Annotated in this window: 52 protein-coding genes and 1 tRNA gene (1 of these 53 running past the window's edge); 10 read left to right on the top strand and 43 right to left on the bottom strand. The window is 63.7% G+C overall.

Going from position 1 to position 57,671, the window contains the following annotated elements:
- Together LL06_RS15300 and LL06_RS15295 are read right to left on the bottom strand one after the other, a co-directional pair.
- Positions 1-177: the 5' portion of a biotin transporter BioY gene (locus tag LL06_RS15300; protein WP_052161611.1), read on the bottom strand. The gene continues 405 nt to the left of window position 1, outside the view; 177 of the gene's 582 nt are visible here — the first part of the coding sequence; the start codon lies at positions 175-177; the stop codon falls past the left edge of the window.
- A 124-nt stretch (positions 178-301) separates the two neighbouring features.
- Positions 302-1,060, bottom strand: coding sequence for an SDR family NAD(P)-dependent oxidoreductase (locus tag LL06_RS15295; RefSeq protein ID WP_035528604.1), 759 nt, complete (start codon positions 1,058-1,060; stop codon positions 302-304).
- Positions 1,061-1,237: 177 nt separating this feature from the next.
- Here LL06_RS15295 and LL06_RS15290 point away from each other — a divergent pair, with 177 nt between their 5' ends.
- From LL06_RS15290 to LL06_RS15280, 3 genes are all read left to right on the top strand, one after another.
- Positions 1,238-2,140: a LysR family transcriptional regulator gene (locus LL06_RS15290; protein ID WP_035528602.1), complete on the top strand. Its 903-nt coding sequence runs from the start codon at positions 1,238-1,240 to the stop codon at positions 2,138-2,140.
- Positions 2,141-2,315: 175 nt separating this feature from the next.
- Positions 2,316-3,215, top strand: a complete 900-nt coding sequence (locus LL06_RS15285) for a LysR family transcriptional regulator (protein WP_244447150.1) — start codon at positions 2,316-2,318, stop codon at positions 3,213-3,215.
- Positions 3,212-3,955, top strand: a complete 744-nt coding sequence (locus LL06_RS15280; RefSeq protein ID WP_035528597.1) for a sulfite exporter TauE/SafE family protein — start codon at positions 3,212-3,214, stop codon at positions 3,953-3,955. The genes LL06_RS15285 and LL06_RS15280 overlap by 4 nt, the downstream gene beginning before the upstream one ends.
- Positions 3,956-3,964: 9 nt before the next feature.
- Here LL06_RS15280 and LL06_RS15275 read toward each other — a convergent pair whose 3' ends face one another.
- The 17 genes from LL06_RS15275 to LL06_RS15195 all read right to left on the bottom strand — a co-directional run bounded on the left by LL06_RS15275 (position 3,965) and on the right by LL06_RS15195 (position 20,502).
- Complete coding sequence (locus tag LL06_RS15275) at positions 3,965-4,294, bottom strand: NIPSNAP family protein (RefSeq protein WP_035528594.1); 330 nt, start codon at positions 4,292-4,294, stop codon at positions 3,965-3,967.
- Between the two features lie 21 nt (positions 4,295-4,315).
- On the bottom strand, positions 4,316-5,329 hold the full coding sequence (locus tag LL06_RS15270; protein ID WP_052161610.1) for a putative sulfate exporter family transporter: 1,014 nt from the start codon (positions 5,327-5,329) through the stop codon (positions 4,316-4,318).
- Between the two features lie 90 nt (positions 5,330-5,419).
- On the bottom strand, positions 5,420-6,526 hold the full coding sequence (locus tag LL06_RS15265; RefSeq protein WP_035528590.1) for a sulfite oxidase: 1,107 nt from the start codon (positions 6,524-6,526) through the stop codon (positions 5,420-5,422).
- 3 nt (positions 6,527-6,529) lie between these two features.
- Entirely contained in the window at positions 6,530-7,210 is a 681-nt protein-coding gene (locus tag LL06_RS15260) for a fumarate hydratase C-terminal domain-containing protein (protein WP_035528587.1), read from the bottom strand.
- Complete coding sequence (locus LL06_RS15255; RefSeq protein WP_035528583.1) at positions 7,174-8,136, bottom strand: fumarate hydratase; 963 nt, start codon at positions 8,134-8,136, stop codon at positions 7,174-7,176. Before LL06_RS15255 ends, LL06_RS15260 begins: the two co-directional genes overlap by 37 nt.
- Entirely contained in the window at positions 8,136-9,896 is a 1,761-nt protein-coding gene (locus tag LL06_RS15250) for an FAD-binding protein (RefSeq protein WP_201772340.1), read from the bottom strand. The genes LL06_RS15255 and LL06_RS15250 overlap by 1 nt, the downstream gene beginning before the upstream one ends.
- A 2-nt stretch (positions 9,897-9,898) precedes the next feature.
- Complete coding sequence (sdhC, locus tag LL06_RS15245) at positions 9,899-10,240, bottom strand: succinate dehydrogenase, cytochrome b556 subunit (protein WP_035528580.1); 342 nt, start codon at positions 10,238-10,240, stop codon at positions 9,899-9,901.
- Positions 10,237-10,566 (bottom strand): succinate dehydrogenase, encoded by a 330-nt coding sequence (locus LL06_RS15240; protein WP_035528577.1) that lies wholly within the window; start codon positions 10,564-10,566, stop codon positions 10,237-10,239. Before LL06_RS15240 ends, sdhC begins: the two co-directional genes overlap by 4 nt.
- Before the next feature lie 2 nt (positions 10,567-10,568).
- Entirely contained in the window at positions 10,569-11,297 is a 729-nt protein-coding gene (locus tag LL06_RS15235; RefSeq protein ID WP_035528574.1) for a 2Fe-2S iron-sulfur cluster-binding protein, read from the bottom strand.
- A 546-nt stretch (positions 11,298-11,843) separates the two neighbouring features.
- On the bottom strand, positions 11,844-12,461 hold the full coding sequence (locus tag LL06_RS15230) for a hypothetical protein (RefSeq protein WP_035528571.1): 618 nt from the start codon (positions 12,459-12,461) through the stop codon (positions 11,844-11,846).
- Positions 12,462-13,007: 546 nt separating this feature from the next.
- On the bottom strand, positions 13,008-13,349 hold the full coding sequence (locus LL06_RS15225) for a hypothetical protein (RefSeq protein ID WP_052161609.1): 342 nt from the start codon (positions 13,347-13,349) through the stop codon (positions 13,008-13,010).
- Positions 13,350-13,917: 568 nt separating this feature from the next.
- Complete coding sequence (locus tag LL06_RS15220; RefSeq protein WP_052161608.1) at positions 13,918-14,673, bottom strand: hypothetical protein; 756 nt, start codon at positions 14,671-14,673, stop codon at positions 13,918-13,920.
- Entirely contained in the window at positions 14,666-16,708 is a 2,043-nt protein-coding gene (locus LL06_RS26440; protein WP_052161607.1) for an ATP-binding protein, read from the bottom strand. The genes LL06_RS15220 and LL06_RS26440 overlap by 8 nt, the downstream gene beginning before the upstream one ends.
- Complete coding sequence (locus LL06_RS27325) at positions 16,705-17,139, bottom strand: hypothetical protein (protein ID WP_152599633.1); 435 nt, start codon at positions 17,137-17,139, stop codon at positions 16,705-16,707. The genes LL06_RS26440 and LL06_RS27325 overlap by 4 nt, the downstream gene beginning before the upstream one ends.
- Positions 17,140-17,228: 89 nt before the next feature.
- On the bottom strand, positions 17,229-18,152 hold the full coding sequence (locus LL06_RS26435; protein WP_052161606.1) for a hypothetical protein: 924 nt from the start codon (positions 18,150-18,152) through the stop codon (positions 17,229-17,231).
- A gap of 570 nt (positions 18,153-18,722) precedes the next feature.
- Positions 18,723-19,448, bottom strand: a complete 726-nt coding sequence (locus LL06_RS15200) for a hypothetical protein (RefSeq protein WP_035528566.1) — start codon at positions 19,446-19,448, stop codon at positions 18,723-18,725.
- Positions 19,441-20,502: a hypothetical protein gene (locus tag LL06_RS15195; RefSeq protein WP_035528564.1), complete on the bottom strand. Its 1,062-nt coding sequence runs from the start codon at positions 20,500-20,502 to the stop codon at positions 19,441-19,443. The genes LL06_RS15200 and LL06_RS15195 overlap by 8 nt, the downstream gene beginning before the upstream one ends.
- Positions 20,503-21,260: 758 nt before the next feature.
- Between LL06_RS15195 and LL06_RS15190 the strand changes: the two genes are divergently transcribed.
- Together LL06_RS15190 and LL06_RS15185 are read left to right on the top strand one after the other, a co-directional pair.
- A complete protein-coding gene (locus LL06_RS15190) occupies positions 21,261-27,194 on the top strand; it encodes a DUF3320 domain-containing protein (protein ID WP_244447149.1) in 5,934 nt (1,977 codons plus the stop codon).
- A 275-nt stretch (positions 27,195-27,469) separates the two neighbouring features.
- Positions 27,470-28,102 (top strand): tyrosine-type recombinase/integrase, encoded by a 633-nt coding sequence (locus LL06_RS15185; protein WP_035528560.1) that lies wholly within the window; start codon positions 27,470-27,472, stop codon positions 28,100-28,102.
- A gap of 170 nt (positions 28,103-28,272) precedes the next feature.
- Here LL06_RS15185 and LL06_RS15180 read toward each other — a convergent pair whose 3' ends face one another.
- The 7 genes from LL06_RS15180 to LL06_RS15150 form a co-directional block, all read right to left on the bottom strand.
- Positions 28,273-29,535, bottom strand: a complete 1,263-nt coding sequence (locus LL06_RS15180; protein WP_035528557.1) for a benzoate/H(+) symporter BenE family transporter — start codon at positions 29,533-29,535, stop codon at positions 28,273-28,275.
- A gap of 77 nt (positions 29,536-29,612) precedes the next feature.
- Positions 29,613-30,419 (bottom strand): enoyl-CoA hydratase/isomerase family protein, encoded by an 807-nt coding sequence (locus LL06_RS15175; protein ID WP_035528554.1) that lies wholly within the window; start codon positions 30,417-30,419, stop codon positions 29,613-29,615.
- A gap of 37 nt (positions 30,420-30,456) precedes the next feature.
- On the bottom strand, positions 30,457-31,974 hold the full coding sequence (locus LL06_RS15170) for an AMP-binding protein (protein ID WP_035528551.1): 1,518 nt from the start codon (positions 31,972-31,974) through the stop codon (positions 30,457-30,459).
- On the bottom strand, positions 31,967-32,479 hold the full coding sequence (locus tag LL06_RS15165) for a (2Fe-2S)-binding protein (protein ID WP_035528548.1): 513 nt from the start codon (positions 32,477-32,479) through the stop codon (positions 31,967-31,969). The genes LL06_RS15170 and LL06_RS15165 overlap by 8 nt, the downstream gene beginning before the upstream one ends.
- Entirely contained in the window at positions 32,467-33,294 is an 828-nt protein-coding gene (locus LL06_RS15160; RefSeq protein WP_035528546.1) for an FAD binding domain-containing protein, read from the bottom strand. The genes LL06_RS15165 and LL06_RS15160 overlap by 13 nt, the downstream gene beginning before the upstream one ends.
- On the bottom strand, positions 33,291-36,266 hold the full coding sequence (locus LL06_RS15155) for a molybdopterin cofactor-binding domain-containing protein (protein ID WP_035528544.1): 2,976 nt from the start codon (positions 36,264-36,266) through the stop codon (positions 33,291-33,293). The genes LL06_RS15160 and LL06_RS15155 overlap by 4 nt, the downstream gene beginning before the upstream one ends.
- 91 nt (positions 36,267-36,357) lie before the next feature.
- Positions 36,358-37,224 (bottom strand): AraC family transcriptional regulator, encoded by an 867-nt coding sequence (locus LL06_RS15150; RefSeq protein ID WP_035528542.1) that lies wholly within the window; start codon positions 37,222-37,224, stop codon positions 36,358-36,360.
- Positions 37,225-37,486: 262 nt separating this feature from the next.
- Between LL06_RS15150 and LL06_RS15145 the strand changes: the two genes are divergently transcribed.
- From LL06_RS15145 to LL06_RS15130, 4 genes are all read left to right on the top strand, one after another.
- Complete coding sequence (locus LL06_RS15145) at positions 37,487-38,473, top strand: GlxA family transcriptional regulator (protein ID WP_035528540.1); 987 nt, start codon at positions 37,487-37,489, stop codon at positions 38,471-38,473.
- Positions 38,474-38,539: 66 nt separating this feature from the next.
- Positions 38,540-38,770, top strand: a complete 231-nt coding sequence (locus LL06_RS15140) for a hypothetical protein (RefSeq protein ID WP_152599632.1) — start codon at positions 38,540-38,542, stop codon at positions 38,768-38,770.
- Complete coding sequence (locus LL06_RS15135; protein WP_152599631.1) at positions 38,757-39,155, top strand: hypothetical protein; 399 nt, start codon at positions 38,757-38,759, stop codon at positions 39,153-39,155. Before LL06_RS15140 ends, LL06_RS15135 begins: the two co-directional genes overlap by 14 nt.
- Positions 39,156-39,384: 229 nt before the next feature.
- On the top strand, positions 39,385-41,154 hold the full coding sequence (locus LL06_RS15130; RefSeq protein ID WP_035528533.1) for a bifunctional diguanylate cyclase/phosphodiesterase: 1,770 nt from the start codon (positions 39,385-39,387) through the stop codon (positions 41,152-41,154).
- A 274-nt stretch (positions 41,155-41,428) separates the two neighbouring features.
- Here the strand turns inward: LL06_RS15130 and LL06_RS15125 are convergent, their stop codons facing one another.
- The 16 genes from LL06_RS15125 to LL06_RS15050 form a co-directional block, all read right to left on the bottom strand.
- A complete protein-coding gene (locus LL06_RS15125) occupies positions 41,429-42,430 on the bottom strand; it encodes an MDR family oxidoreductase (RefSeq protein WP_201772341.1) in 1,002 nt (333 codons plus the stop codon).
- Between the two features lie 19 nt (positions 42,431-42,449).
- Positions 42,450-44,039 (bottom strand): AMP-binding protein, encoded by a 1,590-nt coding sequence (locus LL06_RS15120; RefSeq protein ID WP_081963999.1) that lies wholly within the window; start codon positions 44,037-44,039, stop codon positions 42,450-42,452.
- A 68-nt stretch (positions 44,040-44,107) separates the two neighbouring features.
- Positions 44,108-45,358, bottom strand: coding sequence for an ABC transporter substrate-binding protein (locus LL06_RS15115; RefSeq protein ID WP_081963998.1), 1,251 nt, complete (start codon positions 45,356-45,358; stop codon positions 44,108-44,110).
- A gap of 44 nt (positions 45,359-45,402) precedes the next feature.
- Positions 45,403-46,104 (bottom strand): ABC transporter ATP-binding protein, encoded by a 702-nt coding sequence (locus tag LL06_RS15110; RefSeq protein WP_052161604.1) that lies wholly within the window; start codon positions 46,102-46,104, stop codon positions 45,403-45,405.
- Positions 46,091-46,813, bottom strand: coding sequence for an ABC transporter ATP-binding protein (locus LL06_RS15105; protein WP_035528523.1), 723 nt, complete (start codon positions 46,811-46,813; stop codon positions 46,091-46,093). The genes LL06_RS15110 and LL06_RS15105 overlap by 14 nt, the downstream gene beginning before the upstream one ends.
- On the bottom strand, positions 46,806-47,852 hold the full coding sequence (locus LL06_RS15100; protein WP_081963997.1) for a branched-chain amino acid ABC transporter permease: 1,047 nt from the start codon (positions 47,850-47,852) through the stop codon (positions 46,806-46,808). Before LL06_RS15100 ends, LL06_RS15105 begins: the two co-directional genes overlap by 8 nt.
- A gap of 2 nt (positions 47,853-47,854) precedes the next feature.
- The gene (locus tag LL06_RS15095; RefSeq protein ID WP_052161603.1) at positions 47,855-48,739 is read right to left on the bottom strand and encodes a branched-chain amino acid ABC transporter permease; all 885 of its coding nucleotides are present in this window, start codon (positions 48,737-48,739) and stop codon (positions 47,855-47,857) included.
- Positions 48,740-48,743: 4 nt separating this feature from the next.
- On the bottom strand, positions 48,744-49,589 hold the full coding sequence (locus tag LL06_RS15090) for a MaoC/PaaZ C-terminal domain-containing protein (protein WP_081963996.1): 846 nt from the start codon (positions 49,587-49,589) through the stop codon (positions 48,744-48,746).
- 255 nt (positions 49,590-49,844) lie between these two features.
- Complete coding sequence (locus tag LL06_RS15085; RefSeq protein WP_161784982.1) at positions 49,845-50,498, bottom strand: TetR/AcrR family transcriptional regulator; 654 nt, start codon at positions 50,496-50,498, stop codon at positions 49,845-49,847.
- A 455-nt stretch (positions 50,499-50,953) separates the two neighbouring features.
- Positions 50,954-51,029, bottom strand: a tRNA-Lys gene (locus tag LL06_RS15080).
- A gap of 107 nt (positions 51,030-51,136) precedes the next feature.
- A complete protein-coding gene (locus LL06_RS15075) occupies positions 51,137-52,057 on the bottom strand; it encodes a PhzF family phenazine biosynthesis protein (protein ID WP_035528618.1) in 921 nt (306 codons plus the stop codon).
- A gap of 83 nt (positions 52,058-52,140) precedes the next feature.
- Complete coding sequence (locus LL06_RS26430; protein ID WP_161784981.1) at positions 52,141-52,836, bottom strand: NUDIX domain-containing protein; 696 nt, start codon at positions 52,834-52,836, stop codon at positions 52,141-52,143.
- Positions 52,837-52,869: 33 nt separating this feature from the next.
- Positions 52,870-53,976 (bottom strand): endonuclease/exonuclease/phosphatase family protein, encoded by a 1,107-nt coding sequence (locus LL06_RS15065; RefSeq protein WP_035528516.1) that lies wholly within the window; start codon positions 53,974-53,976, stop codon positions 52,870-52,872.
- A gap of 120 nt (positions 53,977-54,096) precedes the next feature.
- Positions 54,097-54,711: a DUF922 domain-containing protein gene (locus LL06_RS15060; protein ID WP_035528514.1), complete on the bottom strand. Its 615-nt coding sequence runs from the start codon at positions 54,709-54,711 to the stop codon at positions 54,097-54,099.
- Positions 54,712-54,770: 59 nt separating this feature from the next.
- Positions 54,771-55,130, bottom strand: coding sequence for a hypothetical protein (locus LL06_RS15055; RefSeq protein ID WP_152599630.1), 360 nt, complete (start codon positions 55,128-55,130; stop codon positions 54,771-54,773).
- 50 nt (positions 55,131-55,180) lie between these two features.
- A complete protein-coding gene (locus LL06_RS15050; protein ID WP_035528508.1) occupies positions 55,181-55,384 on the bottom strand; it encodes a hypothetical protein in 204 nt (67 codons plus the stop codon).
- Between the two features lie 237 nt (positions 55,385-55,621).
- On the opposite strand from LL06_RS15050, the gene LL06_RS15045 reads away from it, so the two are divergent.
- A complete protein-coding gene (locus tag LL06_RS15045) occupies positions 55,622-55,897 on the top strand; it encodes a YARHG domain-containing protein (RefSeq protein ID WP_081963995.1) in 276 nt (91 codons plus the stop codon).
- A gap of 293 nt (positions 55,898-56,190) precedes the next feature.
- On the opposite strand, the gene LL06_RS15040 is transcribed toward LL06_RS15045, so the two are convergent.
- Complete coding sequence (locus LL06_RS15040) at positions 56,191-57,357, bottom strand: hypothetical protein (RefSeq protein WP_152599629.1); 1,167 nt, start codon at positions 57,355-57,357, stop codon at positions 56,191-56,193.
- Positions 57,358-57,671: the final 314 nt, after the last annotated feature.

Below are 57,671 nucleotides of genomic sequence, written 5' to 3'. Positions count from 1 at the left end.
CGCCAGGCCTAGCCCGATCGCGACAAGGGTCTGAACCGTCAGCGGCACCGGATAGAACGGAATGGTGATCTTGGCCGCCACGGTCATCAGCAAAGACCCGGCCAGCACCACCAGAAGATCAACCGCCAGATTGCTCTTCTGGCTCCGGTTCGAAATCGTTTCGTAGAGCGTTGTCATGGTTTCCTCTTCTCATTGTCCGCATGGCCAGGACCGGCTGCGGCGCGCGGTGGTGGTGTGTCTGTTCGTCCGGCGGAAGCCCCCTGCTCCGACGCGGACGGGGCGATCCCGTCCGGCATCACGGTCAGGCGTCTCTCCAGTAGGCGCGGCCGCTGAGCCCGCCATCGATGACGAGAACCTGGCCGGTAATGAACGTGGCGCCCGGCCCGGCGAGAAAGACGGCGGCGCTGGCCACGTCATCCGGCGTGCCGAGCCGCTTCATGGGGACCGCCTTCTCGAGCTCGGCCAGCGCGTCGCCCGGCAGACTGTCCAGAAGCGGGGTCTGAACGGGTCCGGGCGCCAGGGCGTTGACCGTGATTCCTTCGGCGGCAAACTCCTGCGCCGAGCACTGCATGAGCCCGATGGCCCCCGCCTTGGACGCGCCGTAGGCGGCCATGTTGCGGGCGCCGCGGGTCGCCAGCACCGAGGACGTGAGCACCACCGAGCGGACGCCCTGCGATCGCCGCATGGCCGGCAGGAACGCCTGCATGGTGTTGAAGGCTCCGGTGAGGTTGACGTCGAGCACCCCGTCCCAGAGCGCCGCACCGGTCTGGCTCACCGTGCCGGACGGGCCGATCCCGGCATTGACCATCAGCACATGAACGCCGCCGAAATGCGCCTCCACATCCCGCGCCGCATCGCGCAAGGCCGCGCCGTCGGTCACGTCGGCCGCCATTCTGAGGACATTACCCTCTTCGGCGGCCCCGACCTCGTAGTCGGGCCTCTGCTTGTCGATCAGCGCGACGGCATAATCCTCGGCAAGCAGGCGGCGCGCGAGCACCTGGCCAATGCCGCCGCCGGCGCCGGTCAGGACTGCAATTCTCTTGGCTGAATGTGACGGCATCTTTCCCCGCGGATCCCCTGCCAGCGACCGACTGCAGTCGCTGACCGGAACTGTTTCCGGGCTGGGCTCAGGAGTGAAACCAGCGATTTCGGGAAACCTTACGGCAGAAATAGATTGAAAAGAAACGAAAAATACAGAACATTAGATTGAGAACTATTCAATTAGACGAGGTGCGAGATGTCCATCCGCGACGTGAAGACATTTCTGGCTGTGGTGAAAAGCGGTTCCTTCGCCGGGGCCGCGGACGCCGTCCGCCGGACCCAGTCGGCGGTCACCGTCCAGATCCGGTCCCTGGAAAACGAGCTCGGGGTCGAACTGTTCGACCGCTCGAAGCGGCCGCCGGTCCTGAGCGATGCGGGACGCAGTTTCGTCAGCAAGGCGACCGAAGCGGTTCAGGCCTATGACCGGCTGTTCCAGGCGCGGGAGGAACCCTCGATCGAAGGACATCTGAGCCTTGGCGTGGTGCCGAGCGTGATTACCGGCCTGATGCCGCGGGCGCTGGTGGCGCTCAGGTCGAAATATCCGCGCCTGCACATCCAGCTCTCGATGGGCCTTTCGGCGGACCTGGTCGACCGGGCGCGGCAGGGCAAGGTCGACGCGGCCATCGTCAGCGATCTCGTTCACGGCCCCTCCGGTCTCGAGTGGTCGCCGTTTCTGCGCGAACCGCTCGTCCTGATTGCGCCGGCCGACGTGCCGCAGCGGCGCGCGGAGGAACTTCTGACGACCTATCCCTTCATCCGCTACACGCGCCAGGCCTGGGTCGGCGAACTGATCGATGCCTACCTCAAGACGCGGCGCCTGCGCGTCAACGAAATGATGGAGCTCGACACCCTCGAGGCGATCACCACCATGGTGCACCACGGGCTCGGCGTTTCGATCGTTCCCCAGCGCGGGATGCACGATCCGCTGGCGCTGCCGGTGCGGCGCGTCGCCTTCTCCGGTCCGCCCGCCTATCGCACGATCGGCCTCGTCTACCTGCGCGACCACGCCAAGGCGGCGCTCGCCCAGACCCTGCTGGACGAACTGGCGAGCCTCTCAAAGGAATCGGCGCCGGGCGACGACTCCACTCAGCCCAACTGATCGCCGGCACCTGCCGACACCCCGGCGTGGCGCCGGCGGGCAACGGCGCAACGGCCTCTATGCTTCAGAGCAAGCAGGAATTTCCTGTAAACAGTTGTATTATGAAGCGGTCCATGCGACAATTTAGTGTAAATTTTACTTACATGAGTTTCAACCGACAGTGACGATCCGGATCTTGCGAACCCTCGTGGCCGTTCATGAGCACGGCACATTCAGCGCCGCCGCCGAGGCCGTCTACATGACGCATGCGGCGGTGAGCCAGCAGATGAAGGCGCTTGAAGCCGAATGGGGCATCAAGATCTTCGACCGCAGCCGGCGGACCCCCGAGCTTACCCCCATGGGGCGCGCGCTGGTGGCGCGGGCCCGGGACGTGATCGCCGCCTATGACGGCCTGGTTCCCGGGATCCTGGGCGAGGACAGCCTGCGCGGGACCGTGAGGCTCGGCGCCGTTCCGACAACCCTGACGGGCCTCGTGCCATTGACGATATCGTCCCTGAAGCACTCGTTCCACGGACTGATGGTGTCGGTGACGCCCGGACTGACCAACACGCTGCTGCATCAGGTCGAGCGCGGCGCCCTCGACGCCGCCATCACCTCGCGGCCCGAGGTGCTGCCGCGCAATCTGGCCTGGCTCGATGTCGCGGAGGAGCCGCTGGAACTCCTGGTGTCGCCCAACATCGAGAGCGACGATCCGATCGAGCTGCTCCGCACCCAATCCTTCATTCGCTTTTCGCGCCATGCCGTCGTGGGCGAGAAGATCGAACGGTGGCTCCAGGAAACAGGCATCGAGGTCAAGGAAAGCATGGAGCTGGAAAGCCTCGAGGCGATTTCCAGCATGGTGCTGGCCAATCTCGGCGTCTCCATCGTGCCGCGGCCCTGCGTGCGGCACATGCTCTCGCATCCGCTCAAGCATCTGCCGTTGGACCGCGGAAACCTCTACCGGACGATCGGCCTGGCAAGCCGCAACGACAACCTGCGGCCCCGTGCGATCCGCGAGATCCACCAGCGGCTTCTGGATGCAGTCGCGCTCGGCGTCTTCAATCCGCTGACGCTGAAGCAGGCCAGCGAAGGATGAGTACCGAGTATCTGGTCTTGCTTCTGGTGGGCGCGGCGGCCGGTGGTTTCGTCAACGGACTGGCCGGATTCGGCACGGCGCTTTTCGCCCTGGGCTTCTGGCTCAACATCATGCCGCCGCAGCAGGCGGTCGCCATCGTCCTGATCATGTCGGTGCTGAGTGGCCTGCAGGGCACCTACATCGTTCGCGCCAGCATTGCCGCCAATCCCGGCCGGCTGCTGCAGTTCCTGCTGCCGGCGCTGGCGGGGGTGCCCGTCGGATTAACCCTGCTCGAGCATATCGAGGCGGGCGCGCTCAAGCTGACGATCGGCGCCTTCATGCTGCTCTACGGCGTCTTCTTCATTGCCCGCCAGTCCTTGCCCTTGGTGCAGGGCGCGCGCGTCTACACCCAGGTCGCGATCGGCTTCCTGGGCGGCGTCCTCGGCGGGGCGGCGTCGCTGTCGGGCGCCCTGCCTACCATGTGGTGCACCTTGCGGCCCTGGACCAAGGGCGAGCAGCGGGCCGTGCTGCAGCCCTTCAACGTCATCGTGCTGACCGCCTCGGCGGTGATCCTGGCCGCGCAGGGAGCGTATGACCGGCAGACGCTGCTCTGGATCGGCCTGGCCCTGCCGACCACCATGTTGGCGGCGCAGCTGGGCATCATGGCCTTCCGCCGGCTGAGCGACATGCAGTTCAGGCGGCTTCTGGTGGCGCTGATGCTGGTGTCGGGCCTTGTCCTCCTCGTCGGCGAGTTGGTCTGAGCCGGCGGCTCAGCCCGGCTTCGGCGGGTTGAAGAAGGGCGCTGGCACCAGGATCTTGTTCTCGACATGGGTGACCAGCGGCCGCATCTTGGCGGCGTAGCTCTGCCATTGGGGGGCCGCCTGCAGCAGCTTGCGGCGCTCGTAGCGGTCGTCCAGGCTGTCATAGCCCCACATGTGGACGATCTGGTTGAGCGGCCCGATATCGGTGAAATAATAGCCGACCATCCGGCCGAGAATGCGGACCTGGACCTCCATTCCCTCCTCCTCGTAGAGCTTGAGGAACACCGGCACCTGGCCGGCCTTGAGGGTGTAGATGCGTTCGTCGACGAACTTGCTCATGGGACTGTCCTTCCGGGTTTCTCAGTTCAGATTGATCTTGATGGCGGTGAGCGCGAACACGGCGAGAATGCCCGTGAGCGCGCAGATCAGCACGATGGCGCTGCCGCCGACGTCGCCGAGCTTTCTCAGTGACGTCTTCATGCCCAGCGCGGCGATCGCCACCACGAGGCACCAGCGCGAGAACGACAGCAACGTGTCCTTCACCAGCTCGGGAATGGCGTCGTAGGAGCCCGCGATCACCAGCGCGGCAAAGCCGATGACGAAGAACGGAATCGGCAGCGCGCGCTTGGTGCCCGCTTCGCGCGAGCCGGAAAAGACCAGCGACAGGATGACGATCAACGGCACCAGCAGCGCCACGCGCAGAAGCTTGACGAAGGTGGCGGTGTCGCCCGTCAGTTCGGAGACCGAATAGCCCGCGCCCACCACCTGGGCCACGTCGTGAATCGTGGCGCCCAGGAAAATGCCGGTGGCCACCGCGCTCAGGTCCAGCGCGTCGGCGATCAGCGGATAGACAATCATCGCCAGCGTGCTCAGCGCCGTCACCCCGATGACGGTAAAGATCGTGTCGCGCTCGAGGGTCTCGCTCTTGGGGAGCACCGAGGAAATCGCCAGGGCCGCGGACGCGCCGCAGATGGCCACGGCCCCGCCGATCAGCAGCCCAAATCGCGGGCCGTGGCCGAGCAAGCGCGACAGCCCGAGGCCCATGGCGATCGTCAGTCCCACCCCGCAGAGCGTGATGAGCAGCACCTCGGAGCCTGTCGAGGCGATCTGCTGCACCGTGATGCCGAGGCCGAGCAGGGCCACCCCGATGCGCAGCAGCACTTTGGAGGAAAACTCGATGCCGGCCACGCAGGCGCCGCCGTCCTCGACTAGGAAGTTGAACGCCATGCCGAGCAGCAGCGCCATCAGCATCACCGGCGCGCCGTAATGCTCGGAGAGGAATTTGGCGGCAAAGGCCACCGTCAGCGATGTCAGCACGCCCGGAAACAGGATCCGGGCTTTGCGGACATAGGCGAGATCGGCAAGGGAATGCATCGACTTGGGTCACAGTTCGGGATTGAGCGGCCGCGGACGGCGCAATCGTTGCAGGCTTCGTTCGGGTGAAGGCGGTGGTTCGTCCGGGGGTCAGCCCTCGGCTACGAACACATGCACTTTCTGGGCCGCATTGTTGGCAAAGCCGGCCACATCCCAGGGCGGATCGAGCGGCTGCACCGCGCCGTTGGCGTCGGTCGCGCGGCAGCGCAGCACGTGGTCGCCCGGGCTTGCCAGCCAGTCGCAGCTCCATTTTGTCCAGGCATGGCGCCCGGTCTGTTGTTCGAGCCGCGCCTCCCGCCACACACCATCCAGCTCGACCTCGACCCGGGTCACAGGCACGCCGCCGCCCGACCACGCGCGGCCGACTAGTGTCACCGGTCCAGGCTCGAGATAGCGCTTGCGCGTGCCCCAATCGGGCACGCCGGGGGGCACCATCAGCGATTTGACCCGCATCGTCGTCACCGGACGACCCGGATCCGTATCGGAGTCGCGGAAGCGGTAGGTCTGCACCTGCTGGAACCCGTCAAAGGGCTGGGTCAGCGCCTCGATGCGCCCCAGCCACTTGACGCTCGCCATGCCATACCAGCCCGGCACGATCAGCCGCAGCGGCGCGCCATGCTGCGGCAGCAGCGGCTGACCGTTCATCGAGTGCACGAGCATGACGTCGAGATCGGCGATCTGCTCCAGGGTGAGCGAACGGCCGAAACAGTGGCCGACGCCCTTGTCGAAGCCGTAATCGGCCCCGAAAAAGGCGATGTCCACCACGTCGGCGCGCGGCCGCGCCCGCTCGATCAGCGGCCGGAGCGGCGTGCCGGTCCATTCCGAGGTGCCAACCGCCTCATACAACCACGGCATGGAATGCGCGCGCGGCGAAATCCCGGACCGGCCGTTGCCGGCGCATTCCAGCGTCACCGGCAGCGTGACCTGCGGCAGCGCCTTAATCTCGTCGAGCCCAAGCTCGAACGGCGCATCGAACGCGCCGGAGAAGCCGAGCCTATGCGCCCCGGCGTCGATGAGCGGCACGTCGAAATGGATGAGCAGGTAATGCAGCCCGGTGGGGGTGATGTCGAGCGCCAGCGTTTCGAGCAGATTGCCCGAATTGCGGTTGGCAAGCCCGACCTCGGACTGGCTGTAGACGCCGTCCTTGGTGTCGATCCGGCCGGAATAGCCCAGAAACGGGTTGTCGGTGTTCGCCATGGCCTATCCGATCATTTCGTCGGAACGGTCGTCGGTCTCGCCGAAACGTTTGAGCACGGCGGGCGTGGTCCCCTCATACACCCTGGCGAGGTTGGCGGAAATCTTGGCGTTCTCGCGTTCAAACAACGAGTTGCCTGCGAGGTCGCTCTCGACGATGAAAGGGCCCATGTTATCGGCCTCCAGCACCCACATCGCCTGGGCCAAACCGAGTTCCTTGTTCCAGTGCACCGCCTTGACGCGCTTGACGCCGCGGCCGAGCAGCGCCCCGGTGCCGTAGCCCACCGTGGTGAGATAGATCGCGCCGTTGGGAACGAAATGCTGCTTGTAGTCCTTGGCGCTCATGCCGCCCTTGCCGATGATCAGCTTGGCGCCCGACTTGGCCATCCATTCGCCGATCCACTTGGTGAAGCGGAACGAGGCGGTGGCCGTCACGGCGCCCAGCCGGAAGGTCCCGTCCTCGTTGATGGCGGCGGCGGGCGAGCAATGGAAATTGGCCGCGCTCTCCGAGGGAAGCTCCATCGGGATATTGGCTTTGTCCTCCAGTGCGCGCTTGTAGACACCCTCGCGCGCCGTGTAGATCAGCCCGTCCAGATAGACGACGTCGCCCAGCCGCAGCTCCGCCAGCGCTTCCGGCGTCGGCGTCGTGCTCAGGCGGATTTTTCGTGGTCCTGAGGGATTTCCCATTCCACTGTCTCCCGGCGTTGATAATCGGTGAACCAGTCCGGATCGGTGCGGTATTCCACCCGTCCGTCGGCATATACCCGCGCCACAGCGCGGCGCGATGAAAGGCAGAAGGCATGGACAGACATCTGCATGCCGCCTGTATGGCAATAGCCGACCTCGATATTGGCGTCGATGACCATCGACTTGCCGACAAATCCCATGGCGCCCATGCCGATGGAATTGCCGAGTTCCTTGAGCTCGAGCTCGAGTTCGGCGATGCGCGGGTCGGAATTGCGCGAGCCGACGACGCGCAGGCAGGCGGCGCGCTTGCCGAGCACCATGCAGGTGTCCTTGCAGCCGCCCAGCCCGATGCCGATGATCGCCGGCTGGCAGGCCAGTCCCCGCTTGCCGAAGGCCACCAGGCAGTCGAGATAGAAGCGCTTGATGCCCTGGATGCCGTCGGAGGGAAACAGCATCCGGTAGTCCGTGCCGAACAGGCCGCCCTTGTGCACGGTGATCAGGTCGATCCATTCGCCGCCGGGCTCGTAACCATACTCGATCTCGGGCGCGCCGATGCCGACATTGTTGTCATGGTCGGTGCGCCACAGCGGATGCACACGGTTGGGCCGCAGGGGCACGCCGTTGGTGGCGTTGGCGGTGGCCCGGCGCAGGGCCGCCTCGAGCGCGATCGGGCCGCCCTCGATCCGGGTCTCGTTGCCCATCTTGACGTACCAGCGCGGCGTGCCGGTGTCGCCGCACATGGCGCGGCGGTCTTCCTTGGCGGCCTTGTAGTTCTCCAGCATCGCCTCGAGCACGAAGGACGACAGGTCCCCGTCCTCCACATTCGCGGCCGCCTGCAGACCGTCGAGATAGTCCTGCGGGATTTCGATGGCGGCCTTGTCCATCAGGACCTCGGCCGTCTTCTGTATGATGTCGATGGGGATCATCAGCTTGCCTCCACCAGGGTTTCGGGTTCGCCGGCGGGCAGGATGGTCTGGCCCGGCAGGACGATGGAAAATTGCACGGGCTCGCGGCTGACATCGATCTCGCCGCCTCTCTGCCGTGCAACGGTGAAATAGGAGCTGTCCAGATCGCCCGGGTCCGGAAAATCCTCGCGGTAATGGGCGCCGCGGGAATTCTCCCGCGTCAGCCCGGCCTCGGCGATGACCTCCGAGACATCGCAGAGCGAGCGGACATTGAGCCAGTCGTGCCAGGTCAGGTTGAACGCCAGATTTCCGGAGGCCACGCCCGCCTGCATCAGCTCGTCAGAGATTTCGGCGACGCGGGCGATGCCGCGTTCCATGCCGCGGCCGGTGCGGATGACGCCCACATCCTCCCACATCGCCTCCTGCAACCGGTGGCGCAGGTCCTGGACATGGGCGGGCTTCCGGCCGAGCGGCTGGCAGGCGCGGGCGATCTCGGCGTCCAGTACGGTTTCGTCCGGATCGCGCAAGGCGCCGATGCGGCGGATGTCCATGCCCATCACATCGCCGGCGACGCCGCCGAAGACGGTGGAATTGGCCACGCCGTTGCCGCCGAGCCGGTTGGAGCCGTGAGCGCCGCCGGCGTCCTCGCCGGCCACGTAGAGCCCTTCCATCTCGGTGCGCGTGTCGGTGTCGACCACCACGCCACCCATGAAGTAATGCGCGGTCGGCACCACCTCCACCAGGCCGCCGGCCAGATCGAAGCCCGAATCGGCGCAGCGCTTGACCATGCCGGAGAATTTCTGGCGCACCATCTCCGGGCCGAGATGGCTCATCTTGATGTAGACCCCGCCATGGGTGGTGGTGTTGGACTTCTGCATTTCCGCATAGATACCGCGCGAGACCACGTCCCGGGTGGCGCGCTCGCCGCGGTCGTCATAATCGAACATGAAGCGGCGTTCGGCGCCGTTGAGCAATTGCCCGCCCGCCCCGCGCAGCCCTTCCTCAAGCACCGTGCCGGTCATCTTGGTGTGGTCGCCTGCGAGCAGGCCGGTGGGGTGGAACTGCACCATCTCCATGTCGCGCAGCGGCAGGCCGGCGCGCAGCGCCATGGCGAGCCCGTCCATCGTCTTGTCGCCGGAGGGAGTGTGGTACTTGTACATGGTCGGACCGCCGCCGGTGGCCATCAGCACCGTCTTGGCGCGGACGAAGCGGAACCGGCCGGTGCGCATGTCGATCATCAGCACGCCCGCCAGCGCCGAACCGTCCCGGGTCGGGATCAGGCCGATGGCGCGGTGCTCCTGCAGCTTTTCCACCGGGCGCGACAGCACCTGCTCCATCAGCCGGTTGATGATCTCGATGCCGGTGAGATCGCCCTTGTGCACGGTGCGGTCGGCCGTCTGGCCGGCAAACGCCTTGTGGTGCAGCGTGCCGTCGCCGTTGCGGTCGAAGAAGCAGCCGATCTCGTTTTCGAGTTCGCGCACCCGCACCACCGCCTGCTCGCACAGCTTCCAGGCCATGTCCTGGTTGGGCAGCCACTTGCCGCCATTGATGGTGTCCATGAAATGTCGCTCGACGGTGTCGCCGTGGCCGAGCGCCACGTTGTAGCCGCCCTGCACCATGCGGGTGCAGCCGCACTTGCCGATCAGGCCCTTGACGGCGATGGTCACCTTCGTGCCGGAAGGCGCGGTCTGCAGCGCGTGGAGCGCCGCGAACATGCCGGCGCCGCCGGTGCCGAGAATGAGGATGTCCGTGTCGTGACGATCGATGCTGGTCATGCTCATGCTCACACCGCCTGCAGGAAAAATGCGCCGGCCACCAGGAAGGCCCCGGCGACCGCCGAAGCGGCCAGGGTCTTCTGCCGTGGCGACCAGGGCAGGAACTCGAGCGCGAGCAGCCGCAGCCCGCCGAAGACATGCACCGCGAGCAGGAAGACGAGGCCGAACTCGGCGATCTTGACCAGCGGATCGTCGCTAAAGCGCAGGAAGGCGTCGAGCCGCTCCGGCTGGTTCAAGGCGAAGGAGAGCACATAGAAATGCACGGGCAGGAACAGCGCCAGGCCCAGACCCGAGAGCCGGTGCAGGAGATAGGCTGTCCACAACGGATGCGAGCGGTGGGGCCGGATCACAGCGTCACCGCCAATACCGCGCGCAGGCCGGTCACCAGCAGCAGCAGGCCCGCGAGCCACATGAAGATGTCGAGAGCCCTGCCCTTGAGACCGAGCGTCTCATGGACGATCACGCGCAGGCCGATGGCCGCATGCAGGGACACCGCCAGCACGAACAGGCCATAGAAGACGAACCAGAGGACGCTGCCCCGGGTGCGACCGAGGATTTCGGCGGCGCTCAGCCCATCCTGAATGGCATAGATCATCACCGCGATGTGGCCCAGCGTCAGCGGGATCATCACCATCGCACTCAGGCGTTGCGCCATGTAGAGCCGGAGATCGAGCATGCCTATCGCCCTCCCCTGAAGAAGGAGGAGACGGTCTCGCGCTTGAGCCCGGCGATCGCCTTCATGGGGTTGAGCCCGTTGGGGCAATGCAGCGTGCAACTGCCCTGGCTGTGGCAATTGTGACAGCCGCCCCTGCCCGAAACCGCGTCGAGAATCGCGCCGGGATCGGCGTCCTTGGGATCGAGATAGAGCGTCCAGGCGCGCTGCAAGGCGGCAGGACCGAGGAAATCGACATTGTTGGCGACCGTGTCGCATGCGGCGTAGCAGACCGAGCAGTTGATGCATTCGATGCCCGCGTCGGCCTCGATGCGCTCGGGCGTCGCCGGGCTGATCTGCTCGACGGCGTCGTTGCGATCCCGGGTCGGATGGTGCACGCCGCCAGCAGCCACCCATCTGTCGAAAAATGGGTCCATGTCGGCGGCCAGATCCTTGATCACCGGCAGGTTGCGCAACGGCGCGATGGTGAGGACATTGTCCTTGATCACCTTCTTGATGTGGGTGCGGCAGGTCCAGCGCGGCACTCCGTTGACCATCATGGCGCAGGAGCCGCACATGCCGACGCGGCAGGCATAGCGGTAGGACAGCGTCGGATCCGCGTATTGCTGGATCCAGGCGACGACGTCGAGAATGGTCTGGCTTTCCTGCATCGGCACCAGGAACCGCTCGAAGCTGCCCTCCGTGCCGCTTCCACGCCAGACATCGACATGTAGCCCATTTGAATCCGCAGTCACACGCAACTCCCAATCGCATTGTCGGCCACAGCATAGTGTTATTTTTTCGATATAATAACGATAAATACTGACTATTTTTGTAAGCCATTCTTACATAAAACATCGCGCGGTCTGGGTACGCCGCATTCGGGGCACGCCCTATTGCCCGTTTTTTTGAGATACGAGATAAGGAGACCCTCGGGACGCCAAGTTGGTCCCTTGTGGACGTCGAGCTATTGGCCGTCGCGCATTTGAAGCGGTCCGGTTGGCCAGGTCACTTCAGCGCCAATCGCCGTTCGACGGTACAGACATATGTCCACCTTGCGTGCCTGCCGTCCCCTGCGCTGGTCGGCAGCACCACAGATCGCAACCGTTATGCCAAGCGCGAGAAGCACCCTCCCAACCCAGTCCGCACCTCCGTTATCTTCAATTGCACGCCGAGGAACGTCCCGAGTGCCTATTCGACGATGATCTGAAACACTCTGACAATGGCCCCAAGGCCCGGAGTCGCGTTGGTCGTCCCGGCCAAACTCTGACCAGTCGCCAATCCCTGCCCCATCAGCAACGTCATGCAGACAACGCTGCAATCTGTTCATTGGCATGTTCCATCACCAGACACGGCAGACCAAGCCCTGCCGGCGGATACCAGACTGCACCTGTTGGGAGACCGAGGGTCTTTGGCAAACCTGGCGAGAGATTGCTGTAGTCGGTAAGTCTGGCCGTTACAGCCATGATCACTCTGTGAGCAGACCAACCGTCGATATGAGAGTTCAATCCGACGCTATGCCCTCCTCCGCCGTAGCCAAAGAAATCATATTTGTACGTGGCCGTTGACACATTGCCTTTCTCATCCGTTTTGCAGACGAGATAGGGTTCGAACCCCTGCATCTCTGTTTCATGGTTATGCCATCGACCGGCCATGACGATCTCCGTGAAGACCCCCAGGTCCCCTGACGTCACATCCCGGATCTCGAACTCGTGTTCCTCGATGAACGTACTCATCGGATGATCTCCCGGAACTGGAGCGTCATCGATGCTTATCGTAATGCGCTCTCGATCCACAATGATTGAAGCATCGCTGCCCGGCAACAAAAGCTTTGCCGAGTAAGTTATGTCGAAAGGAACCCCGGCCCGAATTGCAGCGTCATACGCCTGTATAAATTGCTTAGAATCCGCATTAATCAACTTCGATACTCCTTAATGTAGGCAATACATTATAATATAGAAATAATTTTCAGTCAATACGGTAATTAATTAAAAGCATTTCTGGAAATATTTTTTAATCTATATCAAATCTAAATAACTAAATTACTTGAGTGATCGCAATATATACACAGATCTATATTGGAGGATCCCCGCCTGGTCGCACGTCGGCTAATTGTGATGCCTTGAAACAGAAGTCACAAAGGTTGCGTACCCGGCATTCAGTCAAGATCCCTGTGGCTCGCACTTGCCATGGAAGGCTTGGCAAAAAGCCGACTCACTACCACGTAAAAAATTCGATTCCTGTGCAAACGCCGTTATATGAAGTAACGGGGGGAATACACAAAATGAGCAGGTACGGGGTTTGCAGGAACGGTGATGATTGAGAGCAGAACAGAAGCTTGGGGCCACCGATTTAGCCGAACGCTATTTGAGCATACGGCCCATGATTTCCCAATCCTTGGAACAGGTCTTACAAATTGATGCGATCGGCGACAGTGATGGTCATCAGGCCAGGTCCAGGTCAGCCTAGTCAGCGTCCGAGCCGCCAGCAGCCTTTTTCAGATGCCGCTTCGGGCGGAAAGGCGGCGGGCCATTGACGTATTTGTGTACAAGTCTTTCAAAAACATCCTCGCTCTCACGAGCATCGAAGCCTTGGCTCACAAGACCGTCGACGAGTTCGTTGCGTAGCCGATCCAGAACCTCGCAGCGATCCCGACGGTTGGCGTTGACGCCCGTGATCATCTGCCAGAGCAAAAGGCGGGCGATGTCGTCCCGCGACGGGCGACGCTTCTCCCGAGCCGTGTCACGAGTTTTCTTCTGTCGCACTTTCTGCTCAGCCTTTCTTTGTTTCGGGGGCATCCTGGCCATCGATCGTCCTCACTCGTCACCACATACTCGCTAACCTATCACCCGTCCATGACCACAACCTTTCTGCAAACGCCGTATCCCGAGGAATCGCGCTTTCCTGATCTTGAATCGAATATCGGGGGTTTGGAATCGCGCCATGGTAAATTGAATTGATGTGCGTTGAGTTGCCCGCACCCTGATCTGATGCAATTTCAATCAAGCCGATTTGGATCGCCTTCCGGGCATGGCGTTTCCAATCAAATGACATTCGCGGCAGCGTGCGGAGGCTTCACCTCGATCCCTTCGCCATCCCACCCGAGACAACCCCTCCCCGATCTTTGCGCCGCTTTGGCGGCCCCATAACCTCGGTTCCATCCGCTACCGCCGTTTGCACAGGAATCGGCAAATCCGCGTTTCGAATCGAGTATCCGCAATCCGGAATCGAAAGTGAGGAGTTCAGAATCACCTTCAGTGGTTGCTTGAATCGCGTTTTCGGGTTCGATGAATCGAATTTCCTGACGGCTGAATCGGCAAATCCGGGTTGGGAATCGGCATGGCGCCCGAAGGAATCGGCGTTTCAGTGCCGGACTTAGCTATCCTCGGCCGGGGTTCCATCGCCATCGATGCCCATCAATTGCCGCAGCTCCTCTCCTGACATGACACCAGTCTTGGAAAGACGGGTGGCAATCCGCAACACATTCGCCTCATGCCTTACCAGCAAATCATGGGCCAAGGTTTCTGCCGCGATCAGTCGGCCATTGACCCTTTCCGCGAGTTCGCGATCAAGCGTCAGAACGTCGAACCCGCGGAGGCTGGCGCGATAAATCAGCGGCTGATGTTCTGAGAAGCCCAGGCTGGTTTCCGCGTCGAGGGCAACAAGAGTTGCCTTGGCGAGGTCGCTTTCGTCACCACCGCCCGAGCCCGCCATGACTTCGCCGATGACAAGCTGTTCGGCCACCCGTCCCGCAAGGATGGCAGCCATAACTCTGGTCAGCCAGATCTCGGTTTGCGCGAGATGACGATATCTGTCGACCGCCACTTCGCCCATCTCCCGCAGACCGATCGTTACTGATTCGACCTTGCCAATATCGAGCAGCGTCCACGCCATTGCATGACCCGCTTCATGGACCGCCACACGCCAGCGAAGATCATCGGACATGGTCATGCGTTGAGCACCGAGCGCCTGCTCGATGTCAGTCCACGTGAGCTCACGCCTGTCCCGGCGGACCTGTTGCCGCACTTCTCGAACCAGCTTTTCGATATCGGCTCCGGTCCGTCCGATGGCCAGCCATGCGAGGGATTGAAGGGCCGTTGAGGATGAGGTGGATGGAAGGCTGTCAGACATGAGCTGGTCCTTTTTCGATGGTGCGAACTGCGGACGATGATTTCGGATGAACGGGGCTGCATGTCGGCGTGTCAACCGTCGCCCCGTTCTCGGAAGGTAGCTCGGTATGCACGGGAGCTGACGCCAGAACGGCGGCAAGATCGGAACCCAGATGGTGCGCGAGAATGCCCGCCAGCGCTTCGGCATCAGGCGACGGAATGACGACATGTTTCTCAAGCCTTCCCGAGCGAAGTAGCGCCGGGTCGATCCGGCCCGGCAGATTTGTTGCCGCAACCACGATGACCCCTTCGGTCCTCAGCGCGCCGTCGAGCAGTTCCAGCAGACGCGTGACAACCGAGGTCCAGTAATGCTCGTGACGGTCATCTCCGCCTCGTCCGCTGCCACGACTGCCGATGGCGTCGAGCTCATCAATGAAGACGATGCAGGGGGCATGTGACTTCGCATTCTCGAAGACCCCGGACATCCGCTGAAGAACATCACCGAGAAAGCCGGGCTCGAGCCAATACGCGACCGAGGTCACAATCAATGGGATTTGCGTGGAGTTGCAAAGCGCCCGCGCGAAAGTGGCCTTCCCAGTACCAGGTGGTCCCGACAACAACAACTTGGTGCTCATCTCCTCCCATCCGAGGGCGTCTTCGCGCCAGAGCGCGAGGTCTTCCTTCAGATCAAGCGCCCAGGGTCGCGCCTCTCCATAGCCGGACAGCTGCTCGACGCGCAGAGAGCGGACATGATTGGGCGTCGAGGCTGCGGCTTCACCTACCGTCGCCGCCGGGATCGTGCCCTTGCCTTTGTCGGCGGCGGCATCGGTCGACGGCTCGGCTTCGGGCAGGATCATGTCGATCGGTGTAAGCTTCGGCTTGTCCCTCGACGCCGAAAGCGGATTCGATGAGCGCGACTTGCGACCCTTCTTGTCTTCATCCGCGGTTTCATCAGCGCCCGCTGGGTCCGCGAGGCTCGCAAGCAGGTTCAGCACCGCTCCTGCCGTGCGCCCGGGCCGCACTGCAAGCGCCAGATCGTCGACGCCGAGGCGGCTGGGATCGAACACAATCCCCTTCATGAGGGCGCGGGATTCATCAACGGGAATGCTGAGACATGCATGGAGCAGCTCCGCGATCAGCTCTGCGTCGATACAAGCGCCTTGAAGCACGATGTCGGCGGCGGCGATGATTTCGGGCCTGGCAGGCGCTTGGGTCTCATCCGCGATGACAAGCGGCGCAGGCTCGCCAAGAATTGCCTTGGCCAGTTTTGTTGTCAGTGTCTGTCGGGTCAGTTCCGTGATATTTCGCCCGGACGCGATGACGATTTTTCGCTGCCTCATCTCAGGTCGAGCTTCGCCAAAACGTTCCGAGAGCGGACGGTCGCCCCTGATGTCTGTCAACTCACCATAGAAGGGACATAGCAACGCATCCTCCAGCATGAGGCCGCATTGCCTCTCGAAACCTGCGACCGGGATCTTGAGCAGGATCACTGGATGTCGCCGCATTAGAACATCGCGCAAATTACCGAGGTCCGTGATGCTTTCGCCAATAGCACGGGCGATCAGCAAAGCGACCATGACCTGAACTGGATTTGGCGGCGGCAGGGATTCGCGTAAAAGCGCGAGCACGGTTGGGGTATCCAGCTGCCTGGCATGCATGGGATTGGTGGCAGAAGTTGGCGCCTTCTTCGGCGGTGAGGGCTTCACACCAGCGTCAACGTGTTTCCGTTGGGCCTTGGACACTGACTTACTGCGAGACATTCCAATGGCCATCCGGTTGACGGGTTCGCTGCCATTATGATCGAAACAATCATGCGGAGTCGTCGGTACGAGCTTCAGCGCCCTGCCAACCAGACGACGGGCACGGTCTCTGTCGCCGGCAAGACCAAATGCCGCGGAGCCGGACACTTGCCATGCGATGCCCGACTTCTTTTCACCGAAGGGAAAGCTGATATCGAGCAGTCCCACGTCCGATGCACGCTGGTAGAGGTCAAGCACGGCACGCCTGCGGATGCGCCGCAAAAGATGGCTGGAGATGCGTTCAGCGACCATATTCATGACGCATCTCCCCAACTGCCACTTGTCCAGCCGGTGGCCGCGACTTCCAGCTCTTTCGGAAGATGCTTGCGATTTCCCTGGAGCCAATCGCGGACAACAATGCAGGTCGGGTCGCCCTGGTCACACAGATCAAGAAGCCATCCGCGCGGAATAGACAGCACGCTTTCAAGCCTGACGCCGCGGCGTTTCGCGGAGCGAATGGCAATGCGAACCACGGCGGCTACATGGCGGGCCTGCTCCTCGGGTGTACGTGGCGGCAGTCCTGAAGAACAGGCTTCCGCCTGCCCCTGGGAAACACCTTGGCTTGCAGAAGGCGCCGGCGCGGCGGAACGCACCGTCGGATGGTCTTGGACCCGACTGCGAAGTGCCTTTGCTCGAATTGGTTTATGGTCTGTGGGGAAAGCGATGATGGTGGCCGTGTTGGTCGTCATGGCACGTGTCTCCCTTGGCCGAGCCCTTGGCTCGACATTCTTGGGTTTCGAATTGGATGGAATGCGGTGCTGCGGGCGGCTGAGAGCCGCTAGTGTGGGCCGGCAGACGGGACCTGCGCAAAGCCAACGATGACAGGAGGTCGCCCGTTGCGCAGAGGTGCATCGCCCTCTTCGGCATCGGTCAGATGTTCTGCCGGATCATCTACATCGGTCCCTTCGTCAGCATGTTCCTGAAGAACAATCTCCGAAGAGAAACCTCCAGTTACCGTTACTGCTACCGGACCCCGGGCGGCCCGCCAGTTTGCATCAATTCTCACGCGGAACATCTTGCGCAGCGCCAGCAAGGCTTCGCCGGCGCCGTTCACTTCGAGCAGATGGTCCAGGTGCGACAACGGCCAGATGCCGCCCTTGATATCCGTGCGGGTCCCTTCGGCGTTGAGAATGACAACGCGGACCTCCTTCACCGTGAGCCTGCGATGTTCCTTGTAGACGTGGTCGGGCACGACGAGAGCAGACGCCCACATGCGTGTCTTGAGCTCAGTGATGCGGGCCGCTTCGTAGGAGGTGAGGCTCCGTTTGACGTCGACCATGTGCGCGATCCCCGTCACTCGGTTGATGATCAGATGATCGGGGGTGTATGATTTGCGCCCCCCGGTATCGGCATCGAGCGTGAGGCCACGGTACAAACCGGGCTCATTGTTCTCGACCAGTTGGATTGCCGCCGGCGTCAGGGCCAAGCGGATATTTTCGGTGAGAACCACAAGGTCGGGATTGCAGGTAGCCAGCAGGTCGATGCCGCGCTCGAGCAGACGGCCCTCGTGAACTGGAACGGAGCGCAGGACCGAAGCGGCCTCCTCCAGACTGCCTTCGAAGGAATTTCGCATCGCCTCGACGGACAAGGCGGTGGCCGCGATCTCGGTGACGAGGGCCTCAAGCTGCGGCTCAAGCAGCTTGAGGTCGGCGGAATGCTGGTAGCGGGTAGTCGGAGCAGTCGCGGCGGGAAGAGTGGTCATGGGTAGTCTCCTGGAAAATTGAAAAGGATGCGGGGCATCACACTGGCGAGGACGCGGCTGCGCTTACGCGGAAATTATTTCCGCGTCGGACGGATCGGCGAGATCGATCAGAGTGACAGAGGCCTGGATGGCCGACGGGTTCGGTCAGTCAGCGCGAGGCCGACACGAAACCAGACGGTCGCGGTGTCCCAAATGGGTCACCGATGGCGATCCAGGGAAATTGAGGCGTCGGTGCCGCAGCATTTTCAACAGGAGAACTTGGAGAGAGTGCTTCCACCAAGCGGTGGATATCGTTAAGGGTCAACATAGCCCTGTCCTTTCCTAAGAAGGTTGTGGGTTAGGCCTCCATTGGTGTTCGTAGCACCGGTGGGGGCCGTTAAGTGACTGCAGAAATTGAACTTCCGCCGACCATCCAGACATAGTCCGGGTATTTGTCTCCGGCAAGGCAAAAAGAACACTTCCGGAACAAGAGCCCAGGCATGGTTAACATGTGACGCGGGCTGTTGAAGCGTCCGGGCAAAAGAAAAGCCCGCCGAAGCGGGCCATGTTGGCGAATAGCAGAGCGATTCTTCAGGTGACTGCCGCAAGCACCCACTCATCAGGAACGGTGATCCTGATCCTATATTTGTCTTCGCCGCTCAGGTCTTTCGACCACCAGAGTATGCCTTGCACCACCGGTTCTTCCGCATACCCCAATCGCCTGTTCTCCGCCAAGACAAGTCGTCTGGTCTCGCGCAGTAGCGTGGCCTTGTCCTTTGCTACATCGTGACCGTCGAGCACCAGGGGATACCTGGGGCCGCCCAAAGTCGGGTCCCAGGCATCCATCTCGCCAGTGTACAACGCAGAGCCGGCCCAGTCCGGGTTGACCATGCGGCGGAGGTAGATGACGAGAGTGCCCGGCGCGTCACCGAAAAAATCGACCCAACGTCCCACCAGCGCAAGCGTGTCTTCCGTGCTAGTCGCGAGCGATTCATAGAAACTCTGAAGCACCTCGCGGCGCTGATCCACAAAGTGGCACAGCGGGTGATCATCAGACGCCATCTCGCAATCGATCCAGCATTGGATGCATGTGCCCCAAATCGACAGCGATACATCCTCACCCGACAGAATGAAGCGACCGTAAAGGGAAAGTCGGCCATTGCTGAGCTGACGCACCAAATCGGCTTCGCTCGTCCTCCCCGGCATGCGGTGGACGGCCTCGAAAATCTTGGTGCACACCGCCTCCACATCCTCCTCCGTCTTGTCAGACGCTGGTGTCGCAATTTCGTCGTCTGAAGCAGAGATTACCTCAAGCATGGAGATCTCCTCCGATGTCAGCGACAGGCCCAAGGCCGATGGGCAGCGGGAGGACATACTCTTCGGCGATGTCCATGTCTTCAGAGTTATCCAAAAGCGGCCGCACTTCTTCTTTGGAGGCCCCAGGAGAGGTCAGTGGCTCGCCATGCACGACGAAGCGAAGCATCGGCAGCACCTCGTCCCTGACCCATGGACCGAATTCCGTGGAGCCGGGCCAATCCGGTTCCATGCCGAGCCGGTGCAAAAGTTTTTGCGCCTGCCCCCAACCAGTTGACTTGTCGAGTTCAACCGGCCGCCACGTCCTGCGCTCATCAAAAGCATACGGCGTGAGCGGGGCGATGATGGCGTTGAGAAGCTCGCACGCATGCCGACAATCAAGCTCGATCATCGCTGCCAAGCTATTCTTGACAACGCGTTTGCCTTCGGCAAGCGGCTTCACCGCATCCTCGACTTCGGCGAGAACGGATTTGGTGAGACGCTGGAATTCGGCCGTGTCCGTCGCCATCTTCACGTCGGACGCTTTGCGCAAGCCTGCAAGGCCGCCAAGGTCCAGGAACTCGACGGACTTCACCTTCTGCTTCGGAGCAATGCCGAGAGCAACCTTGACCGCCTTGGCAGTCAGGCGCTCACCGGCCTCGATCCTGTCAATCACTGCGCCGACCATGTGGGGCTCGCCTTTGGCAAGTTCAAACATGACCGTCGGCAAGACAGCGGAAGCCTCCAAGCGTTCGCGGTAGTCCTGCAGCCGTTCATAGATGGAAGCATAGTTCCAGGCGGACCGGACCGTATAATCCGAAAATCCCTTCAGCCATTTGCCGAAGCGTTTTTCGGGAACGATAGCCTTTGCTTCAAAGAAGCAACGGCCCAATTCGTGAGCCTGCGCCGTTGAACGGCGATTGAGTGCAACGATTGTGGATTCCGTCGCTTCAAGCAGCTTTACCATTTCTGGCGTCAGCGCTGGCTCAGCCGTGGCAACCGTTTTGATGGACGCAGAGGCGGCCAGCCTGGACACGGCCTTCTTGATGCCCGATGGCCTGTCTGATCTCTTGTACATGTAACCTCCTGTTGTGGTTTCGACGAAATGCCGATACATCAATGATCTGCCAAAATCCTCTCCGAGTCAAATCGTCCGGATTGTTAACATATTGATTTATTAATTTTTTTCATGATCTTATCGTTGAATATTAGTCAAAAGCGTCTTCCGCGAATGGGTAATTGCGACATAATGACGCATACTTATATCAACAAGTACAAATGCTCTCTTAAAGTGTGTTTTAAACTTTCGTTACTGTCTTTCAGAATGCGATGTATCTTTGTCGAAAACCCTCACCACATAGATCCGTTGGCCGCCGCACTTTAGGCGCGAGGATCGCCAGATGCTCTGCCGATTGCAGCCTCCAATATTGAGCAAATGCCTTTGGACATGAATGTGCCTCGTGCCACCAAGGTGAGTTGATGGCGGCATCATCCGACAGCTCACCGCGTCGCACTGCCCTCAGCCAGTACCGTCGGCCTATCGGCAGTTGCCTGCCCTGCCCGGTCACAACAGCACCCCGGTAGACTGCGAGCGAGATGCGGAAGCAATTTCCGCATCGGCTGTTCGGGACCGGCAGTCGGAAGACATCCGCATTTGGCTGTCCTTCCCCAATCATGTGTGTCGTAAGGCGGCGACACATGACGACAAGCGCCATTCATTGACCGGCGTTTTCGCCTGGCTGGACGTATGGTCCAAATTGTTATTTGATAAAAACTTCAAGTTGGCAAAATTGGATTGTGCAATCTATGGATATCGGAGCTCATGAAGACCATCCCATGGATGACGTCGAAGCCGCTCCGTCCGTTGCGATCATTCCCGACATCGTCAGCGCCATCAATTATGCTTCTTGGCAAAATGCTGTCCCCATTCTGAGATCAGTTGAAATCAACAACGGCACGGCGACGACGCTCAGCAATCTGCGGCTCGAACTCAGCGTCACGCCTGCGTTCTGCCGGTCGAAACATTGGACCATCGATCGCATGGCGCCCGGCGACAGTTTGAGGATTTCGGACCGGGCGATAGAACTCGATCCGGAGTTCCTTGCCGGCCTGAATGAAGCGGAACGGGGACAGGTCCGGTTCGTGCTGTTTTCGGGAGATCAACCGATCTCCGAGCATGTAGAGGACATCCGTTTGCTGGCGAGGGACGAATGGGGCGGGTTCGGCGCCATGGCGCCTCTGCTTGCCGCCTTCGTCATGCCCAATGATCCCGGCATTGCCAAGATCATCAAGGATGCCGGAAACGTGCTTGCACAGCACGGGCATTCCTCGGCGCTCGATGGCTACCAGTCGCAGGATCCGCGGCGAGCCTACATGCTGGGCGCAGCCATCTGGTCAGCGATTGCGGCGCGCAGGCTGACCTATGCCGAGCCGCCACGCAGTTTCGAGAAGTATGGGCAGAAGGTCAGGCGGCCGACGACCATTATCGATGATGGCTTGGCGACCTGCCTCGACACAAGCCTGTTGTTTGCCGCAGCGTTGGAGGCCGTGGGGCTCAACCCAATGGTTCTGCTGCTGGACGATCATGCGCTCACTGGTTTCTGGCTCACGCGGAAGACATTTCCCAATCTGATCGAGACCGATCCGGGCGAGGTGCGCAAGGCCTTGGCCGGCCGTGAAATCGTCACCTTCGAAACGACGGCCATCACCCATGCGCCTGCATCCACATTCGAGGATGCGATCCGCATCGCCCGCGGCCGGATGTCGGAGCAGGAGGAGGACCGTTTTGTCGCCTCGATCGACATCGCGCGCGCCCGCCAGGCGCAGATCAGACCGATGGCGTCGCATCACCGCGCAGTTGACGACAAGGCCGATAGCGGGGAAGAGGCAGCACCCCTACCGCTGCCATCACTTCCCGACTTTACCGCGATGCCGACCGACAGCGCCGAGGAGAAGCCGACCACGGCATCCGGTCGGATCGACCGCTGGCAGCGCAAGCTTCTTGATCTTTCGCTTCGGAATCGGCTTCTGAACTTCAGGGACAGCAAACAGGTGATCCCGTTTGTCTGCCCCGACATTTCCTTCCTGGAAGACCGGCTGGCCGATCAAGCGCGGGTCCGCATCATATCGTTGCCGCAGCAGAACCCGATCGGCGATCGCGATGAAAAGTTGCACTTCCAGGCAACCGGGAAGGATCTGAACACCGAGTTCGCCTTGGCGGCGCTGCAGCGGGACGAGCTGTCGTCGCCGCTCGCAGTCAAGGACCTGGATGCCCGGCTTATCGAACTCTACCGGCGCGCTCAGAACGATCTGTCCGAAGGCGGTTCCAACACGCTCTTTCTAGCGGTTGGCTTCCTGCGCTGGAAACGATCGGCCGATGACGTAAAATCCTATCGCGCACCGCTGTTGCTGGTGCCGGTGAAGCTGGAACGCAAGAGCGCCTCATCTCGGTTTTACATTCTTCACCACGAGGATGAGGTCCGCTTCAACTCCACACTGCTGGAGTTGCTCAAGAAGGATTTCGACCTGTCGCTGCCGCAGTTTGAAGCGCCGCTGCCAACCGATGACAGCGGCACAGACGTTCCGCTGGTTCTCGAAATGGTCCGCCGCGCGGTGCGCGAGGTTCCAGGATTCGAAGTGGTCAATGAATCGGCATTGTCGACCTTCTCCTTCGCGAAATACCTGATGTGGAAAGATCTGGTCGACAGGACGGACCAGCTTCGCCAGAGCAGGGTTGTGCGCCACCTGATCGATAACCCCGAGACCGCCTTCGAGCCTGGCGTCGCGACGACCTTCCCGGGTGAACGCGACATCGATGTCAGATATGAACCGAAGCATCTGGTCATGCCGCTCGCAGCGGACTCGTCGCAACTCGCCGCGACCATGGCAGCCGCGGAAGGACATGATTTTGTCCTGATCGGCCCGCCCGGCACCGGCAAGAGCCAGACCATCGCCAACATGATCGCCCAGTGCCTGTCGGAGAAGAAGAGCGTCTTGTTCGTTGCCGAGAAAACCGCTGCTCTTGGCGTGGTGCATCGGCGGCTGCAACAGCACGGACTGGGCGCCTTTTGCCTGGAGATCCACTCCAATAAGGCCGAGCGGAAGAAGTTCGTCGCGCAATTGAAGGAGTCCTGGGAGGCGAGCACATCCGGCTCCGGCGAACAGTGGATCAGGATCAACGATCGTCTGCGGGTGCGCCGGGATGAGCTGAACGGCTACGTCCAATCCTTGCACAGACAGGCGCCGAACGGCTGGTCCATCTTCAGGGCCATGGGGGTCTTCGTCCGGGGCATGGATGCCTATGCACCCGATCTGGAATGGCCTGCACCCAGCCAGCACGATGAACGGAGTTACAAGAGGCTGGCCGAGCTCGTGGCCGAACTGGCGTTGGTCTTCCGCTCAGTCACCCCGGTCAAATCGTTGCGCTTTGTTGACGTGACAGAGTGGTCAGCGAGCTGGGAGAAGAGCTTCCTGGCCCAATCCGAACGTCTGTCCGGCTCGGTTGCCAACTTGCAGAGGAAACTCCAAACCTTCACGAATGCGCTCGGAATGGATGGGAGATCGGATTGCTCAGTGGGCGAACTGAATGAACTGGCCGTGATGGCAACGTCACTGCAAGCAGCCGCCGGGAAGAACTTCAGGGTCATCTTCGATCGCAATTTCGCCGAACTCAGAAACTCCATCGCGGAAGTCGAGAACGCCATCAGTCAGTTCAAGGCCGCCGGCTCGAAACTGGGCGCGGATTATGCGCACGAGGATCTGGTCCGGATACCTGTCGACCAGCTGGACATCGACTGGAGGCAAGCCGGCGCAAGCGCTTGGCCGAAATCCCTGTTGGGCAAAAGACGGGTCCGCAAACTGCTCCAATCCTATGTGAGATCCGGGAATGCGGATCCGGAGCGCGACTTGCCCCACTTGCGGATCATGAAGGCGAGCGCTGAAGCAGTCGGGGCCAGTTCGCTGGGCGCGCACGCGCCCGGCTGGCGCGGGGTCGAGTCCGATACGGCTGCGATCTCGACCTACTTCGATGAGGCCGCGGCACTCAGATCAGCACTGATGCGGCTTGGGCAGGCGGCCGGTTCCGTCAAGTCGGTGGCGCAAGCGGTGGCGCCTTGCCTGATGGGCGCCGATGCCGATCATCCGCTGCTGCCAAGGGCAGTTGCCTTCCTCGAGGCACGGCAGGCGTTCACCCTTGAATTGAAGGCCTATCGGGAGCTGGCCGGAACGATTCCGGTTGCGGCGGGCGCCAAGTCCATGCTGGCCGATATTATGACAACCATGGCTGACATTCGGGCCAATCAGACTGCTCTTCAGACATGGACTTCGTGGTGCGATGTCCGCAAGAAGGCGATTGCGCATGGTCTCCAACCCTTCATCACTGCTCTCGAGCAGAAGAGCTTGGAACCCGACGAGGCGGGACCATCCTTCGAACTCGCCTATGCGCGTTGGTGGTTGCCAGGCGCAATCGATGCCGATCCGGTCATCCGCCAGTTCAAGCGTTTCCAGCACGAGGATGCACTCGCCGATTTCAAGAGGCTGGATGAACTGGCGCAGCAAGGCGCACCATCCGAGATCCAGCGAAAGCTGGCGCGGAATCTGCCCGCCCCGAACGAGGTGCCACGACGTTCGGAACTCGGACTGCTGCGCCATCAGATGGAACTGCAAAGGCCGAGCAAATCCATTCGCGACATGATTGCCGGCATACCCCAGACTTTCGGCACGCTCGCGCCCTGTCTTCTGATGTCGCCGCTTTCGGTTGCCCAGTATCTGCCGGCGGATCAGGCGCTTTTCGATGTGGTGATCTTCGACGAGGCCTCGCAGATCACCACCTGGGACGCCGTGGGGGCCTTGGCGCGGGGCAGGCAGGCTGTGATCGTTGGCGACCCGCGGCAATTGCCGCCCACCAATTTCTTCGGCAAGGCGGACAATGACGACGCCGACCCCGAGATCCAGGAGCATGACAAGGATCTGGAGAGCATCCTGGATGAGGCCAAGGTGTCGGGAATTCCGGTTCTTGAACTCAATTGGCACTACCGCAGCCGGCATGAATCCCTGATCGCGTTCTCCAATTGGCATTATTACCACAACCGACTCATCACCTTCCCGTCGCCGGTGACCGAGGACCGGGCGGTGTCGCTCCGCTACCTCTCCGAGGGGATCTATGATCGCGGCAAGAGCCGCACCAACAAGGCCGAAGCCATGGCCATCGCCAGCGACGCAGCGTCCCGTATGCGGACATGGCTGAAACTGCCGGAATCGGAACGGCCAACGCTTGGCGTGATCACCTTCAACAGCCAGCAGCAGTCGCTGATCGAGGATCTGCTCGATCAAAAGCGCAGGGAGTTTCCCGAACTTGAATGGTTCTTCGCCCGCGACCGGGTCGAGCCGACAGTGGTCAAGAACCTGGAAAACGTGCAAGGCGACGAGCGCGATGTCATGCTGTTCTCGATCACCTTCGGTCCAGATCAAGCCGGCAAGCTGACAATGGCCTTTGGCGCACTCAACGGCGACGGCGGCGAGCGGAGGCTGAATGTGGCAGTCACCCGGGCGCGCCAGGAACTGATGGTCTATTCCTCCATCATGTCGGACAAGATCGACACCGGGCGCACCCGCGCCGAAGGTGTCAAGCACCTCAAGACCTTTCTCGACTATGCCGAGCGCGGCGCGATTGCCCTGCCGGCTGTTGACCAAGGTTCGGTCGGCTCGTTCGACTCCCCGTTCGAACAGGCAGTGTCGGCAGCGCTTTGCGCCAAGGGGTGGACGATTGTTCCGCAAATCGGCGTGTCGGGATTCCGCATTGATCTCGGCGTGGTTCATCCCCACAAGCCGGGCACGTTTCTGGCCGGCATCGAATGCGACGGCGCCACCTATCACCGCTCGGCGACCGCGCGCGACCGGGACAAGATCAGGGAGGAGGTGCTCAGGGGGCTCGGCTGGGAGATCCTGCGCATCTGGTCGCCGGACTGGTGGCATGACAACGCGGGCGCCACCGAGCGTCTGCACATGGCGCTCGAAGCCCTGGTTGTGGCGAGCCAGGCGAAGGACGCGGAACGGGATGCGCAACAAGAGATCGAAAGCCGGTCCGCCGAATCAGACGCAGATGATGAAATGTCCCAGGAGAGCTACGACATGACAGAGACCGAGGGCGTAACACCTGACGACGACTCGGATGCGCCATCCTCGGCCGACCCTGCCACGCAACCCGAGGCGGGTAGCCCTTCCTTCCAGAAGGTCATTCGCTCAGACGCCGAAGCCGTCGAGCGATTTAGCAAGACCGATCTCTCGGAATTCAGAGCCGATCCAGACGCCTTTTACGAATTCAGTTACCGTTCCACCATCGACGGCATGGTCGCCAGGATCGTCGACACCGAAGCCCCGGTGCGCGACGATGTGGTGGCGCAACGCATCGCCCGGGCGCATGGCTGGCTGCGGACCGGCAGCCGCATCCGCGACAAGATCGAACGACACTTGCGCCCCTTTGATTTCACCCAGGACAGCGCCGGCCGCTTCCTCTGGCCCAAGGGCGGGATCGTGGAGACCGTCGAATATCGGCCGCCCGCCACCGAGGATGACCGTCGGCCGGTGACTGACATCGCGCTGCAGGAGCTTGTCGGTTTGGTGCGGATCCATCCCCAGGCGCTGGAGGAACCGGACCCGGCGCTGGTGCTGTCGCGGCTGATGGGCTTCGAGCGGCTGGCCGCCAGCAGCCGCGCGCGGATCGACGAGGCGATGGCATTGTTTACGCAAGCCAATGGGAGGGCTGAGATGTGAAGTGAAATCGGCCAGTTTATGTCGGTGGCAGCTTATCGGCGCTGAAACTGCATATCCCGAAGCGGAAATCATTTCCGCATTGCGCCCTCATCTCAGTCGTTGCCGTGACAATGGCCGCTGCCCAGAAGCGGACATGTGCATCGCTAGGAAGAACGGCCCTTCGCGCCCCCAACTCGGCCATTTAGCATCTGCGATGCCGTTTCCCTCCCGGCTCCATAAACTCCTTTCTTTTGCGCATTATTCCGACGGCCAATGACGGCCGAAGGAGAACTCAAATGGGTACTGCACAATATGATCCTGCTGCACTGGTGCGACCGGCATGGAACGCCGGCCGGAAGGTCGGTGTTAAGAAGCCACTGAAGCAGCGCCAGATATGGGCGATCCGCTTCTTCCTCGATAGGGAGGAGCGCATGAGAGACCGCGCGTTGTTCGACCTCGCGATAGATAGCAAGCTTAGAGGTTGCGATCTCGAGAAAATCAAGATCGGAACCCTTGTGACCGGGCCCGAGATTCGATCGCGCGCGATGGTGATCCAGCAGAAAACCGGTCGTCCGGTTCAGTTCGAGATCACGGCCGACGTGAGGGCCAGCCTGCTTGCCTGGCTTGAGCGAAGAGGTGGAACGGTCGATGACTACGCCTTTCCCAGCCGGGTCGATCCTGCCGATCACCTGAGCACCCGCCAGTACGCAAGATTGGTCGATGAGTGGGTGGCCGCAATCGGCCTGCGATGCGAGGACTACGGCACACACTCGCTTCGACGAACCAAGGCGGCAATGATCTACAAGGCGACAGGAAATCTTCGCGCGATCCAAATCCTCTTGGGCCATACCAAGATCGAGAATACCGTTAGGTATCTTGGGGTAGACATCGAGGATGCCCTGGAGCTGGCGGAGCACACGGAGATTTGACAGAGCGGCCCCGTGCTCAACGGGGCCGTCGGTCTTGGCGCAGAGGGCCATGTGAAGAAGTTGCTTTGAGCCCCGATACGGAAATTGTTTCCACATTCGCCCCCATGCCGGCCATACAGAACAGCAATGGGGGCGACTGGCAGCAGATGTCGATCAAAGGCGGCCCGCAATCAGGCGGGCTGTTTCTCCCCGATCTTTCCGGCTTCGACCAGAGCCGAGACGATGACACCCGCCACCAGGGCCCAGAAGGGTGCGCTGATGCCCAAGAGCGAGACGTTCGACATGGCGACGGCGAGTGCCACGAAGGCGCCGGTCTGGTTGCCGAGCGACTTGCCGAAAGCGTTCTGGAAGGCAGACAGCAACACGCCGATCATGGCGAGGCCGGCGACGGTGCCGATGAGGGCGGACGGCAGGCTGAGCACGATCGGAACCGCGGCGCCGGCGAGGAGGCCGAAGGCGGCGAAGAGCACCCCGTTGACGACGGTCGCGGCATAACGCCCCTCCTTGTTTTCGCCCGCCTGCTCGGACGAGCAGATGGCCGTCATCGGGCCGGCGATATTGGCATTGTGGCCGCCGAGGAAACCGGCTGCGACACCGCCGATGCCGGAAATGATCGTCATTGCGTTGACCGGAGGCCTGTAGTCCTCGGCCATGAGCACGCCGGTCGCCTGCGCGTTCTCGGCGCCGATCACCAGAAGGGCGAGCGGGATGGCGATCGCGAAGAAGGCGTCGACGGAGAACACCGGCATCGTGAATTCCGGTGCCGCGAAGGCGATGTTGGCCGCGCCGCCGCCGACCGCACCGGTCGCAAGCGCAACGACCAGGCCTGCGACAAGGGCCGCCAGAACCGGCGGAATGGATTTGGTGAGCCGCATCGAGACAAAGAAGGCGAGGATTGCCGCGCCGGCAATCAGCGGCGCCGAGTTGAGCGCCGTCACCGTGCCGATGGCGAACCGGATCAGCGCGCCGGCGATCATCGCCATGACGATCGGCATCGGCAGCCAGCGCATCACCTTGCCTATGAGGCCGCTCACGCCGAGCAGCAGAACCAGCAGGCCCGCCATGATGAAGCCGCCGACGGCCTCGTTGAACGGAATGGTGGCAAGCGAGCCGGCGACAAGGGCCGCGCCCGGGATCGAGTAGGCGCCGTTGATCGGCTGCTTGTAGTAGAGCGCGAGCAGCAGACTGATGAGCCCGCCGAGCACGTAGATCGCAAACAGCCAGGCGACCGTCTGCCCGTTGCTGAGATGGCCCGCTTCTGCCGCCCCGATGACGATCAGGGCCGGACCGGAGCAGCCAAAGATGGCGGCGACGAGCCCGGCGCTCATGGTCTTGATGCCGAGATGTTTCGGCAAGTCTCTGAGACCCGACATAAGGCCGGGTCCCCGTTCGACAAGGCGTGTTTCGAGTGTCTTCTGCTGGGTCGTATCCATTCTCAATCCTCCCGAAGCGGATCCGAGGCCGCTCCCTCCTCGTGGAAATGAAGCCGGGCTCCCGCCCGGCCGTTGGTTCAGCGCCCGACGAAGGACGGCGCGCGCTTTTCGTGGAAGGCGAGCACGCCTTCGCGGAAATCCTCCGATGTCCGAAGCCGGCTGTAGCAATGACCCTCGAGCTCGATGGCCGTCGACAGCAGCGCGTCGTCGGTGTCGTTCAGAAGCTTTTTTGCCGTGCGCTGGGCCAGCGGAGAGAAGCCGATCAGTTCCTCGACGAGCGCGTCGACGGCCTTTTCGAGATCGGCGTCCGCAACGATCTCCGAGGCGATGCCCCAGTCGTAGGCCTCCTGACCGGTGATCCGCTTCGAGCGCATCACGATGTTCTTGGTGCGGGTGACGCCGACCATCTTCTGCAGGCGGGCAGAGCCTCCGGAGCCTGGGATTTGGCCGAGCTTCTGCTCGGGCAGTGCGTAGCGCGTGGTGTCAGTCGCGATGCGGAAGTCGCAGGCAAGCGACAGTTCGAAGCCGACGCCGAAGCAAAAGCCGCGGTTGGCGGCGATGACCGGCTTGGAGCAGCGGGCCGGTGCCGCGATGTTCCAGGCGAGGTGCGAGACATGCTCCGGGCTCGCCTCGAGGAAGCCCTTGATGTTGCCGCCGGACGAGAAGTGCCCGCCCTTGCCCGCAACGACGATGATGCGGACGCGCTCGTCTTCGTCGAGCGCCTCGAAGACAAGGCGCAACTGGTCGCGGGCCTGCATGGAGACGACGTTGTAAGGCGGATTGTCGAGCGTGATGTCGGCGCGCTGACGGGCGGCATCTATCGTGACGGTGAAGCCGTCGAGTTCAGCCAGGCGCGGGTCCTGGAATGCGGCGTGTTCGGCCATGGAATGTCCTTTCGTTGGTCGGGCGGCGGGGTGCCACTCACTGATTTTCGGGAATGCGTTCCTCGGTGTAGTCGCCGGCCACCAGAAGGCGGCGCAGCAGCTTTCCGACGGGGGATTTCGGGATCTCATCGACGAAGACGATGCGGCGGGGGCGGCGGAAGTTGGCGAGCCCGGAATCGCGGCAATGGCGGTCGAGATCCTCGGCCGTGACATCGCCGCGCCGCTTGATGAAGGCGACAACGATCTTGCCCCAGCGCTCGTCGGGGAGGCCGACGACCGCGACCTCGGCGACGCCGTCATGCAGCGACAGGCAGCTTTCCACCTCGACCGGCGAAACGTTCTCGCCACCGGTGATGATCATGTCGTCGGCGCGGCCGGTGACGAAGAGATCGCCGTCCTGATCGAAGAAGCCAGTGTCGCCGGTGAAGTACCAGCCGCCGTGGAGCGCCTTGGCATCCGCCTCGGGCCGGTTCCAGTAGCCCTCGAAGGCCTCGTCGCTCTTCATCAGCGCGATGATCTCGCCTTCCTCGCCGACGACTGCCCGCTCGTCCGGATTTCGGCTGCCCAACTTCACGACCCGGATCGTCTGGTTGATCCCGGCGCGGCCGGCGGAGCCGGGTTTCGCGGCCGCCGTCTGCTCGATAGTGAAGGTGTAGATTTCCGACGAACCATAGTGGTTGACGAAGAGTTCGGGCCGGAAGGTCTGGTCGAGCCGCTTTAGAAGCCCGTCGGTCATCGAGGCGCCGGCATAGCCGAGCTTGGTGACGGAGGCGACGCGCGCGGTCGAAAAGGCATCGTGATGCACGAGGTCGTGGTAAAGCGTCGGCACCAGATAAAGATTGGTGATCTTCTCCTGTTCGATCAGGTCGAGCGCCTTGGCCGCGTCGAAGCGCGGCAGGCAGACGAAAGTGCCGCCGATCAGCGAGGATGCGATCAGGGAGCGCACGCCCATCGTGTGATAGAGCGGCATGACGCCGAGTGTACGCTCGCCATGCCGGTAGAGGTTCTGGGCGACATGGGCGACGGCGCCGGCGCGTTCGGCCAGGTGGCGGCGCGGAACACCCTTCGGCTTCGACGTCGTGCCGGACGTGTACAGCATCAGCGACCAGTCCGCGGCGCCCGCGAGTGGCACCGCATCGGAAGCTCTGCTGTCCATGATGGAGGCCAGCGCCTCGGCCGAGAACTGCGGCAGGTGCTGCGCGTGGCGCGACAGGCGCAGGGCCTCTTCCGTCGACACGTCGTAGAACACGGCCTTCGCGCCGGAATCCTCGATGCCGAAGTCGATTTCGTCTGCCTTTGCCCGCCAGTTGAGCGGCGTGACGATCAGGCCGAGAAACTGACAGGCCCAGTGCAGCGACGCGTTCTCCCAGCGGTTCTGCATGGCGGTCAGCACATGGTCTCCGCGCTTCAGGCCGGTCTCGCTGAGCGCTGCGGCAAGCGCCGAAACCTTGTCGTACCACTGGCGATAGCTCAGGCGCATCTCTCCGTCGACGATCGCGAGCGCGTCCGGGTCGCGCTCGACGCTCGCGAGGAAGCTCGTTCCAAGATCAAGCATTTGTTGTCTCCTCCTTCCGTTGTTCCTCCGCGGCGGCGAGCGCCGCCTCGACGATTGTCGCGTAGCCCGTGCAGCGGCAGAGATGGCCGGAGAGGTGCTCGCGAATGTCTTCCCGGCCCGCGTCCGGCTGATCGCGCAAAAGGGCGTCGAGCGACATCAGGATGCCGGGTGTGCAGAAGCCGCACTGCAGTCCGTGATGGCGGCGAAAGGCCGCCTGAAGCGGCGAGAGCTCGGCCGGGCCGGGAGCCAGCGCTTCCACGGTTCGCACGTCGCTGCCGCGCACCTGCTGGGCGAGCGTCAGGCAGGCGCGCGCCGGCTTTCCGTCGATCTGCACGGTGCAGGCCCCGCAGACCCCGTGCTCGCAGCCGACATGGGTGCCGGTCAGCCCGATCTCGTGGCGCAGCAGATCCGACAGCAGCATCCGGTTTTCGGCCTCTGCACGGACCTTGCGGCCGTTCAGCGTGAATTCGACCCCATGCCTTTGGGCAGCGTTCATGCGCGGCATCGGCTTGCCTCCCTGAGGGTCTCGCGGCCAAGATTGCGGACCAGTTCGCGCCGGTAGCGGGCGCTGGCGTGGATGTCTTCCCGGGCGTTCAGCGACCAGGCGATGTCGTTGAGGGCATCGTCGAACTGATCGTCGTCGAGCTCCGGCAGCGCGAACACACGCGGCCGGTCATCGACGCCGGCAATGCCGAGCCGCAGTCCCGTGTCATCGGCGACTGCTGCGCAGGCGACGATGGCGAAATCGCCATGCCGGCGGCCGACCTCGCGGAAGGCATAGCCGCTGCCGGGCCGGGCCTTCGGGAAATGCACGGCCTCGATCATCTCGCCCTCGGCGAGATTGGTCGCCATCATGCCGATGAAGAAGTCGTCCGCCGTGACCTTGCGCTTCTGCTTGCGGCTGCGCAGGCTGACGGCGCCGCCGAGCGTGACCAGGGACAGAGGCAGCTCGGCGCTTGGGTCCGCATGGGCGACCGAGCCGCAGACCGTGCCCCGCGCCCGCGTCTGCACATGACCGATCCAGGGGAAGGCTGCGGCCAGCAAAGGCAGGTCGCGCAGGAGGTTCGGCCAGGCTTCCAGGTCCGCCTGGCGCACGGCCGCACCGACGGTGATCCCGTCGCCGGACGTCTCGATGCGGCGCAGCGTTTCAAGCCGCATGATGTCGATGAGCACGCCGGGGCGGGCAAGGCGCATGTTGAGCATGGGCACCAGCGACTGCCCGCCGGCGATGATGCGCCCGTCCCCGCCTGCTTCGGCGAGGGCCGAGAGCGCTTCGTCCAGCGTGTCAGGACAGATGAAATCGAAGGATGCGGGCTTCATCCGCGCCTCCTGAAAAGGTTCGCAAGCCGCTGGATGAAGCCGGCGGCGGCGCTGGGAGGCGCGCCGCCGCCGGCATGACGGGCGAGCGCCTGGAAGAATTGTCCGATCACCACGCGCGCAGCGCCGTCGAGGAGGCGGCCGCCGACCGAGGCGACCTTTCCGCCTATCGCTGCCTCGTAGCGATAGTCGATGCGGGTGCCGGTCGCCGTTTCGGTCAGCGTCACGCGGCCCGTGCCGCGGCCGGAACCGAGCGCGCCTTCCGTGCCGCCCGAAAGCGTGACAGCTTCCGGCGCGATCATGTCGGACAGGCGGATGTCGGCGCGGTATCGGCCCTTGACCGGACCGATGCCGAGCGTGACCTCGGCGCGGAAATGCGTGTCGGAGACCTTTCGGACCTCGTGCGCGCCGGGAATGATGGCCTTCAGCGTGTTCGGGTCGAGCAGCATCGTCCAGACGGATTGGCGGGTGGCGACGACATCGGCCGAGCCCGCGCCCGTCAGCAACCGTTCGCCGGAGGCGCCGGTGGCGACCGGGGCAACGTCCCGCGGCTTCGACGAAGGTCGCTCCTCGGCATAGAGCCATTCGCTGACCCGACTCGGCGACAGCGGCAGCCGTATGTCCTCGACTCCGAGCGCATCGGCGACGGCGTTGGCAATGCAGACCGGCGTCGACATGCAGTTGCCCTCGCCGACGCCCTTGGCGCCAAGCGGCGTGAAGGGCGATGGCGTTTCGTGATGGAGGATCAGCGGCTCCGGCGTCTCCATCACGGTCGGGATCAGGTAGTCGGCGAGGGTGCCGGGCAGGAAACTGCCGTCGCTGCCATAGGCATATTCCTCGTAGAGTGCGGCACCGACGGCCTGGGCGAAGCCGCCACGCACCTGGCCTTCGACCATGCCGGGATGCAGGATGCGGCCGCAGTCGTGCATCGTCACGTAGCGGTCAATCCGCACCTGGCCGGTCGCCCGGTCGATCTCCACGCCGCAGATGTCGAAGATAAAGCCATGGCAGAGCGACGAGTTGATCCCGTCCGCGGCCGTCGGCGCCTCGAGTTGCTCCGGCGTCCAGAAGACAGTCTCGCGGATCGTCTGGACGTTTCCATCCGGCAGGGTGCCGGGCGCCCAGTGGCTTGCCGCAGCCACGCGTCCGAAGGAAATGGCATTGTCCGGGTTGTCGCGATCAAAGAGCTTCCCGGCCTTGAACTCCACGCGATCCGCCGTGACATTGAGCTGGCTCGCGGCGATAGCTGCAAGACGGTCCCGGATACGGTCGGCGGCAAGGGAAGCGGCGCCAGCGACGGCAGCGGCAAACCGGCTTGCATAATTGCCGGACGCGATCGACCAGGCGTCGCGCGCGGTGTCGAGTTCGGTGTTGACGCACACGGCCTCCAGGGGGAGCCCGAGCCGCTCGGCGACCACCTGCGCCAGGACGGTGCGGTGGCCCTGCCCTTGCGGCACCGAGGCGACCTTGACAGTGACGGAGCCGAGAGGATCGATGGCCACTGTTGCGACGGACTGGGCGCCGTTCTTCGGACCCGCCTTCGCCCGTTCCTCCGGCGTCAGGACTGTCGTGATGTAGCCCATATTGGAGACGCTCGGCTCGACCACCGTCGCATAGCCGATGCCATAGAGGCGCCCTTCGGCACGCGCACTGTCCCTTCGCAGCTTCAGAGCCTCGAGGCCGCCTTCCGCACACGCGCGATCGATTGCGGTCTGGTAGTCGCCCGAATCCAGGAGCCCGCCGGTCGCCGTGCGATAGGGAAAGGCGTCGGCCGGCACGAGGTTGCGACGGATGACCGCAAGCCTGTCGAGCCCAAGCTCGTCGGCGATCTTGTGGACGAGCCGTTCGAGCGCGAAATAGACCTGGGGTCCGCCGAAGCCGCGGTTCAGTCCCGTCGGCGTCTTGTTGGTGAGCACGACGCGGTTGCGGATGGCGACGTTCTCGATCGCATAGGCGCCGGTCATGTTGCCGTGCATGCGATAGAGCGTCGCCGGTTCCGGGGCGCGCAGATGGGCGCCGCAATCCTCGAGCTGATCCCAGCAGAGTGCTGTGATGCGGCCATCGGCGGCAACGGCCGCCTCCAGCGTCGTGACACGGTTGGTCGCCGAGACCGAGGCCGTTAGGTGTTCGAGCCGGTCCTCGATCCATTTGACTGGCCGTCCGGCGACGCGGGCAGCGACGGCGGCGAGGATGACATAGGGAAACACGCCCTGCTTGATGCCGAACGAGCCGCCGGAATCGGGCGGCGTGCGTAGCCGCATGCGGTTGCCGGGCACGTTCAGCGCGCGGGAAATCACGGCATGGATCGAGAACGGTCCCTGGAAATTCGCGGTGACATCATAGGCGTCCTCACCGGGATCGTAGTCGGCGATGACCCCGTAGGTTTCGATCGGCGTGCAGGAATTGCGCGGATAGGCGATGCGGATGGAAATGCGGTGGTCCGCAGTCGCGAGCGCTGCTTCGGGGTCGCCGTAGCGAAAGCTGCGCTCGTTGATGAGGTTGGTGCCGAGCGAGGGATGCAAGACCGGTGCGTCTGCGGCGAGCGCCTTCTCGGGATCGACAATGGCGATAAGCCGCTCGTACTCGACCTCGATCAGGTCGAGCGCATCCTCGGCGACATAGCGGTTCTCGGCGACGACGAGGGCGACGGGTTCGCCGACATAGCGCACCCGGTCCCGGGCGATCGGCCAGCATTCGACATTGGCCTTGACCCCGACCGTCATGCTGCGGGTGAGCCTTGCCACATCTTCGCCTGTCAGCACGGCGAAGATGCCGGGCAGCGCACGGGCGGCAGTCGTATCGATCGCACGGATTTCGGCATGGCCATGCGGCGAACGCAGGATCGCCAGGTGCGCGGTGTCGCGCCGGACGGGCAAGTCGTCGATGTAGCGGCCGCGGCCGGTCAGAAGTCCGGCGTCCTCGACCCGTTGGACGGTCCGGCCAATCAGGCCGCCCGCCGTTTCCAATCTGGTCATTCGCTCCTCCCGCACCCGTTGGTGAAGGGGTGCCGTGGAGCAAAGGGTGGAGAAGGGCGGCCGATCGGGCGATACCGCCGTGTCTCAGACCTTACCGAGGAGTCTCAAAATCCTGACCCGAGAGGCGGCTTACACTTCGGAAGATGCTCGGCGGGGAGCCGGCATGATCGTGGAAGAAGCGCGAGAAATGCGCCGGCACGGAAAATCCGAGCTGGTCGCCGATCGTCGCGAAGCTCTGCGCTCCGTCGGCGACGGCCGCAACCGCCTGTTCCAGCCGCTGCACGTTGAGGAAGACCCGCGGCGTCACCCCCATCGAGGTCTCGAACAGCCGGAAGAAATGCGCCCGCGACAGGCCGACGTCGGTCGCGAGCAGATCGAGATCGGCGATCTCGCCCGGCGCCGCCTTCATGCGCTCGACGGCCTTGCGGATGCGGAAATCGACCCGGTGGCGCGAGGCGAGGTCACGGATCGAATTAGGCAGCGAGCGCCAGTCGGCGAAGCGTTCGATGACGGCGATCATCAGTTCGCCGAGTAGCACCTCGTGCACTTCGGCGCTGTTGGGCTCCTGCACCATGGCCTCCGCGAGCATGCGCGCCCGCCAGCGGATGTCGGGGGTGATGGAGCCGACATTGGAAGTGAAGAAATCCGGTGCGTGGCTTGCCGCCCAGTTCGGCCGGAAGTGCCGCAGCCATTGCTGTTCAATGTAGAGTGCGAGGATCACCGTCTTCGGCCGCGACTGGTCGTGCGCATAGGCATGCGGTTCCCAGGCATTGATGAGGACGGCGCTCTCATCGGTGAGCGGCACTAGCCGGTCGCGCACCGAAAACTGCGTGTCGGCGCCCTCGACCTTCAACAGAACGTGGCAATGCGGGTGCGCATGCCGCACCAGGGGCCGATCCATATCCAGCAGCGCCACCCTCCCGAAGCGGCCACGTGCGATGCGAAGTGCATTCGACATTGCTCACATATTAATCATTTCTCGGAAATTACAAGTCCGGGGTGGATCGACCCTCAAGACCTGTGCCATGCAGCAGCCCGTCCTGGACGACGATCCAGAACGGTCGTCACACACTCTCGGATACACCGCTCCCCCAGTTGGACCGTGATCATTTGACTTTGACGATCTGGTGGCGCTGAGTGACCGTCTCCGCACCAGACGGGCGTCGGCTCACAGCCTCGTCTAGAGCTCTGAGGTCTTGTGTGCGGTGGGAGATATCCTTATGCGGATCGTGATCTTCGTGCCTCCGGACGTGCATTCCCTGGAACTTGCCGGGCTGATGGACGTGTTTGCCGAAGCGAACGCGCGGACCGGCAGGATGTTTTACGAGGTTGCCATCGTCGCGGAAGACGATCGCATGATCCGCTGCGCATCGGGACTGAGAGTCCTGCCCGACTGCGCCTTCGATGCGTACCCGGGTGACCCCGACACCGTGCTCGTGGCAGGGAGCGTCGGTGTTCCAAAACGACCCGGCGGGCAGATCATCGACTGGCTGGTGGATATTGCCGGGCGGGCCCGGCGCTACGGCTCCGTCTGCACAGGGGCATTCGTGCTCGGCGAGGCGGGCCTGCTCAAGGGCCGACGCGTGACCACGCACTGGCAGTACGCAACCCTGCTTGCCGAGCGCTTCCCCGAAGGACAAGTTGAAGGCGATCGGGTCTTTGTCCGTGACGGCGCGATGATCACCTCTGCCGGATCCAGTGCTGCGATCGACCTCGGTCTTTCCCTAGTGGAGGAGGACCTCGGCCGGGATGTGGCGCTCTACGTCGCGCGTCGGCTCGTCGTCTTTCTGAAGCGGCCCGGCGACCAGTCGCAGTTCAGCGTGCAGCTGGCGGCGCAGGCGAGCGACCGCAGCCGTCTGCACAGCGTCCAGCAATTTGTGCTCAACCATCCCGCGGCCGACCTCTCGGTCACCGCCCTGGCGAGGATCGCGGCGATGAGCCCGCGCAACTTCACGCGTGTCTTTTCCCAGGAGATCGGCATCTCACCATCCGAATATGTCGACCTTACGCGGATCGACGTTGCCCGCTTCCTTCTGGAAGGCAGCCGGTTGCCGATCGAATCGATCGCAGTGAGAAGTGGGTTTGGGTCGGCGCGCGCGATGCGCCGCGCCTTCGTCGCGCATGTGGGCGTGACGCCGTCCGATTACCGCGATCGCTTCCGGACCTCCGGCACCGGCGCAAGGAGCAGTTTGTCCGAAAACGGCTGACAGATGTCCTGTAACCGCCCCGGCTGCGGGTTGCCCGGTTTCGGGCCGCCGTCCATGCTCCCTGTCATGGAAGACATCAGAGATCTCATGCCGTTGGACTTCATCAAGCGCGATGACGTTGTCGCCCGGCTTCACGTCATCGAACGGGCACAGAAAGTCGAACTGGCGAGAAATGCCGGGGAACATGACGGAGGCAATTCTCATCGTATCACCTGCCTAAGGGATCGTGAGCGTTCCAACGCCGACACGCCGGGGACCAAGTCAGATGACATGTCACAAGTGCATGTCTTCTCGTAGGAACTACCTGACGAAACTGGCCTTTGAGCAGGAATCCCGCAACTGGGTGCGGCGCAGCTGCAATGTTCTCGTCCATGTGCTCTTCACGCTCAAGGGAGTGCGGCAGGTGAGCCAGGCCCAGTTGCGCGTCCTCGACATCTCGGAGAGCGGTTTGATGGCCACCAGCCATCGCAGTGACATCCCGGACCATTTCTTCATCTCGATCGGCGACCACCAGTATCATATCGGCTGCGCGGTCGTGCACCGCGAGAACGGCGTGCTGCATGTCCGCTTCATCCGCGAGCAGCCGACCGTGTTCATCAATGTCTTCGCCTCGCTGGCCGATCCCTTCGCTCTGCTCGAGGAGATCCGCCCCGCCCTCTATGGCCTCGAAGGCCTCGCCTGAGGCGGGAGGGCGCCTGGCCCGGCAGCGGTCGCAGCCCCGGAGCAATCGCCTCAAACCGGCACGCGCAATGCGCCGCGGCTTCGTGGCGCTTTTGGGCGTGACGCCGTCCGATTATCGCGACCGCTTTCGGACGACCGGCGACGGCAGAAGGCGCAGTTTGTCCGAAAACGGCTGACGGTTGTCCTGGATCCGCTCCGGCTGTGGGTTGCCCGGTTTTCGACCGCCGTCCATGCTCCCTTTCATGGAAGAAATCAGAAATCTCATGCCGTTGGACTCCATCAAGCGCGTGCCGAGCGTTGCCGGCGACGGGCTGGCCGATACCGATTCGATCCGGTCCATACTTCCCACGCTGGTCGAGGAACTCAGCGACGGGATCGCCATCGGGCAGCGTTCGGGGGCCAATTCGCCCTTGCTCTACGTCAACAAGTCCTTCGAACGCCTGACGGGCTACGCCCGTCATGAGGTCATCGGCAAGGACTGCCGCTATTTGCAGGGCAATGAACGCGACCAGCCGGAGATCGCGCGCATTCGCGCCGCGATCGAGGCGGCGGAGCCCGTGGATGCGACGCTGCGCAACTACCGCAAGGACGGATCGGAGTTCTGGAACAGTCTCAGTCTCAGACCAGCTTGGGTTGGCGACGCGCTGCTCTATGTCGCCATCTTGCGCGACGTCTCGTCGATCCGCCAGACGCACATCGCGCTGGATCGGGTCGCAAACCTGGACGGGCTTACCGGCTGCCTGAACCGTCAATCGTTTCTCCTGACCGCCGACGAACGTTTCGCAGCGCAGGCCGAGGCGCTGCTTCTGGTGGTGAAGCTGGATGTGATCGACTTTCACGATCTCAACACCGGTTACGGGTTCGAAGTCGGGGATGCCCTGCTTTGCGAAACCGGGCGGCGTCTCAGGGACCTGGGCGCCGCGCTGGTGGCGCGGATGGGCGCGAACGAGTTCGCCCTGGCCTTCCAGCTCCCGGATGAACAGAGCGCCGACGCCATCGTCTCGATGGTCACCGCCCTGCTTGCCGCGGACTTCGTCGTGGCCGGCGCCAATGTCTCGCTGCGCTTTGCCATCGGATACGCGATCGGCAAGCCTGTGGGCGGCACCCTGTCCCTGATCCGGAATGCCGGCACCGCCCTCTGGGCAGCCAAGTCAGATCCGCTCGGCGGGCCGCGCCGGTTTCGCGACTCAGACGAAGAGCAGGCCCGTCGTCGCTTGCGCATGACGCGCGAATTGAAGTCCGCGGTCGCCAACAATGAATTCGTGTATTATTTCCAGCCCCAGGTGGACCTTGTCACCGGCGAGTGGCTGGGCGCTGAAGCGCTGATCCGCTGGAACCATCCCCTGTTCGGAAGCCAGCTTCCCGGCAGGTTCATCGAGACAGCCGAGCGATCGGGGTTGTTGCTCGAACTGACCGAACGAAGCCTGACTACGGTGGCGGCGTTCGCCAGGCGCATCAACGCCCACCGCGACAAGCCGCTCCGCTTTTCGGTCAACGTGTCCGCAGGCGAATTTCTGCGCCACGACATGGCCGAACTGCTGGACCGCATCCTGCGTCAGACTGCCGCGGACCCTGCATGGCTCACTCTCGAGATCACCGAAAGCATGTTCCTCAGCGACACGCCCGGCGTCATGGAGGCATTCGAGCGGCTGCGTCAGATCGGCGTCGGGCTTTCGGTGGACGATTTCGGCACGGGCTATTCGAACCTGCGATCGCTCGAACGGTTTCCGGTGACCGAGATCAAGATAGACCGCACCTTTGTGAGCGAACTCGCCACGGCGCCCTCCAAAAGGGTGATCGTCCGCGCCATCATCGAACTCGGGCGCGCCCTGGGCCTGACGGTGGTCGCAGAGGGAGTGGAAACAGAAGCCCAGCGGGCAATGCTTTCCGAAATGGGCTGCCCGGTCGGCCAGGGCTACCTGTTCGGAGTCCCGACCGATGAAGAAAGCTTCGCCGCAAGCCTGGCGCGGCAAGCGATAGGTCGAACTGACGCAGCGTGAGGGCAGCTTCGGTTACTCTCCATACACAAGCGGACAGTCAGCAGTCGGCCCCGAAGCGGAAATGATTGCCGCGTCGGGGTCTCATTTCGGACTACGGGGCGTTGGTCCGCATATCCCCATGTACACTTCTATGGTGATTGATGTGCGCGTCGAAGGCGCACCGCCAGGGCCTGACACCATCAACCGAGCCTGGTCGTTTGCTGCGCTCCACACCCATAGATGCAGTAGCCAACGCGAGAAGCGTAGCCCGTCGTCTCCATGAAGCGCGGCCGTACTACGCGGAAATATCGATCACGACCCTTCCTCGGATCCTGCCCGCGAGAATGTCGTTCGCCAGCTCCGGCAGGCGTGACATCGGCTCGACGGTTGTGATGGCTGCGAGCTTCTGCTTGTCGAGGTCGCGCGCCAGGCGTTTCCAGGCGAGCTCCCGCTTTGCCAGCGGGGCCATGACCGAATCCACGCCGATCAGGGCGACGCCGCGCAGAATGTGCGGAAGCACGGAGGACGGCAGATCCATGCCGCCGGCCAGGCCGCAGGCCGCCACCGCTCCGCCATAGACGGTCTGCGACAGCACCGTGGCCAGCGTCTGCGAGCCGACGGAATCGACCGCTCCGGACCATCTTTCCTTTTGCAGCGGTCCGCCCTTTTCAGACAGTTCCTGGCGGGTGACGAAACTGCTGGCTCCAAGGCTGGTCAGGTAGTCATGGGTTTCCGGCCGCCCGGTCGCGGCGGTGACCGCGTAGCCCGCCTTCGCCAGGAGGCTGATCGCCACCGATCCGACACCCCCAGCAGCGCCCGTCACCAGCACCTCGCGGTCTCGCTCCTGGATGCGGCCCCAGGTTTCCAGGGCATCGACGCACAGCGCTGCCGTGTATCCGGCTGTGCCGATCGCCATGGCTTCCTTTAGGCTGAACGCCTCTGGCAACCGCACCAGCCAGCTGCTCCTGACCCGCTGGAACCGGGTGTACCCGCCCCACTCCGTCTCCGACATGCCCCAGCCGTTGACGATCACCTTGTCGCCGGGTTTCCACTCCGTGGACGCGGATTCGACCACCGTTCCGGCGATGTCGATGCCGGCCACCATCGGAAGCTTGCGGGCGATCCGGCCCTTGCCCGAGACGCCCAGGCCGTCCTTGTAGTTAAGCGTCGAATAGGCGACCTCGACCAGGACATCATGGGCCGGCAGATCGGTCAGCGTGAGCGATCTGAAATGCGCCTTGGGCTTTCCCTGGTCGTCCTCGATGACAAGTGCGGTAAATGCTTCTGATGACAAGATATTCTCCGGGATAGGTGGTTCAGACGTCGGTGATCAGCGCCGCGACGAATTCCGCGGCCCTTTCCTTCAATCGGCGCCGCTGGATCTTTTCGCCGTTGGGGCTCATCGCGACGGGGAAGGCGTCGACCTCGATGAAGTGCTGGGGCACCTTGAAATCGGCCAGCAAGCCTTTTGCACGTTGGCGAACTTCCGCTTCATCAAATGTCTGGCCGGGACTGAGCCGATAGAATGCAACCGCCTTGTTGCCGCGGGCAGACGCCGCCTCGACGACGACGATGTCGATATCCCCTGCCACGTCCTTCAGCACCGTTTCAATTTCGGCCGGGTTGACGAGGAAGCCGCCGAGACGCAGGAAATCGCCGTCACGGCCCAACAGCCGGAAGGAGTTGCCCTCCTCCATCAAGGCCAGGTCGCCGGTGATGAAATAGCCATCTTCGGTAAAGGCCGCGCGGGTTGCGTTCGGATCGCCCCAGTACTCCACGAACAGCGTGTCGGAGCGGACTTCCAGGCGTCCGACCTGTCCGTGCGGCGCGATCTCGCCGGTATCGCTGTCGCGCACCCGGACCCGCGCCGCCGGATTGACCGGAATGCCGCCAGGATGCTTGCGCAGCTCGGGCGAAGCATGGGTGCCCCGGCGCGAGAAGAACGAGAAGATCTCGCTCATGCCAAAGCCGTTGACGATGTGCAGGCCGCGCGCATCGGCTTCGTGGATGAAGTCCGACAGGGTCGGGTTGAAGCTGGCGAACAGGCTTTCGCGCAACGATGGAAACGGATGCTCATCCGCAAAGGCCTCCAACAGCCGCTTGAGCAGGTCGTCGGGACCGTTGAGATGGGTGATGTCGCGCGCGCGCACCAGCTCCCCGGCGGTCCGCGCCTCGAACAGCGGCATGAGGCTGGCGCTTGCCTTGCCGGCAACGGTCGCGATCCACTGGCTGAATCCGTAGATGCCGCAGAACGGCACCGCCTGAAGCAGATGGGCGTCGGGTGCATCATAGCCCATGGCACTGGCGACTTGCGCCGCGTGGCGCGCGATCCGGCCCTGGGTATGAACGGCAAACTTTGGCGCGCTCGTCGTGCCCGAGGTCGGGAAGATCATGCTGCGCGCATCGGCTTCGGCGGCGCTGGTGACCGGCGCCTCGCCCAGCAGATCGGCGTGATAGGCGATGGTCGCGCCCGCGATGGAGACGCTTGCCTCCGTCGTTTCGCACAGGATGACGGCGCGCAATCCCGCAACCGCCGCGGCATCGATCTCGTTCAGCATCTCGACGAAGGGGATGTCCTTGAATTCCGGCCAGAGCACGATCGCGCGCGCGCCGGTTCGCGCCAGGATCGATTCCGCTTCGGCCCGGCGAAAGCGGGTGTTGATGGACACGCCGATGGCGCCCAGATGCATGCAGGCATAAAGCAGATCGAGATAGGGCAGCCCGTTGGGAAGCCAGAAGGCGACCCGGTCGCCCCGGCCGATGCCGAGCTTTTCCAGGCCGCCGGCCACGCGCAGGCTGCGCTCGAGCAAATCGGCGTAGGAAACGGATCTATCGCCGGAGTAGATCCTGGCGGCAGGGGCTTGCAGGGCCGCCTGATGCAATTGCTCGACGGGCGTTGTCGTCATCGTTTCAACCTCGTTTCGCGCGACAGGCCTCTCCGCCGGACGCCAGGCGCCCGGCGGAGAGGCTGGTGTCAGCGCTCGCTCCACGGCTCCAGCGGAACCGACTTGATGCTTTCGAGCGCGATGGCTTCAGGCCAGACCACCTCGAGCTTGCCGTCCTGCCACTGCATGACGGACAGCTGAGCGCGGCTGTTCTGGCCCTGGTTCGGCTCGCCGAGCGGCTCGAGCTTTACACCGGCGCCGGTCAGCAGCGAACCCATCGGCAGGTCGATCTCGTAGGCGGCCTTCCTCAGGCTTTCGATCGACGTGTCCGGCGCCTTGGCGAGAACCTCGTTGAACAGCGTCCAGAACCCGCCGAACGAAATCAGAGCCAGCGGGCCGGGATCGCGGCTGGTCGCGGCGCGGAAGCGCTCCAGGAATTCGGTGTAAACCGCCTGGGTCTCCTGCGGGAGGTTGGAGACATTGGCCGATGCCGGGCCGTCGACGTCGAAGATGCCTTCCGCGTTCTCGCCCGTGGCTTCGAGGAAGTCCGGAAGCGCGTAGCCGGTGCCTATCCCGACCAGGGCGCCGATGTTGAAGTCGAGCTCGCGCGCCTGGCGCACGAACAGCACCCCGTCATTCAGGTAGGACGTGGCGATGACGACGTCCGGCGCCGCCGCCTTGAGCGACAGGATGAGCGAGGACAGGTCGGTCACGGTCTTGCTGTAGCGCTCGTCGGCGACAAGCTGCATGCCGTTAGCCTCGACGCGCCTGGCTGCGGCCTCGCCGACCGATTGGCCGAATTCCGAATCCTCGGAGATGACGGCCACCTTCATCTCTTCCGGCGTCTTGCCGAACTTGGCCGCCAGTTCCTTGGTGAAATCGGCCGCCGTCTCGCCCATCATCGAGGCATTGAAGGTCAGGCGCACGACATTCTGGTAATTGCGGCTGGTGAACTTGTCGGCGACGGCGATGGTCTCCCAGTACAGCACCCCTTCACGCTCGGTCACCTCGCTTGCGGCCAGCGCAATCGAAGACGCGTAGGTTCCGGCGATCAGCGGCACGTTCTCCCGCACCACCAGCCGGGTCGCCTCGGCATTGCCCTGGGTCGGCCCGGGCGCGTCGGCGACCGCGAAGGTGACATTCTTGCCATTGGCGCCGCCGCGCTCGTTGAACATGTCGCGCGCCACTTCCGCGGCCTGGTACGCCTCGTTGCCGATCAGCGCCATCGGACCCGACAGCGGGAACATGACGCCGATCTTGATGTCCTCCTCCGCGCGCGCGGCGCCGTTGAGCAGCAGACCTGCCGCAAGGGCAAAGCCCGTCAAGAATTTCATACCCATTTCTCTTCCTCCTTGTTGAATGCTGTGCTTCCGCGGCGTCCGGCCTACCCCCCGAGATACGCCACCTTGAGCTGCGGATCGTGGATCAGTTCGGCCGCGTCGCCGCCCAGCACGACCCTGCCGTTCTCGATCACATAGGCTCGGTCCGAGACCGCGAGCGCATGCTTGACGTTCTGCTCGACGAGCAGGATCGTCAGGCCGCTGGCCTTGATGTCGTTGAGAAGCTTGAACACCATGTCGACCATGATCGGCGCCAGGCCGAGGGTCGGCTCGTCGAACATGATCATCTTCGGCATCGCCATCATCGCCCGTCCGATGGCGCACATCTGCTGCTCGCCCCCGCTCAACGAGCCCGCCATCTGGCCGGACCGTTCCGCCAGGCGCGGCATCAGCGAGAACACCTTGTCGATGTTGTCCGCCACGTGGGCCCGGGCATGCGGCGAATAGGCGCCGAGCTCGAGGTTCTCGCGAACCGACATGAAGTTGAACAGCCGCCGTCCCTCGGGCACCTGGACAAGCCCTCTCGCCGCGATCACATGCGGCGGAAGACGGTCGACCCGCTGACCGTCAAAGGAGACCGTGCCGACCCGGTCGATGGTGCCGGAGAGGGCATTGATAAGCGTTGTCTTGCCGGCGCCGTTGGCGCCCAGCACGGACACGACTTCACCCTCATCGATGTGAAGCGAGGCGGCGTACAGCGCCTGGGCTTCGCCGTAATAGGCGTCGAGAGCCTCAATCTTGAGCAACGAATCCCTCCCCGAGATATGCTTCAACGACCTTCGGATCGTTCATGACAGCGGATGGAGCGCCCTCGGCCAGCTTCTCGCCGTGATGCATGACGACGATGCGATCGCTGACGCTGGTGATGACGCGCATCAGGTGCTCGATGATGAGGATGGCGATCCCCCTCGATCGCAGCGTCTTGATCAGGTCGATCGCGAGCTCCACTTCCGACGGATTGAGACCCGCCATGACTTCATCGAGAAGCAGGATCTTGGGCCCCGTCGCCAGCGCCCGGGCGATCTCGAGGCGTTTGCGTCGCGGCAGCGGCATGCTGGCCGCAAGGACGTTGCGCTGGTCGGCCAGGCCCGTGAGTTCGAGCGCTTCATCGGCGATGCGCCGTGCGTCGGCAACATTCCGGGTCTGGTTGAGCGCGCCGACCAGGACATTGTCGCGCACCGACAGTTTGCCGAACGGCTTGACGATCTGATAGGTCCGGCCGATGCCGGCGCGGCAGACATCATGCGCCTTCTTGCCGGTCAGCTCGCGGCCCTCGAGGAGGACCTGCCCTTCGCTCGGCTGCATCGCCCCGGCCACGCAGTTGAAGAACGTCGTCTTGCCGGCGCCGTTGGGACCGATCAGGCCGAGAATCTCGCCCTTGTTCAGCGTCAGGCTGACATCGTTGACCGCGGCGAGGCCGCCGAACCGTTTGGTGAGGTGCCTGACTTCAAGCATCGGCTTTCTCCTCGGGGCGTGAGGATGCACTCTTGCGGCGCCGCACGCGGCGCAAGACACTGCGGGGATCGCGGATGGCGCTGATCAGGCCGTTGGGCAGGAACACCACCATGACGATGAGAATCGTGCCGTAGATCAGCAGATAGAGGCCCTGCAGGCTGGCCGCGAATTCGGCGCGCAGATATTCGCTGAGCGGGACGATCAGGATGGCGCCGAGAAGTGGACCGAGAACCGTTCCCATGCCGCCGATGATCGCTATCAGCGCTATCTCCACGGAAAAGCCGATGCCGAGGACCGTCGTCGGCTCGATCAGCAGGATGTAGAAGGCATAGAGCGTGCCGGTGACGGCGCTGAGAAAGGCGGAGATGGCGATCGCGATCAGCTTGACGCGGATCGTGTCGATTCCCAGCGCTTCGGCCGCATCCTCGTCTTCGCGCAGGGCCGCCAGCGAGTAGCCAAGCGCCGAACGCTCAATCAGCAGAGTTGTCGCGCCGATCACGAACAGGACAGCCGCCATCAGCACCACATAGGATGCCCGGTCCTGAAAGATCATGTTGACCAATCCGGGCGCGAAGGAAACCGATAGGCCTTCCGAGCCGCCGGTCACATCGCGGCCGTTGACGACGGCAATGCGCAGGACTTCCGCGAATGCGATGGTCGCGAGCGCAAAGAACGATCCGCGAAGGCGCAGCGTCAGCAACCCGATCGCCAGCGAAAAGCAGAGAGCGACCAGGCTGCCGACAATCATTCCGATCCAGGGCGAGACGCCGGCCTGCATGTAGAGCAGGATCGAGGTATAGGCGCCGAGCCCGAAGAAGGCGGCGTGGCCGAGCGAGAACAGGCCGGCATAGCCTCCGGCAATGTTCCAGGCCGCGGCAATCGCCGCCCAGAACAGCACCTTCCAGATGAAATGGAGCGAATAGGTGTCGGTGACGACCAGCGGCAGGGCCATCAGCGAGGCCAGCAGCAACAGGGTGAGCACGGGCGCGAGACGCCGGGCGATACTTTCTTTGGGTGAAGGCGTGGACATCGTGCTCATCGTCAAGACCCCAGGGTTTCCGAGCCGCGCTGACCGAACAGACCGGCCGGGCGGAACAAAAGGACCGCGATGAAGACCAGGAAATAGGCCATCTGGCGCATTTCCGATCCGATGAAGAAGCCGCTCAGGGTCTCGATCAGGCCGATGGCGAGGCCGCCGATGAGCGCCCCCTCGATGCTGCCGAGGCCGCCCAGGATCACCACCACGAACGAGATCAGCACCAGGTTGGCGCCGATGGTCGGGTAGACCGGGTAAAGCGGCACAAGCAGCGCCCCCGCCAGTCCGGCGCAGGCCGTGCCCAGGCCGAAGGTCAACATGTCGATGAACTTGACATCGATGCTCATGAGGGACGCGGCGCGGCGGTCCTGCGCGATGGCGCGCATCGCCTTGCCGACCATGCTGGTTCGCAGGAACACCGTCAGGCAGGCGATCACCGCCATCGAGACGACGAAGGCGATGAACAGCGACAGCGGCAGGGAGATGCCCCAGAACCGCAGCACATTGCCGGCGATCTCGGAATTGGTGGTGCGGAAATCGGCGCCGAAGATCATCAGCGCGGCATTCTGCAGCACCAGTCCCAGGCCCACCGTGGCAAAGATCTGGGCCACCTGCGGCGCCCCCTGAATGCGGCGGATGAGCGCAAAGGACAGAAGCAGCCCGAACCCGAACAGCGCCACCGTGACCACGGGCACCAGCAGATAGGGATCGAGCTGCGTCCAGGTCGTCAGCGCATAGGTGAGATACATGCCGACCATGACGAGATCGCCATGGGCGAAATTCTTGATGCGCGACACGCCGAAGATCATGGTGAGACCGACCGAGACGAGCGCGTAGATGCCGCCGAGCAGCAGGCCGGACACCACCAGCTGGATGTAGATAGCTGTCACGGGATCATGCTCCCCTGTTTCCGGCTTGGGTCGTCATCGACAGAACCGTCAGATCCGCCGTCACCTTGCCGTCCTGGTTGCGGCACTGGACCATGGCGATCGAGCCGTCCGGCCGCCTGCGCACCCACAGCGACGCGTAATCGTCCCAGAACACCGGGCGCAGATAGCGGATATCGACGTTGAAACGGACCGGGTCGACCCCGAGGCCGTAGATCGCCGACAGAAGCCAGACCGCAGACATTATGCCCTGCGCGATCGGCGCGCGGAAACCGTGCTGGCGGGCAAATTCCACGTCGAAATGGACCTCGTTGCCCACGTCCTGCGAAAACAGCCGCACGTCGTCCGGCGTCACGCGCTTTTCCTGGACCATCTCCCAGCCGTCCGCCGGCTGCGCATCGCGGCGCGGCAACGCCGGTGCGCCTTCGGCGACAACGCCGTGCGGCAAGGCTAGGAGCCCAGTGAGCTCGCTTTCGAGACAGACGCGCCCCTGGGAATCGGAAAACCTGTAGATCTCGCTGGCCACCGGGCCGCGCGACGTTTCGGCGAGATCGCGGACATAGCCGTCGATCTCGAGCTTCTCGTCCAGCGCAGGGGCGCGAATGAGCCTGTAAGTCTGGGACAGGAACACGTAGCCGTCGATATTGCAGCCGGCGTCGACCATCGAATCGAAGCAATCAAGGCCGAACAGCCCGGTCTCGGCGGCATCGCCATAGAGCGACGGATCGACGCCGGCAGCCTTCAGCCGCACCGCCTGATAGGTCTCATCATGGCGGACGCTCCGCCTGCGATACCCGCCGCCGGGCGCGATCCACCGCGCATCCTGATCCTGGACCACTGTACTCGAACGCATGCCCACATGCTCCTCCCCATATGTCAGGCCCGGACACTCGGGAGGCGGAAATCCGTTGTCAACTCTCAGGTCAATTATTTGACTTTTGAGTCAAGTCGCCGTGAAAATCATGGCTTGCGCTCTCCCGCCGCCGACGGAAGGGCCACCAAGCTGTTGATTGAAAGAAATTATTTGATCATAAGCGGACAAAAGCATGGGGCCGCCGCGGATGACATTCACGATGAAGGGGCAAGCACAAGACCCCGATAGAGCGTGCTATTTTCCCGCCGACTTGCTGGTTGCGGAGGCCTCGCCGGCGCCGGCGAGGCCTCCGCAGACGAGCTCCGCCACCGTCTGAGCGATCTCCTCGACGGACCATGCCCCGGTCGGCCGGTACCACTTGGTGACCCAGTTGGCGGCGCCGAGCGCGGTGAAGACCGCCATCTTCGGATTGCAGGCGACAATCGAGCCGTCCTGGTGACCCGCCTCGACGATCGCCCTCAAACGCCGGTCGAACTGGTCGCGCTGCGTGATCACGTTTTCAAGCTGTGCGGGGCTCAGCGATTTTTCCTCAAGGATGACGACGCTCGCGCTCTCGTCGCCGATGATCGCCTCGATGTAATTGGCGATCGACCGCTTGAACCGCTCGAATCCGCTCAGCGCCGGATCCTCGCACAGGGCGGCGAGCGCCTGATCGGCAGCGACGAGGTGGCACTGGTAGAGAAGGTCCTGCTTGTTCTTGACATAGTAGTAGAGGCTGGGCTTGGAGACGCCGAGTTCGGCCGCGATGTCGACCAGCGACGTGCCGTGATACCCGTTCTGGCGAAAGGCCGCCGATGCCACACGGTACAGCGCGTCCAGCCGCAATTCGCGCTGGGCCGACTGATCGGGAACCGCCTTTTTCCAGCGGGCTTGTTTCTTCGCGGTCACGTCTGTCATCCCGTTTCTATACGACAGAGGTTTTTCATTTGTCACCTCGAAGCTGCCCGCGGTCCAAAATTTCCGCTGTGTACCATCGAAGAAATGCAAGCCTTGGCCTGCAAAATCGTCCGGGAATTAAGATTGGGATTCGGCATGACCTGCCACAAAGCCAGCCGAGTACCTTTTGCAAAGTTCGTCATAACAATTCGTGCAAGCTCGACAATGTCCACTCTAGACAGAGATCTAAAGCTGTAGGCGCTCCCGGGATCGCCGACGCTACCATGTCAGGCTTGGCGCCACATGGATGGCCTTGTCAGCGCTGGACCGGCAAAAAACCTGCTTTTCTGAAGAACAATCGCCCAAAGCGTTTTGGGTCCTGTGACCCTGAGGTGACCCTATTTGCAGGGTCACTGTCTGTTTTCAAACGGGGGAACCAAAATGCCCCTGTTTTCATTGGGAAATTTTGGTGGGCGCGCACGGGCTCGAACCGTGGACCCGCTGATTAAGAGTCAGCTGCTCTACCAACTGAGCTACGCGCCCCACCTGTTCCCGAGGGAACGAGGGGGCGTATAGACCGGATGGCGGGGCTTGTCCACACTGTTTTTCATCACGCACAAACAGCCGGCCCCCATCGGCCGGGATCGCGCCTAAACCAGCAATGTGCCGGTGGCGATCCTGACCGCCTCGCCGCCGATGCGGACATGGGAGATCTCCTGCGCGGTGCAGTCGATGTGCAGGTGGATGAGCGACGGCCGGCCCATTTCCACGCCCTGTTCGATCACCAGCGGATGGTTGCCCTCGAGCAGCCCGTCGAAATGGTGGATGGCGCCCGAGAGCGCCGCGGCGGCCGAGCCGGTGGCGGGATCCTCGATGACGCCCTCGCCCGGCGCGAACATGCGGGCATGGAAGGAGGCCGCGTGGTTGACGCCGCCGCGGCAATAGACATAGGCGTAGGCAAGCTGGCCGTCGCCCATCGGCGCGATGCGCTCCCATTCGGCCGCGATGCATTCGGCCCTGGCGGCGGCGGCCATGTCGTGCACCGGCACCAGCACGAAGGGCACGCCGGCGCTCCACAGCGAGACCCGGTGATTCTCGAAGCCGATGTCCTGCGGGTCGAGCCCTAGCGCCGCGCCGATGTCGGCCGGCTCGATCTCCGCCTCGAGCTCGCGCGACAGCCTGGGCAGGTCGAACTCGGCGAAGCCCGCCGCACCCGGCCTGATTCGCACGGCGCAGCGCACCGGCCCGATCGGCTCCTCGAGCATCTTGACCATGTCGATGCCGTTGGCGGGGACCGAACCCGCCAGCCTGCGGTCGGCGAGCGCGACGGCGGCGCCCACCGTCGGGTGGCCGGCGAAGGGAAGCTCCCTGACTGTGGTGAAGATCCTCAGCCGCGCCGTGTGGCCCGGGCTTTCGGGCCTAAGCGCAAACACCGTCTCCGACAGGTTGAATTCGCGGGCGATCGCCTGCATCCGCGCGCCGTCGAGGTGATCGGCGTCGAACACCACGGCCAGCGGATTGCCCTCCAGCGCGGTGCCGGTGAAGACGTCGTAGATGGCATAGTCGGTCATGCGCAGTGCGATCCCCAATTTCTTCGGGGCGGTCCGCCCCGTGGTGAGGCGCATCCTATCCATTTCCCCGGGCCTGCCAACCGCTATCGGAAATCCGGGGCGGCGAAATGGAACTCGACCATAGCCTGCATGTGCGGCGGCATGGAAGGCCCGGCGTCGGAAGAGCCGCGCACCACCACCACATCCTCGATTTCCGAGCCGGGGTCGCGGGCGGCATGGTCCGCGATGCGCGCGGCCAGCAGCGCCGCCGGCTGGTCGAGCCGGAACCGGCGGAACAGCGCCACCCGGCGGCCGTACCGCCAGCAGAACAGGCGGCTGTCGCCGACCGCCCCGGCGAGGTCGATCCCGGTCTCCTCCATCACCTCGCGCCGCATGCTGCCCTCGATATCGATGGCGCCGTCCCTGATGTCGCTTTCGTCGAGCGTTCCGGCCGGCGCATAGACCTTGCCGGCATTGGCGGTGTGGGCCGCCATGCGGATCAGCATCATGGCGCCATCCGACGACAGCATCACCGCCGAGGCGAACAGGTGCCAGACATCGGCGTCGGGCTGGGTGCGGATCCAGTGCAGAAGCGCCGCATAGGGCGCGCGGTGGCTGACCCCGGCGATGCCGCCCGCCTCCATCCGCAATCCGCGGTGCATCAGGATGGTGCCGTTGAACAGGAACGGCCGCTCCACCTGCTCGCGCGCCCAATGCGCCTCGATCGCCGCCTGCTCGGCGAACCGCCAGGGATGCTCCGCCGCATCGACCGCAAGCCGCACGCCGTCGAGGCTCAGCATGCGCTTTTCCGGAATGTTCGAGCCCGGCATGGCTCAGACCAGGTCGAAGGTCATCGCCACCGGGCAATGATCCGACGCCTTGGGCCGGTCCCAGCCGGTGCGCGGGTAACGCTCGACCTCCTGGCCTGCGGGGAACAGCGTGCGCCAGGGCTGGCCCGCGCGGACGATGTCGGGCAGCCGGTCGCGGCCGGTGCGCGTGAGCGCCGGCGAGGCGAGCAGGTAATCGAGCTGGCACAGGTGCCGCTCCTGCGGCCCGCGAGTGTGGTAGAGTGTCCAGCGGTCCATCTGCGGCCTGCGCATCACCACGTTCTCCGCAAACCCGTTCGCCGTCAGCATCCCCACCGCGCTGCCGTCCTCGTTCAGATGGGTGAAGTCGTAGCCGTTGCGCCGGTCGCCGGTGATCACCAGCTTCTCGGCATAATCGTTGCAGTCGCCGGCGATCACATAGCGCTTGCCGCCGCCGTCGGGGCCGAAGCGGCGGGCGATGATGGCGCGCACGGCGCGCGCTTCGGCCACCCGCACCGCCATCGAGGCGGCTCGCCCATCGAGCCCGTCGCGGGGCGAGCCCATCGACTTGAAATGCACCACATAGACCGTGAGCCGACTGGCGCCGACCTTGAGGTCGACCTCGAGACAGTCGCGCTTGAACAGCTTGTCGCCCGGCTTCTGCAGCCCGGCGAGGTCGGGCGTGTAGAGGCCCATGCTTTCATAGGTCTCGTGGGCGTGGCTGGTAACGCCCAGGATCTCGATCGGCGCGCCGTCGAGCGTTTCCTCGCGCGCCATCAGCGCCAGGTTGATGCCGCGGTTGTCATTGCCCTCGATGAGCACCTTGTGGCGGTAGCCGTCACCGATCATCTTGAACAGATAGCCATATTCGAACCGGTGCAGCGTATCGAGGTTTTCCACCTCCTGCAGGCACAGGATGTCGGCGTCGGCCTCGGCGATGGCGAGTGCGGTCAACTGCCGCGTGTCGTCGGTCAGCGACAGGGCGCGGGCGATCTCGGCGTGGCGGTACTCGGTCTCAGAGGCGAAATCATAGAGCTGCGCCGCCCGGTCCTGCCTCAGCTCGTTGCGGAAGCCGGAGAAATCGAACCGGCTCAGCAGGTTCTCGGCATTGAAGGTGGCGATGCGGACGGTCATGCGGGGTCCCGGTGTAACCATGAAGGGGCGTCATGCTTAAGCCAGGCGGGCCCGCCGGGGCAAGGCCCGAGGCGCCGGCCGCGGAGGCGCGGCGGTCACGAGCCTGGTCGCGCGTCCCTGTCACGGCCCGTTGACGAGCCCCAGCACCAGGCTCTCGACCGCGCCGCCAGTGCCCATCTCCACCCGGTCGAACTCGCGGCCGCGGGCGCGCTGCTCGTCCGACAGACGCTTGAGATGGGTCTGCAATTGGGCACGGGTCTTGTGGCAGCCCGGATCGTCGGGCGCGCTCAGCCCGACGCTCACGTCCTGGATCGCCTGCACCATCTCGATGATGTGGCTGCCATGCACCCGCTCATGGGCGGCGAGGCCCTCATAAAACCGCTTCCAGCTCGCAGCCAGGGCGGCGGGCAGTTCGCCGCGCGGCTTGGGCAGCGTGTAGGTGATGATCAGCTTGGGCACGTTGGAGGCGATCACGCAGCCGCCGTCCTTCTCCTGGTAGTCGCGCCGCCAGGTGAGCTTGAAGGTGGTGTGGGCGATGGTGCGGCGGTCGCCGGAAATCACCGGGCCGTTTTCGCCCACCGACCGGTAGAGCTGAAAGCCGGTCGTGCCGGACACCGGATAGGTCTCGACCTGCTCCACCGGCTCCCAGGCGGAGGCCGGCTGCGCGAACGCGCTCAGGGCCAGAAGCAGGGCCAAGGGCACGGCGGGCACCATCGAGAGTCGGGAAAGGCGCATGATTTCAGTCTCCATCAGTCCGGGCCGGCGCGGGGTGCGCGCGGGTCAACAGCCGACCCCTAGCCGGGAATCGCGGGGATTTCACGGCGCAGATCCGGCTCGTCATGGACGAAGGTGACCGACAGCGCGCCCGCCACTTCGGCCTCGCCCGCCTCGTTTTCCTCGCCGCCAGCGGGCGACCGCGCGGCAAGCGCGGCAAGACCGGCCTGGTCGATATGGACGCCGAGCGCATCGACCCGCCCGGCGAAGGAAGCGAGCGCCGATGCCGGCAGCACGAAGCGGAAGGTGGCGGCGATGTTGGAAAACAGCGTGTGCCCCTCGATCCAGCCGCCGAGCGAGACGACGATGTCATCGATCCCGCGCATGGCCGCGTGACGGTTGGTGCGGGTGACGGCGGACAGCATCAACAGGTGTTTCATCGAGGCGGGATCTCCCATCTCCGGGCAGGCGCGCAAGCCTTGCGGCCGGTCTATTTGATCACGGTGAGATAGACCCACCAGGCGGCGAAAGCCAGCGCGAAACCGGCGAGCCCCCACAGGGCCGCGCCGCGGAGCCTGTGGCCGGGACTGGCCCAGGCGCCGAGCGCCGCGCCCAGTACGAAGCCCGGCGCACAGCCGATCAGCGCCATCAGGATCAGGTCGCCGGTGGAGAAGATGGAGCCGATATCGGACATGGGACGCCTTCCGCTGGGCACCCATGGTGACACGGAACGCGGGCCCGCGCCAAGGGGCCGTCGCGGGCCGCCGCCGGCGCGCTTCGTCCGGGCGTTTCGACCGTTCCGGCGCCGGCGCGCAATTCCGCGGGCCCGCGAAAATTGGCCGCGCATCGCGGGAGCGATCCGTGTACTGATCAGGTGCGCCTGGGGCCTGAGGCAGGCCCGGCGCATCGCCGCAACCCTCTGGAGCACGACATGACACGCGCATTGATGATCGCCGCCGCCGGCCTCGTTTCCGGCCTGACCGCCTTTGCCCCCGCCGCCTTTGCCGAGAGCTGTTATGACCTGTGGTACCAGCGCAATGCGGTCTATGACGACAACGGATTCTGCTTCTCGAGCGAACTCGGCAAACAGACCTTCGACAATTCCGATTGCTGGACCAAGGATCCGAACCTGATGCCGTCCGAAATCGAGTATGTGGCCCAGATCAAGGCCGAGGAAAGGCGCCGCGGCTGCAAGGTCAACAACTGATCCCGAGCTTCCTGCGGCAAGGCGTGAACGACACGAGCCATGCCTAGGCCGATGAACCAAGGGCGCCGCGTCTCCGCTGCGAGGCGCGGCGCCCGGGCCTGGCCGGACGGAGCGCAAGGCCCCGGCCGAAGCCCTGAAACGGGGACGGTTTGGGTCTGCTGGCGCCAGGGCCGGTGCGGGGACGGACTTTTCGGACCAGGAAAAGAGTGCGTCCCGCAGGCCTCAGCGCCAGCAACCCAAGCCGTCCGCGCCCCGTGCCCCGGTCCGGACGCGTCCGGCCGGGCGCCGTCGCCTCACAGCTTGAGGCCGGCGGGCACGCCGTCGCCGCGATCGCGCAGTTCGCGCAGGTAAGGCCGCCAGCCGGCGTAGCCGTCGTCCTCGCAATAGGGCACCTCGGACCGGGCGGCGACCTTCTTCCTGGACGGCGCCTTGGCCTTCTTGCCGGAAGGAAGCGCCACGGTCTTCTCGCGCGTGTCGCCGCCGCCCAGCATCGGCAGGTCTCCGCGCGGCTCCCAGAAGCACAGGTCGCCGATCATCGTGCTCATGCCCGGCTTCATGTAGGCGCCGCAGACCTTCTTCCAGCTCGCGGTCATCCGGCAGCCCTTTTCCTGGTGGTAGTTGAGCTTGCAGGCGGTCCAGTAGTCGCGCTTGCGGTAGCAGCTCGACAGCTTCGAGGCGATCTGCTGCGGGCTGGCGCTGTGGATGGCGAAGCCGGTCTCGAGATCGAAGAACCAGGAGGCGCTGGCGGCGTCGCCGTCCTTGACCTCTTTCGCGCTGGTTCCATAGAGCCGCGCCAGTTCCTCGGCATAGCGGTCGCCGAGGCCGCGCGCGCCGAGTGCGATATGGGCGGTGTCGCCCAGGATGTTGTAGACCAGCGCCGCCGGAAAGCCGCGCTTCCTGAAGATGGCGAAGGCCTCCAGCCAGTCGGGGTCGAGCTCGTAGCCGGTGAGCGGCTTGCCCTTGCGCGGAGCCCGGGTCGGATTGCGCAGCGCCGCCAGGATCGGCGGCGAGATCTCCTCGAACGTGTCGTCGAGCCCGTCGGGATAGGCGAAATGGATTGCGGCGAAGCACTGGCACATGTCGAGCCAGATATAATGCGACTTGATGGTGATCCGCGTCGGGCCGTAGATCTGGGTCGAGCACTCCCGCGCCGAGACCTTGCGGTTGCCCGGCAGCGACGAGTAGTTGCGCTCCCAGCCGGCGCTTTCGCGCTCGGCGACGAGCTTGCCGCAATTGGGGTAGGTGTCCTGGATCAGCCGCAGATTGATGTCGACCCCGCGGATGCTGGCCTTGCGGTCGACGCCGGCCTTCTTGAAACTCGCGCCGTTGGGCAGCGGGACATCGATCTCGTAGCGCGTCTGGTTGCGCCAGATCTCGAGCGCGGCGGTATCGACCGCGGCCATGCTCCACAGGACGAGCGTGACGAGGAAGACGAACAGGGCGCGCGACATTCTCCGCATGACGTGACCTTCGGAACCTTGGGCTTGAGTACCCGCCCAGGCTAGCAAGGCAGCGCCCGCGGAGAATTCCCCGTTTGGGGAATGGGCGGCGATCGGGATCGGGAAGGTCGGGGACAGGCGACTTTCGGGCGGTCTGGAGGGCAGTCCGGATCGGGATTGCCCGGCGCGAAAGCAAACCCTCCCCAGCCTCGCAGCCCCCCGCCGGCGCCCAGCCGTCCGCATTGCCGCGCGGCACGGGCCGCCGGGGTGTGAGGATCAAGTCCGGAGGGCCGCGCGGGGCAGTGCCTTCGGGTAGGTAGGGTCTGCGCATGCCG

Origin of the sequence: Hoeflea sp. BAL378 (assembly GCF_000759435.1) — a bacterium.
In the GTDB taxonomy this organism is placed as follows: domain Bacteria; phylum Pseudomonadota; class Alphaproteobacteria; order Rhizobiales; family Rhizobiaceae; genus Hoeflea.
Note: the sequence above shows the minus strand (reverse complement) of the source record. Positions and strands in the feature narration are given on the sequence as shown.

Excerpts from the sequence above, each read along its gene's own strand:
- LL06_RS15240 (WP_035528577.1), bottom strand. The coding sequence starts at position 10,566 with ATGCTCGATCTCCGGCTCTACATGGCGCAACGCCTGAGTGCGATGGTG.
- LL06_RS15175 (WP_035528554.1), bottom strand. The coding sequence starts at position 30,419 with ATGGCCGAACACGCCGCATTCCAGGACCCGCGCCTGGCTGAACTCGAC.
- LL06_RS15135 (WP_152599631.1), top strand. The coding sequence starts at position 38,757 with ATGTCTTCTCGTAGGAACTACCTGACGAAACTGGCCTTTGAGCAGGAA.
- LL06_RS15100 (WP_081963997.1), bottom strand. The coding sequence starts at position 47,852 with ATGAGCACGATGTCCACGCCTTCACCCAAAGAAAGTATCGCCCGGCGT.
- LL06_RS15290 (WP_035528602.1), top strand. The coding sequence starts at position 1,238 with ATGTCCATCCGCGACGTGAAGACATTTCTGGCTGTGGTGAAAAGCGGT.
- LL06_RS15200 (WP_035528566.1), bottom strand. The coding sequence starts at position 19,448 with ATGCTTGAGGTAATCTCTGCTTCAGACGACGAAATTGCGACACCAGCG.
- LL06_RS15105 (WP_035528523.1), bottom strand. The coding sequence starts at position 46,813 with ATGCTTGAAGTCAGGCACCTCACCAAACGGTTCGGCGGCCTCGCCGCG.
- LL06_RS15275 (WP_035528594.1), bottom strand. The coding sequence starts at position 4,294 with ATGAGCAAGTTCGTCGACGAACGCATCTACACCCTCAAGGCCGGCCAG.
- LL06_RS15060 (WP_035528514.1), bottom strand. The coding sequence starts at position 54,711 with ATGCGCCTTTCCCGACTCTCGATGGTGCCCGCCGTGCCCTTGGCCCTG.
- LL06_RS15250 (WP_201772340.1), bottom strand. The coding sequence starts at position 9,896 with ATGAGCATGACCAGCATCGATCGTCACGACACGGACATCCTCATTCTC.
- LL06_RS15225 (WP_052161609.1), bottom strand. The coding sequence starts at position 13,349 with ATGGCCAGGATGCCCCCGAAACAAAGAAAGGCTGAGCAGAAAGTGCGA.
- LL06_RS27325 (WP_152599633.1), bottom strand. The coding sequence starts at position 17,139 with ATGACGACCAACACGGCCACCATCATCGCTTTCCCCACAGACCATAAA.
- LL06_RS15190 (WP_244447149.1), top strand. The coding sequence starts at position 21,261 with ATGGATGACGTCGAAGCCGCTCCGTCCGTTGCGATCATTCCCGACATC.
- LL06_RS15050 (WP_035528508.1), bottom strand. The coding sequence starts at position 55,384 with ATGTCCGATATCGGCTCCATCTTCTCCACCGGCGACCTGATCCTGATG.
- LL06_RS15295 (WP_035528604.1), bottom strand. The coding sequence starts at position 1,060 with ATGCCGTCACATTCAGCCAAGAGAATTGCAGTCCTGACCGGCGCCGGC.
- LL06_RS15195 (WP_035528564.1), bottom strand. The coding sequence starts at position 20,502 with ATGTACAAGAGATCAGACAGGCCATCGGGCATCAAGAAGGCCGTGTCC.
- LL06_RS15145 (WP_035528540.1), top strand. The coding sequence starts at position 37,487 with ATGCGGATCGTGATCTTCGTGCCTCCGGACGTGCATTCCCTGGAACTT.
- LL06_RS15120 (WP_081963999.1), bottom strand. The coding sequence starts at position 44,039 with ATGACGACAACGCCCGTCGAGCAATTGCATCAGGCGGCCCTGCAAGCC.
- LL06_RS15220 (WP_052161608.1), bottom strand. The coding sequence starts at position 14,673 with ATGTCTGACAGCCTTCCATCCACCTCATCCTCAACGGCCCTTCAATCC.
- LL06_RS15065 (WP_035528516.1), bottom strand. The coding sequence starts at position 53,976 with ATGACCGTCCGCATCGCCACCTTCAATGCCGAGAACCTGCTGAGCCGG.
- LL06_RS15045 (WP_081963995.1), top strand. The coding sequence starts at position 55,622 with ATGACACGCGCATTGATGATCGCCGCCGCCGGCCTCGTTTCCGGCCTG.
- LL06_RS15040 (WP_152599629.1), bottom strand. The coding sequence starts at position 57,357 with ATGCGGAGAATGTCGCGCGCCCTGTTCGTCTTCCTCGTCACGCTCGTC.
- LL06_RS15150 (WP_035528542.1), bottom strand. The coding sequence starts at position 37,224 with ATGTCGAATGCACTTCGCATCGCACGTGGCCGCTTCGGGAGGGTGGCG.
- LL06_RS15270 (WP_052161610.1), bottom strand. The coding sequence starts at position 5,329 with ATGCATTCCCTTGCCGATCTCGCCTATGTCCGCAAAGCCCGGATCCTG.
- LL06_RS15260 (WP_035528587.1), bottom strand. The coding sequence starts at position 7,210 with ATGGGAAATCCCTCAGGACCACGAAAAATCCGCCTGAGCACGACGCCG.
- LL06_RS15115 (WP_081963998.1), bottom strand. The coding sequence starts at position 45,358 with ATGGGTATGAAATTCTTGACGGGCTTTGCCCTTGCGGCAGGTCTGCTG.
- LL06_RS15255 (WP_035528583.1), bottom strand. The coding sequence starts at position 8,136 with ATGATCCCCATCGACATCATACAGAAGACGGCCGAGGTCCTGATGGAC.
- LL06_RS15280 (WP_035528597.1), top strand. The coding sequence starts at position 3,212 with ATGAGTACCGAGTATCTGGTCTTGCTTCTGGTGGGCGCGGCGGCCGGT.
- LL06_RS15265 (WP_035528590.1), bottom strand. The coding sequence starts at position 6,526 with ATGGCGAACACCGACAACCCGTTTCTGGGCTATTCCGGCCGGATCGAC.
- LL06_RS15090 (WP_081963996.1), bottom strand. The coding sequence starts at position 49,589 with ATGCGTTCGAGTACAGTGGTCCAGGATCAGGATGCGCGGTGGATCGCG.
- LL06_RS15180 (WP_035528557.1), bottom strand. The coding sequence starts at position 29,535 with ATGGATACGACCCAGCAGAAGACACTCGAAACACGCCTTGTCGAACGG.
- LL06_RS15130 (WP_035528533.1), top strand. The coding sequence starts at position 39,385 with ATGCTCCCTTTCATGGAAGAAATCAGAAATCTCATGCCGTTGGACTCC.
- LL06_RS15140 (WP_152599632.1), top strand. The coding sequence starts at position 38,540 with ATGGAAGACATCAGAGATCTCATGCCGTTGGACTTCATCAAGCGCGAT.
- LL06_RS26440 (WP_052161607.1), bottom strand. The coding sequence starts at position 16,708 with ATGAATATGGTCGCTGAACGCATCTCCAGCCATCTTTTGCGGCGCATC.
- LL06_RS15160 (WP_035528546.1), bottom strand. The coding sequence starts at position 33,294 with ATGAAGCCCGCATCCTTCGATTTCATCTGTCCTGACACGCTGGACGAA.
- LL06_RS26435 (WP_052161606.1), bottom strand. The coding sequence starts at position 18,152 with ATGACCACTCTTCCCGCCGCGACTGCTCCGACTACCCGCTACCAGCAT.
- LL06_RS15185 (WP_035528560.1), top strand. The coding sequence starts at position 27,470 with ATGGGTACTGCACAATATGATCCTGCTGCACTGGTGCGACCGGCATGG.
- LL06_RS15075 (WP_035528618.1), bottom strand. The coding sequence starts at position 52,057 with ATGACCGACTATGCCATCTACGACGTCTTCACCGGCACCGCGCTGGAG.
- LL06_RS15170 (WP_035528551.1), bottom strand. The coding sequence starts at position 31,974 with ATGCTTGATCTTGGAACGAGCTTCCTCGCGAGCGTCGAGCGCGACCCG.
- LL06_RS15165 (WP_035528548.1), bottom strand. The coding sequence starts at position 32,479 with ATGCCGCGCATGAACGCTGCCCAAAGGCATGGGGTCGAATTCACGCTG.
- LL06_RS15055 (WP_152599630.1), bottom strand. The coding sequence starts at position 55,130 with ATGAAACACCTGTTGATGCTGTCCGCCGTCACCCGCACCAACCGTCAC.
- LL06_RS26430 (WP_161784981.1), bottom strand. The coding sequence starts at position 52,836 with ATGCTGAGCCTCGACGGCGTGCGGCTTGCGGTCGATGCGGCGGAGCAT.
- LL06_RS15155 (WP_035528544.1), bottom strand. The coding sequence starts at position 36,266 with ATGACCAGATTGGAAACGGCGGGCGGCCTGATTGGCCGGACCGTCCAA.